This window comes from Klebsiella sp. GB_Kp056, from assembly GCF_040064755.1.
GTDB classification, from domain to species: Bacteria; Pseudomonadota; Gammaproteobacteria; order Enterobacterales; family Enterobacteriaceae; genus Klebsiella; species Klebsiella quasipneumoniae.
The window spans coordinates 57,672-115,342 of the sequence record NZ_JBEAJA010000060.1 but is presented as its reverse complement, the minus strand read 5'-3'; the positions used below and the strand labels follow the sequence as shown (position 1 = coordinate 115,342).

The window sequence follows — 57,671 nt, the reverse complement described above, 5'->3', positions numbered from 1 at the left end:
ATCTGGCGAAGAACCTCGGCTTCAACGGGAAATCACTGGTCAACCCGCGCCAGATCGAACTGCTGCACCAGGTCTATGCCCCGACGCGAAAAGAGGTCGACCATGCGCTGGAGGTGATTGCCGCGGCGGAAGAGGCAGAGTCGCGCGGTCTGGGCGTGGTGTCGCTGAACGGCAAGATGATCGATGGACCGATTATCGACCACGCGCGCAAAGTGGTGGCGCTTTCAGCTTCCGGTATTCGTGATTAAGGGGAATAAGATGAAAGAGACAGTAGCAATGCTTAATCAGCAGTATGTGATGCCGGAAGGATTGACCCCTTACAGCGGCGTGACGGCGAAAAGCCCATGGCTGGCCAGTGAGACGGAAAAGCGGCGGCGTAAAATCTGCGACTCGCTGGAAACGGCAATCCGTCGTTCCGGCCTGCGAAACGGCATGACCATCTCGTTCCACCACGCGTTTCGCGGCGGTGACAAAGTGGTCAATATGGTGGTGGCGAAGCTGGCGGAGATGGGCTTTCGCGATCTGACCCTGGCGTCCAGTTCGCTTATCGACGCTCACTGGCCGCTGATCGAGCATATTAAAAACGGCGTGATCCGCCAGATCTACACCTCCGGCCTGCGCGGGAAGCTCGGCGAGGAGATCTCCGCCGGGCTGATGGAAAATCCGGTACAGATCCACTCTCACGGTGGTCGCGTACAGCTGATCCAAAGCGGTGAGTTGTCCATTGACGTGGCGTTCCTCGGTGTTCCCTGCTGCGATGAGTTTGGCAATGCCAACGGCTTTAGCGGTAAGTCGCGCTGCGGCTCGCTGGGCTACGCGCGCGTTGATGCGGAACATGCCAAATGCGTCGTGCTGTTGACCGAAGAGTGGGTGGACTACCCTAACTACCCGGCCAGTATCGCCCAGGATCAGGTGGATCTGATCGTTCAGGTGGACGAAGTAGGCGATCCGGAAAAAATCACCGCTGGCGCCATTCGTCTGACCAGCAACCCGCGCGAGCTGCTGATCGCCCGCCAGGCGGCGAAGGTGGTTGAACACTCCGGTTACTTTAAAGAGGGATTCTCGCTGCAGACCGGCACCGGCGGCGCCTCGCTGGCGGTGAGCCGCTTCCTGGAAGACAAAATGCGCCGCAACGGTATCACCGCCAGCTTCGGCCTTGGCGGCATCACCGGGACGATGGTCGATCTGCATGAGAAAGGGCTGATTAAAACGCTGCTCGACACCCAGTCGTTCGATGGCGATGCGGCGCGCTCGCTGGCGCAGAACCCGAACCACGTCGAAATCTCTACCAATCAGTATGCCAGCCCGGGTTCCAAAGGGGCCTCCTGCGAGCGCTTAAACGTGGTAATGCTCAGCGCGCTGGAAATTGACACCGACTTTAACGTCAACGTGATGACCGGCTCCAATGGCGTGCTGCGCGGCGCGTCAGGCGGCCATAGCGATACCGCCGCCGGCGCGGATTTGACCATCATTACCGCGCCGTTAGTTCGCGGCCGCATTCCCTGCGTCGTGGAAAAGGTGCTGACCCGCGTGACGCCGGGAGCCAGCGTGGATGTGCTGGTCACCGACCATGGCATTGCGGTAAACCCGGCGCGCCAGGACCTGATCGACAATTTACGCAACGCCGGTATTGCGCTGATGACCATTGAGGAACTGCAGCAGCGCGCGGAGTTGCTGACGGGCAAACCGAAAGCGATCGAATTTACCGATCGGGTGGTGGCGGTAGTCCGCTATCGCGACGGTTCGGTCATCGATGTGATCCATCAGGTGAAAAACAGCGACTAAGCGCAGAGGGGAAAGGCTATGAGCGACGTGTTAATTCAACCTCCGCGTGTGCTACGCGGAAAACCACTGAGCGCCGAAGAGGTGGTCAGCGCGGTAGAGCGCGCGCTGTTGACCGAAGTTCGCCTGACCCCTAAGCCCGGGCTGGTGGATATTCGTAACGCTGGCGCGCACCGGGATATGGATCTGGCCTCGTTTGAGGCCAGTACCGCGGTGGTGGCGCCGTGGATGGAGAAGTTTTTTATCATGGGCCACGATACCGCGGCGGTCGCGCCGGAGCAGGTGTTGATGATGCTGCGTCCGGTGGGAATGGCCTGCGAGAACGATATGCTGGAGGTCACTGGCGGGGTGAATACCCATCGTGGGGCGATCTTCGCTTTTGGCCTGCTCAGCGCGGCAGCGGGCAGGCTGGTCTCGAAAGGCGAGCCGATAGAGCAGCACCGGCTTTGCGACCAGGTGGCGCGCTTCTGTCGCGGCATGGTTATGCAGGAATTGTCCTCCGCCAGTGGGGAACGGCTGAGCAAAGGCGAGATGCATTTTCTGCGTTACGGCTTCTCCGGCGCCCGCGGCGAGGCGGAGAGCGGATTCCTGACTGTGCGCACCCAGGCATTACCGGTCTTTAACCGCATGATGGAGGAGACCGGCGACAGCAATCTGGCGCTACTGCAAACCCTGCTGCATCTGATGGCATGGAATGATGACACCAATCTGGTGTCACGCGGCGGGCTGGCCGGATTGAACTATGTCCAGCAGGAGGCGCAGCGGCTGCTATGGCAGGGCGGCGTGCTGGCTGACGGTGGGCTGGAGGCGTTGCGCCAGTTTGATGACGATCTGATTGCCCGCCATCTTAGCCCCGGCGGTAGCGCCGATCTGCTGGCGGTGACCTGGTTTTTATCCGCGTTTCCCGCCGGCGCGCTTTTCCCGCTGTAACCCTCTGCAACATCGTCCTCGCCCGCACCGTGCGGGCGGGGCATCATCATTCGCATCCTGGTTCTCACTGCGTAAACGAGGAATTGCGGCACAATCATATAGTTTTTACTGATATCGTCCGCCGTTTGTCATAAATTTCTAATTATCGGCGTTTTTGAGTAGCGGCCCGCTGACGGGCTGGTTACTCTGAAAACAATTTACGTAATGTTAACAAAAGAGAATAGCTATGCATGATGCACAAATCCGCGTGGCCATCGCCGGCGCGGGCGGCCGGATGGGACGCCAGTTAATTCAGGCTGCGCTGCAGATGGATGGAGTGGCGCTGGGCGCGGCGCTGGAGCGTGAAGGATCCAGCCTGGTGGGCAGCGACGCCGGCGAGCTGGCGGGCGCCGGCAAAGCGGGCGTCACGGTGCAGAGTAGCCTGACGGCGGTAAAAGATGATTTCGACGTGTTGATCGATTTTACCCGCCCGGAAGGCACGCTGAACCATCTGGCGTTTTGCCGCGACCACGGCAAAGGGATGGTCATCGGCACCACCGGTTTTGACGACGCTGGCAAGCAGGCGATTAGCGATGCCGCGCAGGAGATTGCCATTGTCTTTGCCGCTAACTTTAGCGTCGGCGTCAATGTTCTGTTAAAGCTGCTGGAGAAGGCGGCGAAGGTGATGGGCGACTACACCGACATCGAAATTATCGAAGCGCACCATCGGCATAAAGTGGATGCGCCTTCAGGCACCGCGCTGGCGATGGGCGAAGCGATCGCCGGGGCATTGAACAAAGATCTCAAGGACTGCGCAGTCTACAGTCGTGAAGGCCACACTGGCGAACGCGTCCCGGGCACCATTGGCTTCGCGACCGTCCGCGCGGGGGATATCGTCGGTGAACATACAGCGATGTTTGCTGATATTGGCGAACGTATTGAGATCACCCATAAAGCCTCCAGTCGGATGACATTTGCTAATGGCGCGGTTCGCTCTGCATTGTGGCTGAAAGGCAAGAAAAATGGCCTTTTTGATATGCGCGACGTGCTGGAACTGAATAGTTTATAACGATTATTACCCATCGTGATGTGGTTATTGCTATCAATAAGTTATTGATGCAAGGGGCAATATTTTGTTGCCCTTTTTTATTTTTAGCTGTTTTTGTTTGTTGTTCATCTGAGAAGGCTATAAGTTTGGATGTTGTTCGGTTTTTTAGTGAACGAAATGTAAATTTTGACCATTTGGTCCACTTTTTTGCCGCTCAGCGCCAGGTTTTACACTCTTCGCCGTCCGCAAGCGTTTTCTCAGCCAGGTTTGTTGATCTTTTTGGCGTAAAAATCACGTGTTATGCGCCAGTGGCGTAAAATGACATTAAAAATCTCCGCTTTAAGTTGACTTTTATCCGACATCTCTCCAGAATGCCGCCGTTTGCCAAAAATCTGCGGGCAACAGATTTGCATTGATTCAGATCGTGTTTATGAATTAATATGCAAATAAAGTGAGTGGATATTCTCTGGAGGATGTTTTGATTAAGTCAGCGCTATTGGTTCTGGAAGACGGAACCCAGTTTCACGGTCGGGCCATCGGGGCAACCGGCACGGCGGTTGGGGAAGTCGTTTTCAATACTTCAATGACCGGTTATCAAGAAATCCTCACTGATCCTTCCTATTCCCGCCAAATCGTCACTCTTACTTATCCTCATATTGGTAATGTCGGCACCAACGCCGCCGATGAAGAATCTTCTCAGGTACATGCTCAGGGTCTGGTTATTCGCGACCTGCCGCTGATTGCCAGCAACTTCCGCAGTACCGAAGACCTCTCTTCCTATCTGAAGCGCCATAACATCGTGGCGATTGCCGATATCGATACCCGCAAGCTGACGCGTCTGCTGCGTGAGAAAGGGGCGCAGAACGGCTGCATCATCGCGGGCGACAGTCCCGATGCCCAGCTGGCGCTGGAAAAAGCGAAAGCGTTCCCTGGCCTGAACGGCATGGACCTGGCGAAAGAAGTGACCACCGCAGAAACCTACAGCTGGACGCAAGGCAGCTGGACCCTGGCGGGCGACCTGCCGGAAGCGAAAGCGGAAAGCGAGCTGCCGTTCCACGTCGTCGCGTATGACTTCGGCGCGAAACGCAACATCCTGCGCATGCTGGTTGACCGCGGCTGCCGCCTGACGGTGGTGCCGGCGAAGACTTCGGCGGCGGATGTGCTGGCGCTCAATCCGGACGGCATTTTCCTCTCCAACGGTCCTGGCGACCCGGCGCCGTGTGATTACGCTATCGACGCGATTGAAAAATTCCTGGAGACCGATATTCCGGTGTTCGGCATCTGCCTCGGCCATCAGCTGCTGGCGCTGGCGAGCGGCGCCAAGACCATTAAGATGAAGTTCGGCCACCACGGCGGCAACCACCCGGTGAAAGATATTGATAATAACGTGGTGATGATCACCGCCCAGAACCACGGTTTCGCCGTGGATGAGGCGACGCTGCCGGCCAACCTGCGCGTGACCCACAAGTCGCTGTTCGACGGCACCCTGCAGGGGATCCATCGCACCGACAAGCCGGCGTTCAGCTTCCAGGGCCACCCTGAAGCGAGCCCGGGGCCGCACGATGCCGCGCCGCTGTTCGACCACTTTATCGAGTTAATTGAGCAATACCGTCAGTCCGCGAAATAATCAGGAGTAAAAGAGCCATGCCAAAACGTACAGACATAAAAAGTATCCTGATTCTGGGCGCGGGCCCGATTGTTATCGGTCAGGCGTGCGAGTTTGACTACTCCGGCGCCCAGGCCTGTAAAGCCCTGCGCGAAGAGGGCTACCGCGTTATCCTGGTGAACTCTAACCCGGCGACCATCATGACCGACCCGGAAATGGCCGATGCCACCTACATCGAGCCGATTCACTGGGAAGTGGTGCGCAAAATCATCGAAAAAGAGCGCCCGGACGCGGTGCTGCCGACCATGGGCGGCCAGACGGCGCTGAACTGCGCGCTGGAGCTGGAGCGTCAGGGGGTGCTGGCTGAATTCGGCGTGACCATGATTGGCGCCACCGCCGATGCGATTGACAAGGCCGAAGACCGTCGCCGTTTCGATATCGCGATGAAAAAAATCGGTCTCGACACCGCGCGTTCCGGTATCGCCCACACGATGGAAGAGGCGCTGGCGGTAGCGGCTGACGTCGGCTATCCGTGCATCATCCGTCCGTCGTTCACCATGGGCGGCACCGGCGGCGGCATCGCCTATAACCGCGAAGAGTTCGAAGAGATTTGTACCCGCGGCCTGGATCTCTCTCCCACCAACGAGCTGCTGATTGATGAATCGCTGATCGGCTGGAAAGAGTATGAGATGGAAGTGGTGCGCGATAAGAACGACAACTGCATCATCGTCTGCTCTATCGAAAACTTCGACGCCATGGGGATCCACACCGGTGACTCCATCACCGTTGCGCCGGCGCAGACCCTGACCGACAAAGAGTACCAAATCATGCGTAACGCCTCGATGGCGGTGCTGCGTGAAATCGGCGTCGAAACCGGCGGCTCTAACGTTCAGTTCGCGGTCAACCCGAAAAACGGTCGCCTGATCGTTATCGAAATGAACCCGCGCGTTTCCCGCTCCTCGGCGCTGGCCTCCAAAGCCACCGGCTTCCCGATTGCTAAAGTGGCCGCCAAGCTGGCGGTAGGTTACACCCTCGACGAGCTGATGAACGATATCACCGGCGGCCGTACCCCGGCTTCCTTCGAGCCGTCCATCGACTACGTGGTCACGAAAATCCCACGCTTTAACTTCGAAAAATTCGCCGGCGCCAACGACCGTCTGACCACCCAGATGAAGTCCGTCGGCGAAGTGATGGCGATTGGCCGTACCCAGCAGGAGTCCTTGCAGAAAGCGCTGCGCGGTCTGGAAGTGGGCGCCACTGGCTTCGATCCGAAAGTGAGCCTCGACGATCCGGAAGCGCTGACTAAAATCCGCCGCGAACTGAAAGACGCCGGCGCTGAGCGTATCTGGTACATCGCCGACGCGTTCCGCGCGGGCCTCTCGGTTGACGGCGTCTTCAACCTGACCAACATCGACCGCTGGTTCCTGGTGCAGATTGAAGAGCTGGTCCGTCTGGAAGAGAAAGTGGCGGAAGTGGGCATCAACGGCCTCGACGCTGACTTCCTGCGCACCCTGAAGCGTAAAGGCTTTGCCGATGCGCGTCTGGCGAAGCTGGCGGGCGTGCGGGAAGCGGAAATCCGCAAACTGCGCGACCAGTATGATCTGCACCCGGTCTACAAGCGCGTGGACACCTGCGCCGCGGAATTCGCCACCGATACCGCCTATATGTACTCCACTTATGAAGAAGAGTGCGAGTCCAACCCGTCCGTTGACCGCGATAAAATCATGGTCCTCGGCGGCGGCCCGAACCGTATCGGTCAGGGTATCGAATTCGACTACTGCTGCGTACACGCCTCGCTGGCGCTGCGCGAAGACGGTTACGAGACCATCATGGTCAACTGTAACCCGGAAACCGTCTCTACTGACTACGACACTTCCGACCGTCTGTACTTCGAGCCGGTCACCCTGGAAGACGTGCTGGAAATCGTGCGTATCGAGAAGCCAAAAGGCGTTATCGTGCAGTACGGCGGCCAGACGCCGCTGAAACTGGCGCGCGCTCTGGAAGCCGCAGGCGTACCGGTTATCGGTACCAGCCCGGACGCTATCGACCGTGCGGAAGACCGTGAGCGCTTCCAGCACGCGGTTGATCGTCTGAAGCTGAAGCAGCCGGCGAACGCCACCGTCACCGCCATTGAACAGGCGGTAGAGAAAGCGAAAGAGATTGGCTACCCGCTGGTGGTGCGTCCGTCTTACGTGCTGGGCGGCCGGGCGATGGAGATCGTCTATGACGAGCAGGATCTGCGCCGCTACTTCCAGACTGCGGTCAGCGTCTCCAACGACGCGCCGGTGCTGCTGGACCGCTTCCTCGACGACGCGATTGAAGTGGATGTCGATGCTATCTGCGATGGCGAAATGGTGCTGATTGGCGGCATCATGGAGCATATCGAGCAGGCAGGCGTTCACTCCGGCGACTCCGCCTGTTCCCTGCCAGCCTACACCCTGAGCAAAGAGATTCAGGATGTGATGCGCGAGCAGGTGCAGAAGCTGGCCTTCGAGCTGCAGGTTCGCGGTCTGATGAACGTCCAGTTCGCGGTGAAAGATAACGAAGTCTATCTGATTGAAGTCAACCCGCGTGCGGCGCGTACCGTGCCGTTCGTCTCCAAAGCCACCGGCGTACCGCTGGCGAAAGTGGCGGCGCGCGTGATGGCCGGTAAGACGCTGGCGCAGCAGGGCGTGACCAAAGAGATCATCCCGCCGTACTACTCGGTGAAAGAGGTGGTTCTGCCGTTCAACAAATTCCCGGGCGTTGACCCGCTGTTAGGGCCAGAAATGCGCTCCACCGGGGAAGTGATGGGCGTCGGCCGCACCTTTGCCGAAGCGTTCGCCAAGGCGCAGCTGGGCAGCAATTCGACCATGAAGAAACAGGGGCGCGCGCTGCTCTCCGTCCGCGAAGGCGACAAAGAGCGCGTGGTCGACCTGGCGGCGAAGCTGCTGAAGTTTGGTTTCGAGCTGGATGCAACCCACGGCACGGCGATTGTGCTGGGCGAAGCCGGCATCAACCCGCGTCTGGTGAACAAGGTGCATGAAGGTCGTCCGCACATTCAGGACCGTATCAAGAATGGCGAATATACCTACATCATCAACACCACCGCAGGTCGTCAGGCGATTGAAGACTCCAAGCTGATTCGCCGCAGCGCCCTGCAGTACAAAGTGCACTATGACACCACCCTGAACGGCGGCTTTGCCACCGCGATGGCGCTGAACGCTGACGCCACCGACAAGGTGATTTCGGTTCAGGAAATGCACGCGCAAATCACCAAATAAGCGCTCCGGCCTGGCCGGATAGCAACAAACCTGGGCTGACGACATCGTCAGCCCATTTTTTTTGGCTGCGGCCATCTTCAGAGAGTTCTGCTTTTAACCCCCTGTCGGGTCAGGCTAACTATAGTTAGCACCATAACGTTACCTATTGATGAAAAGACAGGAGGATACAATGCGCAACAATATTCTGGTGGCATCCGCGCTGGCAGCGACGGCAATCATGTTCGTGGCCGGTTGCTCATCGAATCAGTCGATCAAAACCACCGACGGCAAGACCATTGTCACCAGCGGTAAACCGCAGGTGGATGATGATACCGGTCTGGTCTCCTACAAAAATGCCGAAACCGGACGCGTGGAGCAGATTAACCGCGATCAGGTGAAATCCATGGATGAGCTGGATAATTAAGGCCTGACGTTTTCCATTCAGGCGCGCGTTACGTACACCACCGCGACATAAATCACAGTTATCATTGTAAGCGGTTCGCTTAACTGTCTACACTCTTGCTGATTACGACAAGAGCTAACGCAGGCCAATCAATGATTCTGATAATTTATGCGCATCCTTATCCGCAGCATTCTCATGCGAATAAGCGAATGCTTGAACAAGCAGGGACGCTTGAAGGCGTAGAGATACGCTCCCTTTATCAACTCTATCCCGACTTTAATATCGATGTCGCCGCCGAGCAGGCGGCGCTCGCCCGTGCCGATCTGGTTATCTGGCAGCACCCGATGCAGTGGTATAGCGTGCCGCCGCTGCTGAAGCTGTGGATGGACAAAGTGCTGTCGCACGGCTGGGCCTATGGCCATAACGGTATTGCGCTGCGTGGTAAATCGCTGATGTGGGCGGTGACCACCGGCGGCGGTGAAAGCCACTTTGATATCGGTTCGTTTCCCGGTTTTCCGGTGCTGGCGCAGCCGCTGCAGGCCACCGCGCTTTACTGCGGGATGAAATGGCTGCCGCCGTTCGCCATGCACTGCACCTTTATCTGCGATGACGAAACGCTGCAGGCGCAGGCTCGCCACTATCGTCAACGCTTAATCGACTGGCAGGAGGCACATCAGAATGGATAGCCATACGCTGATACAGGCGCTGATTTACCTTGGCGCCGCGGCGCTGATTGTGCCCATCGCCGTCCGCCTTGGGCTTGGGTCGGTGCTGGGCTATCTCATCGCCGGCTGTATTATCGGGCCGTGGGGGCTGCGGCTGGTGACCGACGCCGAGGCGATTCTGCACTTTGCCGAGATTGGCGTGGTGCTGATGCTGTTCGTCATTGGTCTGGAGCTGGATCCGCAGCGTCTGTGGAAGCTGCGCGCTTCGGTGTTTGGCGGCGGCGCGCTGCAGATGGTGGCCTGTGGGGTATTGATCGGCCTCTTTTGCATGCTGCTGGGCCTGCGCTGGCAGGTGGCCGAGCTGATCGGTATGACCCTGGCGCTCTCCTCAACCGCTATCGCCATGCAGGCGATGAATGAGCGCAATTTGACGATGTCGCAGATGGGGCGCAGCGCCTTCGCGGTGCTGCTGTTCCAGGATATCGCGGCGATCCCGCTGGTGGCGATGATCCCGCTGCTGGCGGCCAGCGGCGGCGCCACTTCGCTGATGGCTTTTGCCCTCTCCGCGCTGAAGGTGGCCGCGGCGCTGGCGCTGGTGGTGGTTCTGGGGCGCTATCTGACCCGTCCGCTGCTGCGCTTTGTCGCCCGTTCCGGTCTGCGCGAAGTGTTCAGCGCCGTGGCCCTGTTCCTGGTCTTCGGCTTTGGACTGTTGCTGGAGGAGGTAGGGCTGTCGATGGCGATGGGGGCGTTTCTCGCCGGGGTGCTGCTGGCCAGCTCCGAGTATCGCCATGCGCTGGAGAGCGATATTGAGCCGTTTAAAGGCCTGCTGCTGGGGCTGTTCTTTATCGGCGTCGGGATGTCGATTGATTTCGGCACCCTGGTTACCCATCCGCTGCGTATTGTGATTTTGCTGGTGGGTTTCCTGGCGATAAAAATGCTGATGCTGTGGCTTATCGCCAGACCGCTTGGCGTGCCTCGCGCCCAGCGCCGCTGGTTTGCGGTGCTGCTGGGGCAGGGGAGTGAGTTCGCGTTTGTGGTCTTTGGCGCCGCGCGGATGGCGGAGGTGCTGGACGGCGAATGGGCAAAGGCGCTGACCCTGGCGGTGGCGCTGTCGATGGCGGCAACCCCCATCCTGCTGGTGCTGCTGACCCGTCTGGAGAAATCGTCCAGCGGCCAGGCGCGGGATGCGGACGAGATTGATGAAGAGCAGCCGCGGGTGATTGTCGCCGGCTTTGGCCGCTTCGGGCAGATCGCCGGGCGACTGCTGCTCTCCAGCGGGGTGAAGATGGTGATCCTCGATCACGACCCGGACCATGTCGATACCCTGCGCAAATTTGATATGAAGGTCTTCTACGGCGATGCCACCCGGGTCGATCTGCTGGAGTCGGCTGGCGCCGAAAAGGCGGAGGTGTTGATCAATGCCATTGACGATCCGCACGTCAGCCTGGAGCTGGTGGCGAGGGTAAAAGAGCATTTTCCGCATCTGCAGATTATCTCCCGCGCCCGCGATGTCGATCACTATATCCAACTGCGTCAGGCTGGCGTCGAAGCCCCGGAGCGTGAAACCTTCGAGGCGGCGCTGAAATCCGGCCGGATGACGCTGGAGGCGCTGGGGCTCGGCGCGTATGAAGCGCGCGAGCGGGCCGATCTGTTCCGTCGCTTCAACCTGCAGATGGTCGAAGAGATGGTAGCGATGGCGGAAAACGATGCGGCGTCGCGGGTGGCGGTCTTCAAGCGGACCAGCGATATGCTGACCGGCATCATCAACGAAGATCGTCATCATCTGTCGCTGGTGCAGCGTCACGGCTGGCAGGGGACGGAAGAGGGCAGGCACACCGGGGATATCGCCGATGAGCCGGAAAATAAGCCCTCCGCCTGACGTTAATCAGTAACATTTTGTTTTCGTTTGGATCCTGTTCTGGCGGCCCACGGCACGAACGTGGGCTTGCCAGCAAATCAGAAAATTTTCTTATTCTTTACCCTCCGGCCAGTCGACGAAGTTGTACGCTTTCCGTATAGTGGCGACAATTTTTTGTACTCAGGAATGAATGAATGATCAGTCTGATTGCGGCGTTAGCGGTAGATCGCGTCATTGGTATGGAAAACGCCATGCCATGGAACCTGCCTGCCGATCTCGCCTGGTTCAAACGCAACACATTAAATAAGCCAGTAGTGATGGGGCGTCTGACCTGGGAATCCATTGGGCGCCCGTTGCCGGGGCGTAAAAATATCGTGATCAGCAGCAATCCAGGCAGCGACGATCGCGTGCAGTGGGTCTCCTCCGTTGACGAAGCGATTGCCGCCTGCGGCGATGTGGAAGAGATCATGGTGATCGGCGGTGGTCGGGTTTATGAGCAGTTCCTGCCGAAGGCGCAGAAGCTCTATCTGACCCATATCGATGCGGAAGTGGAAGGCGATACCCATTTCCCGGATTACGATCCGGACCAGTGGGAATCGGTGTTCAGCGAGTTTCATGACGCCGACGCGCAGAACTCTCACAGCTACTGCTTTGAGATCCTCGAACGCCGTTAAGCGGGAAGGATAGCAATGAAAAAACCCCGGTCGCGTCTGGCGTGACCGGGGTTTTCTTTGGCGTGATTTCAGCGCGGATGCCGCTGCCACTATTTTTTCTACGCCAGGTTTCCCGTCGCGGGGGGCGTTTTTCCGGAGCGCTGCCCGGGGTGACAAATGGCACGTACGTAGGTCGGGTAAGGCGTTAGCCGCCACCCGACACAAACGTGGCTCCGCGCCCGCAGTTCTTGCCCGGCGGCGCTGCGCTTGCGCGGGCCTGGGGGGCCGGCGCCTGTTTCTTCAGGACGCGACGGCTTCGCCTTCGTCGAGGCTTTTCTGCCGGTTCGACGGCTGGGTAAAGTACTGCTTATCCTCCCAGCGCAGGCAGGTGAGTTCCCCCCCCCAGCAGCAGCCGGTATCCAGCGCGTAAATGCCCTCCGGCGTACCGCGTCCCTCCAGCGACGCCCAGTGGCCAAAGGCAATGCTGTAGGCACTGCTGACCGGTCCCGGAATGGCAAACCACGGCTTCAGCGGCGCCGGGGCGTCCTCGGGCGCTTCTTTCGAGTACATATCCAGCTGGCCGTTCGGGAAGCAGTAGCGCATGCGGGTGAAGGCGTTAGAGATAAAGCGCAGGCGCGCCAGGCCGCTCAGCTCGTTGCTCCAGTGATTCGGCATGTCGCCGTACATGGCATCGAGGAAGAAAGGGTAGGAGTCGCTGGAGAGCACCGCTTCTACATCGCGCGCGCACTGCTGGGCAGTCTCCAGATCCCACTGCGGGGTGATGCCGGCGTGGGCCATCACCAGCTTTTTCTCTTCGTCCACCTGGAGCAGCGGCTGACGACGCAGCCAGTTGAGGAGCTCATCGGCATCCGGCGCTTCCAGCAGTGATTTCAGACGATCCTTCGGCTTGTTGCGGCTGATGCCGGCGAAGACCGCCAGCAGGTGTAAATCATGATTGCCCAGCACCAGTCGCACGCTGTCGCCCAGAGATTTGACATAGCGCAGAACCTCCAGCGACCCCGGGCCACGGGCCACCAGATCGCCGGTCAGCCACAGCGTATCGATCGCCGGGTCGAATTCAACCTGCGCTAATAATGCGATCAGTTCATCGTAGCAACCGTGAACGTCGCCAATAAGGTATGTTGACATTGTTTTAATGAATGAGCGTTGGAACTGCGAGACGGAAAACAGGGATCTCGATACGGAACGGCGCGCCGTCGATATCGATCATCTCATAATGACCCTGCATGGTTCCCAGCGGCGTTTCAATGACCGCGCCGCTGGTATATTGATATTCACCGCCGGCGGGAATATGCGGTTGCTCGCCGACCACCCCTTCACCCTGAACTTCAGTCTCACGACCGTGGCCGTTAGTGATGAGCCAGTAGCGGCCAAGCAGCTGAACCTGACTCCGCCCCAGATTGCGAATGGTGACGGTATAAGCGAAGACGTAGCGCTCTTCTTCCGGAGAAGACTGCGATTCGATATAGACGCTTTGCACCTGAACGCAAACACGAGGCGAATTGATCATGGTTAGCTCTCCTTCGATGGCAGATTGTCAGACAGCCAGTTGGCCATCTGGCAGTACTGCGCCACGGAAATATTTTCTGCACGCATGGCCGGGTCGATGCCCAGCTCGGTCAGCACGTCCACGCTGAACAGATTGCCGAGACTGTTGCGGATGGTCTTGCGGCGCTGGTTGAACGCTTCGGTGGTGATACGGCTCAGCACCCGGATCTCTTTGACCGGATATGGCATCGTGCTGTGCGGCACCAGGCGGACCACCGCGGAATCGACCTTAGGCGGCGGGGTAAACGCGCTCGGCGGCACTTCGAGTACCGGGATCACCTGGCAATAATATTGCGCCATCACGCTTAACCGACCATACGCCTTACTGTTCGGTCCGGCAACCAGACGATTCACCACTTCCTTCTGCAGCATAAAGTGCATATCGGCAATGGCATCAGTATAGCTGAACAGATGGAACATCAGCGGGGTCGAAATATTGTACGGCAGGTTGCCGAAGACGCGCAGCGGCTGACCCATTTTCTCCGCCAGTTCGCCGAAGTTCATGGTCATCGCATCCTGCTGATAGATGGTCAGCTTCGGCCCGAGGAACGGATGCGTCTGCAGGCGGGCAGCCAGATCGCGGTCCAGCTCGATAACGGTCAGCTGGTCAAGGCGTTCACCGACCGGCTCGGTCAGCGCGGCGAGACCGGGGCCGATTTCAACCATCGCCTGGCCTTTCTGCGGATTAATCGCCGAGACGATGCTGTCGATCACAAACTGATCGTTGAGGAAGTTCTGCCCGAAGCGTTTACGGGCTAAATGGCCCTGATGGACTCGATTATTCATTGGGTATTAACAATCATTTTGATGGCGAGATTAAGCGCCGTGATAAAACTGCCGACGTCCGCTGTTCCCTGGCCCGCTAATTCCAGCGCGGTGCCGTGGTCGACGGAGGTACGAATAAAAGGTAAACCGAGCGTAATATTCACGCCGCGGCCAAAGCCCTGGTATTTTAGCACGGGCAGGCCCTGATCGTGGTACATCGCGAGTACCGCATCGGCATGGTCAAGGTATTTGGGCTGAAAAAGGGTGTCAGCCGGCAGCGGACCGCTGAGGTGCATCCCCTTCGCGCGCATCTCTTCCAGCACCGGAATGATGGTGTCTATCTCTTCCGTTCCCATATGACCGCCTTCGCCAGCGTGCGGGTTAAGCCCGCAAACCAGCACATGCGGCTGGGCAATGCCAAATTTCGTGCGCAGGTCGTGATCGAGAATCGTGATGATCTCGCGCAGCAGGTCGGGCGTTATCGCCTCGCTGATGGCTTTCAACGGCAGATGGGTCGTCACCAGCGCCACCCGCAGCTCCTCGGTCGCCAGCATCATCACCACTTTGCTGGCCTGCGCGCGCTCTTCGAAGAACTCGGTATGACCGGTGAAGGCGATGCCGGCGTCGTTGATGTTGCCTTTGTGCACCGGGCCGGTCACTAACGCCGCAAATTCGCCGCTCAGGCAGCCGTCGCAGGCGCGCGCCAGCGTCTCGACTACGTAGGCGCCGTTTTGTACGTTCAGCACGCCGGGCTCCGCCGGGACGCTCAGCGGTACGTTAAGCAGCGTCAGCGTACCGGCACGCTGCGGAACGGGCGGTTGCGCAGCATCGTATGGCAGGAGAGATAAAGGAAGACCGAGCCTCTGGGCTCGGTCAGTTAACAGGGCGCCATCGGCGCAGATCACCAGCTCAACTGGCCAGTCGCGCTGGGCAAGCTGCACGACCAGGTCAGGGCCAATCCCGGCGGGTTCGCCGGGAGTGATAACAACTTTACGGGTTTCAGGCATCGATATTAGTTGCTCAGAATTTTAACATACGCACTGGCGCGCTGTTCCTGCATCCAGGTTGCCGCTTCTTCAGAGAATTTGCGGTTCATCAGCATACGGTAAGCACGATCTTTCTGCGCGGCGTCGGTTCTGTCGACCTGACGGCTATCCAGCAGTTCGATCAGATGCCAGCCGAAGGAGGAGTGCACCGGTCCGCTGGTCTGCCCTTTGTTCAGACGCATCAGCGCATCGCGGAACGCCGGGTCGAAGATATCCGGCGTGGCCCAGCCTAAATCACCGCCCTGGTTCGCCGAGCCTGGATCTTCAGAATACGCTTTCGCCGCTTTAGCGAAGGTGGTTTTCCCGCTCTTAATGTCGGCGGCAATCTGCTCCAGCTTAGCCTGAGCCTGCGCATCGTTCATGATTGGCGATGGCTTCAGCAGAATATGACGGGCATGCACTTCGGTGACGGAGATGTTCTGGGTCCCGCCGCGCAGGTCATTCACTTTCAGAATATGGAAGCCGACGCCGGAACGGATCGGACCGACGATATCCCCTTTCTTCGCGGTGCTTAACGCCTGGGCGAAAATGCCCGGCAGCTCCTGGATACGACCCCAACCCATCTGGCCGCCCTTCAGCGCCTGTTGGTCGGCGGAATAGGTGATCGCCAGTTTACCGAAGTTGGCGCCGTTGCGCGCTTGCTCAACGATGGAATTCGCTTGCTCCTGAGCCGCGGCGACTTCATCAGAGGTCGGGTTCTCCGGCAGCGGGAGCAGGATGTGGCTCAGGTTAAGCTCGGTGCTGGCGTCGTTCTGGTCGCCGATCTGTTTGGCCAGCGCTTCCACTTCCTGCGGCAGCACGGTGATGCGACGACGCACTTCATTGTTACGCACTTCCGAAATCAGCATCTCTTTACGGATCTGGTTACGGTAGGTGTTGTAGTTGATGCCTTCATAGGCCAGACGGCTGCGCATCTGATCCATGGTCATATTGTTTTGTTTGGCAATGTTGGCGATGGCCTGATCGAGCTGGTCGTCAGAGACCTTCACGCCCATCTTCTGCCCCATCTGTAACACGATCTGGTCCATGATCAGTCTTTCGAGGATCTGATGGCGCAGGGTCGCGTCATCCGGTAGCTGTTGGCCAGCCTGACCAGCATTGAGCTTAACCGATTGCATCAAACCATCGACGTCGCTTTCCAGTACGACGCCATTATTGACGACGGCCGCTACTTTATCGACCACCTGGGGGGCAGCGAAACTGGTATTCGCGATCATGGCGATACCGAGAAGCAGCGTTTTCCAGTTCTTCATACTTTTTCCATTTCGATTAACCGCAAATGCGGATGATGTTGTAAACCAGCCGCATCACAGGGAGCTCTGGTACGGTAAAATGTTCGAACGCAGCATCTGCTGGGTGCCGAGGCCGTAATTAGAGCTCAGACCGCGCAATTCGATATTGATTCCGAAGGTGTTGTCGTATTTGCTCTCGCCGCCATTGTTGTTGCTATCCCAACCGTTGACTTTACGTTCGTAGCCAAGACGGATGGCGTAGCAGCAGGAGTTATACTGGACACCCAACATCTGGTTTGCTGCTTTCCGGGTATTGGTATCGTAGTAGTAGGCCCCGACCACGGACCAGCGATCGACGATCGGCCAGCTGGCGGTCATCCCCACCTGCGAGATACCCTCTTTATATTGCGCCGCAGTGGAATATGACGGCAGCGTGGCCTGAATATATTCCGGGCTGGCGTAACGATAGTTAAGCTGGACTAAGCGGTTTTCATCGCGACGGTATTCAATGGTGCCGTTGCCGGTTGCGACGTTATCCAGACGCGTATCGTACTGGATCCCGCCGCGCAGACCCCAGTTATCGGCAATGCGCCAGTAGGTGTCGCCGGCCCATACCAGTGAACCCGTGGTGTCGTTGTTCTCCCAGTTGATGTTGTCATCACCGGTGCGTGACTCGGTGAAATAGTAGATTTGACCAACGGAAATGTTAAAACGTTCCACCGCGGCGGCGTCATACACGCGCGAGGTGATACCGGTAGTGACCTGATTGGCCGACGCGATGCGGTCCAGACCGCTATAGGTACGGTCGCGGAACAGGCCGGTGTAGTCCGACTGCAACAGCGTAGAGTCGTAGCTGCCGATTTCACTCTGATCGCGGTACGGCACGTACAGATACTGCATGCGCGGTTCCAGCGTTTGGGTGAATCCCTCCTGCAGGTCGCGCTCAAAGACCATTTTGCCGTCGATTTTAAACTGCGGCATCACGCGGCTAACGGACTCTTTGTAGTCCGTACCGTTGGCGGCGTTGTACTTATCAAGATTGCTCTGCTGGTAGTGGGTCGCCAGCAGCTTGGCTTCGGTATTCAGACTCCCCCAGCCGTTGGACAGCGGCAGGTTGATCGTCGGTTCGAAGTGAACGCGGGTCGCTTCCGGCATGTTGTTGTTCGAGTTAACAAAATGGGCGACCTGGCCGTACAGATGGGTATCGAACGGACCGACATCGTTCTGGTAGTAGTTGATGTCGAGCTGCGGCTCAGCCGAGTAGGAGTTGCTCGACTCCCGATCGAAGACCTGGAACTGCTTGGTTGAGACCGTGGCGTCAAAGTTCTGATTGACATACCCGGCGCTGAATTTCTGCGTCGCATAGCCGTCGGTACTGGAACCATACTTCGAGCTGAAATCGTTGAAGTAGTCAGGATCGCTGACCTTGGTGTAGTCAGCGTTCAGACGCCACACCTGATCGATAACCCCGGAGTGGTTCCAGTAGAACAGCCAGCGGCGGCTGTTGCTGTCGCTGGAGTGGTCGTCTTCGTAGACTTTATCCGACGGCAGGTAGTCAAACTCCGTTAAGCCGCTGCCGAGCTGGGTCAGATAGCGGAATTCGTTTTCCCACATCACGCCGCCGCGCTTGTTCATATAGTGCGGGGTGATAGTGGCATCGAAGTTTGGCGCGATGTTCCAGTAATACGGCAGGGAGAATTCCACGCCGTTTTTGGTGCTGTATTTCGCGTTCGGGATCAGGAAGCCTGAACGACGCTTATCGCCCACCGGCAGTTGCAGGTAGGGGCTATAGAAAATCGGCACGGAGCCAAGCTTGAAGCGGGCGTTCCAGATCTCGGCAACTTGCTCTTCGCGATCGTGGATGACTTCGCTACCCACGACGCTCCAGGTGTCGGAGCCCGGGAGACAGGAGGTAAAGCTGCCGTTTTCCAGAATGGTATAGCGGTTTTCGCCGCGCTGTTTCATCAGGTCAGCGGTGCCGCGTCCCTGGCGTCCGACCATTTGATAATCGCCCTGCCAGACGTTGGTATCTTTGGTATTCAGATTCGACCAGGCTTTTGGCCCTTTGAGGATCACCTGGTTATCGTCGTAGTGCACGTTGCCCAGCGCGTCCACCGTGCGCACCGGCTGCGCCTGGCCCGCGGCCTGCTGCTGATGCAGCTGAACTTCGTCGGCGCGGAGGCGGCTATTCCCCTGGTTAATATCGACGTTACCGGTAAAGACGGCGTTGTCCGGGTAGTTGCCCTTCGCATGATCGGCGTTAATCGTCACCGGCAGATCGCCAGGCCGACCTTCCACGAGCGGACGATCATAGCTTGGCACGCCAAGCATACATTGCGTTGCGAGATCGGCAGCGAGGCCTTGTTGGCTATACAAGGCGCTGGCAATCATCGTAGCCAGGAGGCTGGGAATACGTTTTTTCATACGTTGTATTTATTGTTCCATCATCTTGTGGCAGCGGCTTGCAAACGGTCAGAGCCTAACTTACTCAACTTTATCACGCTAGTGTTAATCCTGCCCGTTTCGAGCCCGAGCGTTAGGCACCCTGTTGAATGACGAGTATGATAAAGCAAATTATAGGCTATGTCCCACAATTGACCGAGGCGCGAGTGCCGGGTAACGTGCGGTCATATTCGTGCTTAACGGCGACAAACAGTTGGGGAGTCTATGCAGTATTTGGGTAAAGTGATTGGCGTGGCAGTGGCTTTGCTGATGGGCGGTGGGTTCTGGGGCGTGGTGCTCGGCTTCCTGGTCGGCCATATGTTTGACCGGGCGCGCAGCCGCCGGTTGAATCTCTTCGCCAATCAGCAGGAGCGTCAGGCGCTCTTCTTTTCCACCACCTTTGAAGTGATGGGTCATCTGACCAAGTCCAAGGGCCGCGTTACCGAAGCGGATATTCACGTCGCCAATGTGCTGATGGATCGCATGAATCTGCACGGCGCTTCGCGCACCGCGGCGCAGCAGGCATTTCGCGACGGCAAGGCCGACAATTATCCGCTGCGCGAGAAGATGCGCCAGCTGCGCAGCGTCTGCTTTGGCCGCTTCGATCTGATTCGGATGTTTCTGGAAATTCAGCTGCAGGCGGCGTTCGCTGACGGCGAACTGCACCCTAACGAACGTGAAGTGCTGTTCGTCATCGCCGATGAGCTTGGCATCTCCCGCGCCCAGTTCGATCAATTCCTGCGAATGATGCAGGGCGGCGCCCAGTTCGGCGGCGGTTCGCAGCAGCAATCTTATGGTCAGCACGGCGGCAACGCCGGCTGGCAGCAGGCGCAGCGCGGTCCAACGCTGGAGGACGCCTGCAACGTGCTGGGGGTGAAACCGACTGACGACGCGGCGACGGTGAAGCGCGCCTATCGTAAGCTGATGAACGAGCACCATCCGGACAAGCTGGTGGCGAAAGGGCTGCCGCCGGAGATGATGGAGATGGCCAAACAGAAAGCCCAGGAGATCCAGAAGGCCTGGGAGCTGATTAAAGAGCAGCGCGGCTTCTGAGTTTTCCAGCCCCTCCCGCCCGGCGAGGGGGTTAGCGTTTGGCCTGTGCGCGGCGATACAGCCGCCGCGGATGGCCGATTTTTCCGTACAGCATCTCCACCTCCAGAAAACCGGTCTCAACGCCGTGTTCAAGATAGCGGCGGGCGGTGGTTTTGCTGAGCCCGGCGGCGCTGACCACCTCATCAACGGAAAAGCAGTGCGCTTCCCGGCCGCTAAACAGACCCTGCACCAGCGCCAGCGTTTTCTCTTCAATCCCTTTGCTGCCACTATCCATACGGTAGTTCTTCGCCTGCAGTTGATAGAGGGAATCGACGTTCTGCTGATCGACGATTTTCCACTCCCGCTGCTGATCGTAGAACTGGATAAAACGCTCCAGCGACTGGCTCAGCCGCTTCCATGATACCGGCTTAAGAATATAGTCGAAGGCGCCGTTGCGGATGGCCTGGCTGCAGGTTTCCATATCGCTGGCGGCGGTGATAAAGATCACCGAGCATTGGCTGGTCGCCAGCGCCGGGTCGGTCATCAGCGTCACCCCTTTGCCGTCCGGCAAATAGTTATCCAGCAGCACCAGCTGCGGCGGCGTGGCGTGGAGCAACTGACGGGCCTGAGCGAGGGAGGCCGCCATTCCCGCCAGCCGCAGGCGCGGGTGTTTCTGCACAAGCTCGGCGTGCAGGCGCGCCAGCTCGCTCTCATCTTCAATGATTAGCACATCGACCAGGTCATGATGCATCGTGGGCCTCCGGTTGCGGACAGGCGGGCGCGTCGGCCGGGATAAACAGGGTGAAGATCGTTCCCCGCGGCGCGTTATCGGCGACTTCGATGGTGCCGCCCGCCTGAGTGACATAATGTTCAATAAGATACAGACCAATGCCGTGATCGCCACGGGTTTTGGTGGTGATGCCGCGTTCAAAAATGCGCTCGCGGATATCGGGGCGGATGCCGACGCCGCGGTCGGCCACTTCGATAATCAGCTCCCGGGCGTTGAGCTGGATCAGGACTTCCACCGGCTCATGCGGAAGCTCGGCGCGCTGCGTGGCTTCGATGGCGTTATCCAGCAGGTTGCCGATGATGGAGATCAGTTCGGATTCCATCAGCGACGGCAGCGGACGGTCAATGCGGCAGGCCGGGTCGAAGCTCAGCGCCACGCCTTTTTCGCGGGCGCGGGTGGCTTTGCCGAGCAGCAGACCGCACAGCGTCGGCGAGTGGAAGTGCGAGGAGATAAAGTCCAGTAGCTCCTGAGCATGCTCCGACTGGGCCTGAATATAGCGGATCGCTTCGTCATAATGGCCCATATGCAGCAGGCCGGAGAGGGTGGTCATCCGGTTGAGCTGCTCGTGGCGCATGATGCGAAGATTGTCGACATAGCGCTTCACCTGGCTCAGCTGGGCGGTGAGGGCATTGATTTCATTGCGGTCACGGAAGGTAATCACCCAGCCCTGCAGGGTATTCTCCAGCATAATGCGTACCCGACTGGCGAGCACGGTCAACTGGTTGAAGCGGCACAGTTCATCATGGGTGTCGCGCTCAAGCATGTCGCCGCTGGCGAAAAAGGGCTGCGGGGAAATCACGCTGTCGATGGACTGGCCGCGCAGCTGACGGGCGGGCTGGCTGAGTCCCAGCAGGCTGCGGGCGGCATGGTTAATCACCTCAATGCGCCGCTGGCGATCGATGACGATCACCCCCTCAAAGATCGACTCCATCATCGCCTTTTGCTGGCGCACCAGCAGGCCTATCTCCCGCGGCTCGAGCGAAAAAATCTGTTTCTTGATGCTGCGGGTAAAGTACCAGGAGAAGATAAACAGGGCGGTGAGCAGCAGGACGGCGGCGATAAAAATATTGATCACTTTGCTCAGGGTAATGCTGTCGAGATAGCTGGTGAGGTAGCCGACGGAGACAATGCCGATCACCCGCCCCGCGTCATCGACGATGGGCGTTTTACTGCGCAGCGAGACGCCAAGGCCGCCTTTGCGAATGGTGGTAATGGACTTTCCCTCCAGTACCGCCTGGTTGTCGCCGCCGACCAGCCGCGTGCCGACCCACTCCGGATGGACGGAATGAAACAGATGCATCCCCTGGCGGTCGCCGATGACGATAAAGCTGGCGTCGCTATGGGCGGCGATTTGCTGCATAAACGCCTGAATCGCCTGTGGGTCATGCCGGCTGACCTGCTGACGTAAATTTGGCATCAGGGCTATCTCTTCGGCCTGAATTTTGGCCCTGGCGCTCATTTCCTGATAAAGCTGGCGGCTGGCGTCAAAGTAATAATAAATACCCAGCGCGATAAACAGGACTGAGAAAAAAGCGACCAGCGAAATAAATAGCTTATATTGAAAAGATAATTTCATAGGTCCCGGACGACGTATTCACCATACCGGCACTCTATCATTTTTCTGTCACGTGACGTAAATGTTAAGGGAAAGTTGTGATCAGCGGCGCAGGCGCGGGCTACCGCCAGTGGTCGCGGCGGAAATAACGCGTGGCGGGAAATAAAAACCATAAAAACCACGTTAATAAATCAGAGATATATCACCCCTGCGCGGATCAGCGAATAGAAACCATAAAAACCATAGTGACCATTAAAACTTCTTTTTTAATTCGGGGAGCTTCACATTAACGACGCCGTTGTCCCTTTACGCTGAAAATGAATAATAACGACAGGGCTGAATTTATGAGCACCACAGACAACGCATTCTCTGCAACCCTAGAACCGATCAATACGCCGAAAACCACGCTCAGGCAGCGCTGGTGGCACATCATGGATAACTGGAAGGTAGGGATCGTCCCGCTGCCGCTGTTTCTGCTGGCCGGGGGGCTGATCGCTCTCGACTGCCTTGGCGGTAAACTGCCGAGCGATATCGTGGTGATGGTGGCTACGCTGGCTTTCTTTGGCTTCGCCTGCGGCGAGTTTGGCAAACGCCTGCCGGTGCTGGGAAAACTCGGCGCGGCGGCGATCTGCGCCACTTTTATTCCTTCCGCGCTGGTCCATTACGGCCTGCTGCCGGACGTGGTCGTTGAATCCACCACCAAATTCTATAAATCCACCAACATCCTCTATCTCTATATCTGCTGCATTATCGTCGGCAGCATCATGAGTATGAACCGCACCACCCTGATTCAGGGCTTCCTGAAGATCTTCTTCCCAATGCTGTGCGGCGAGGTGGTCGGCATGCTGGTGGGCATCGGCGTCGGCACGCTCTTGGGCATGGAGCCGTTCCAGGTGTTCTTCTTTATCGTGCTGCCGATCATGGCCGGCGGCGTAGGAGAAGGGGCGATCCCGCTATCGATGGGTTACGCCGCGCTAATGCATATGGAGCAGGGAGTGGCCCTGGGCCGGGTGTTGCCGATGGTGATGCTCGGCAGCCTGACGGCGATCGTCATCTCCGGCTGCCTCAACCAGCTCGGCAAGCGCTTCCCGCATCTGACCGGCGAAGGGCAGCTGATGCCGAACCGCAGCCATGAAACCCGCAGCCTCGGCGAGAGCGAAGGCGTGAGCGGCAAAACCGACGTCGGGACGCTGGCCTCCGGCGCGCTGCTGGCGGTGCTGCTGTATATGATGGGGATGCTCGGCCACAAACTGATTGGTCTGCCGGCGCCGGTGGGCATGCTGTTTCTCGCGGTGCTGTTAAAGCTGGCTAATGTGGTTTCTCCGCGCCTGCAGGAGGGATCGCAGATGGTGTATAAATTCTTCCGCACCGCGGTCACCTACCCGATCCTCTTTGCCGTCGGCGTGGCGATCACCCCGTGGCAGGAGCTGGTGAACGCCTTCACCTTCACCAACCTGCTGGTGATCGTCAGCACCGTCTCCGCGCTGGTGGCGACCGGTTTCCTGGTCGGTAAAAAGATAGGGATGCACCCGATCGATGTGGCGATTGTCTCCTGTTGCCAGAGCGGGCAGGGCGGCACCGGCGATGTGGCGATCCTGACCGCCGGCAACCGCATGAGCCTGATGCCGTTCGCGCAGATCGCTACCCGGATTGGCGGGGCGATAAATGTCTCTCTGGGGTTGCTGTTCCTCAGCCACTATCTGGCGTGATATAACGCTACGCTCAGCGATAAACCTGCTATTTTCCGCTACAGAACGCCGAAAATATCTGCGTTCTGTATCCTAAATGCTCCGCATTTAGCGTTACAATCAGCGCGCGATCGGCTATCGCAACCATCATCATGACAGTCCAGGCGCTGTCGCATTTATCATATGTAGGAGAGGAATTAATGTCAGTGGATACTCCCGCCCAGGCGGGCGTCAGCATCGACGCATTGCTGGCGGCGAAAGAGCAGCGTGCAGCCCGCCAGGCCGACTGGTTGGCCCATTATCAGCAGCCTGTTATTTCCCTGACCCTGGTGACCCCCGGGGCGGTGAAGGACAGCATTCGCTATCGCAACATGATGGGCGTAGCCCTCCAGGCCTGCGATCAACTGCTGTGGAAACACCGCTGGCAAACGCTGGATCGTCAGGTGCTGTGGCTGCCGACCGGGCCTGAAGCGCTGTGGTGCGTGGCGCACCCGGCCAGCGAAATCAAAGCGATGTGCAGTACGCTGGAGCAGAGCCATCCGCTGGGACGCTTGTGGGATATCGATGTGATCTGTCCGCAGAGCGGTCAGGTGGGACGCCAGTCGCTGGGCGAGTCGCAGCGCCGCTGCCTGCTGTGCGATGAGCCGGCGCACGCCTGCGCGCGCAGTCGTCGTCACGACACCGATCTCGTCGTTGCCCGCGTTGAGCAGATGATTGACGCGTGGTTTGCCCGCGATTAACGGGTCAGTATTCCCCGGCGGCAAAGCGCCGCCGGGTAGGTCCTAAAAGTCGATCGGCGCGCGGAAGGTCATCGCGTTGCCGTAGGCGGGGTGGGTAATGGTGAGCGTCTCGGCGTGCAGCAGCAGGCGCGGGGCCATCGCCAGCGCCTCAGGCGTGGCGTAAAAGCGGTCGCCAAGGATCGGATGCCCCAGCGCCAGCATATGCACGCGCAGCTGGTGCGACCGTCCGGTAATCGGCTTCAGGCGCACGCGGGCGGTGTTATCTTCCGCGTACTCCAGCACCTCATACTCGGTCTGCGCCGCTTTGCCGGTTTCATAACACACCTTCTGCTTTGGCCGGTTCGGCCAGTCGCAAATCAGCGGTAAATCCACCAGGCCCTCCGCCGGCTGCGGATGGCCCCAGACGCGGGCGATGTACTGCTTCTTCGGCTCGCGCTCGCGGAACTGACGCTTCAGTTCGCGTTCCGCCGCCTTATTCAGCGCCACCACAATCACGCCGCTGGTGGCCATATCAAGGCGATGCACCGATTCGGCCTGCGGGAAGTCGCGCTGAATGCGCGTCATCACGCTGTCTTTATGTTCATCAAGACGACCCGGCACGGACAACAAGCCGCTCGGCTTGTTGACCACCATGATGTGCTCATCCTGATACAGGATCACCAGCCAGGGATCCTGCGGCGGATTGTAGTTTTCCATCGCCATTTTGCGTTCCGTTACTGGTGAGTGACGACGATCAGACGCAGCGCGTCCAGACGCCATCCGGCCTGTCCCAGCGCCTCCAGCACCTGCTGGCGGTTACTTTCAATCGCCGCCAGTTCGTCGTCACGGATGTTCGGGTTGACCGCCTTCAGCGCTTCCAGACGGGAGAGCTCCGCCGTCAGCTTATCGTCGGCTTCGCTACGCGCCGCGTCGATCAGCCCCTGCGCCGCCTTGGCGATCTGCGCTTCGCCCTGCTGCAGAATGGCGTGAACGTCCTGTTGAACCGCGTTGACCAGCTTGCTGCCGGTGTGGCGATTGACCGCGCTCAGCTGGCGGTTGAAGCTTTCAAACTCCACCTGGCCGGCGAGGTTGTTGCCGTTTTTATCCAGCAGCATGCGAACCGGGGTCGCCGGCAGGAAGCGGTTGAGCTGCAGCTGCTTCGGCGCCTGCGCTTCGACCACGTAGATCAGCTCCAGCAGCAGAGTGCCGACCGGCAGCGCCTTGTTCTTCAGCAGGGAAATGGTGCTGCTGCCGGTATCGCCGGAGAGGATCAGGTCGAGGCCGTTGCGGATCAGCGGGTGCTCCCAGGTGATGAACTGCGCGTCTTCACGGGACAGCGCCACGTCACGCTCGAAGGTGATGGTGCAGCCGTCCTCCGGCAGACCCGGGAAGTCCGGGACCAGCATATGGTCGGAAGGGGTGAGGACGATCAGGTTTTCGCCGCGGTCGTCCTGGTTGATGCCGACGATATCGAACAGGTTCATCGAGAAGGCGATCAGGCTGGTGTCGTCATCCTGCTCTTCGATGCTCTCCGCCAGGGCCTGAGCTTTCTCGCCGCCGTTGGAGTGGATCTCCAGCAGACGGTCGCGGCCCTGCTCCAGCTGCGCTTTCAGGGCGTCATGCTGCTGGCGGCAGGACTTGATCAGATCGTCAAAGCCGTCGGTGGATTCCGGCGCCGCAAGGTAGTTGATCAGCTCGTCATGGACGCTGTCGTAGACGGTCCGTCCGGTCGGGCAGGTATGCTCGAAGGCGTCGAGACCTTCGTGGTACCAGCGCACCAGCACCGACTGCGCGGTCTTTTCCAGGTACGGGACGTGGATCTGGATATCGTGCGCCTGGCCGATACGGTCGAGGCGGCCGATACGCTGCTCCAGCAGATCCGGGTTAAACGGCAGATCGAACATCACCAGATTGCTGGCGAACTGGAAGTTGCGTCCTTCGGAACCGATCTCAGAGCACAGCAGCACCTGGGCGCCGGTGTCTTCTTCGGCAAACCACGCCGCGGCGCGGTCGCGTTCGATAATCGACATTCCTTCATGGAACACGGCGGCGCGGATACCTTCGCGCTCGCGCAGCACCTGCTCCAGCTGCAGCGCGGTGGCGGCCTTGGCGCAGATCACCAGCACCTTCTGCGAACGGTGGCTGGTCAGGTAGCCCATCAGCCACTCGACGCGCGGGTCGAAGTTCCACCAGGTGCCGGTATCGCCTTCAAATTCCTGATAGATCTGCTCCGGATAGAGCATGTCGCGCGCGCGCTCCTCCGCGGTTTTGCGGGCGCCCATGATGCCGGACACTTTGATGGCCGTCTGGTACTGGGTCGGCAGCGGCAGGCGAATGGTGTGCAGCTCGCGTTTCGGGAAACCTTTGACGCCGTTACGGGTGTTACGGAACAGCACGCGGCTGGTGCCGTGGCGGTCCATCAGCATCGAGACCAGCTCCTGGCGCGCGGCCTGGGCGTCTTCGCGATCGCTGTTGGCGGCCTGCAGCAGCGGCTCGATATCCTGCTCGCCGATCAGATCGCCGAGGGTATTGAGTTCGCTATCGCTCAGCTTGTTGCCCGCCAGCAGCAGGGCGACGGCGTCGGCCACCGGACGGTAGTTCTGCTGTTCTTCGACAAACTGCGCGAAATCGTGGAAGCGGTTCGGATCCAGCAGGCGCAGGCGCGCAAAGTGGCTCTCCATCCCCAGCTGTTCCGGCGTCGCGGTCAGCAGCAGAATGCCCGGCACGCGCTCGGCCAGCTGTTCAATGGCTTGATATTCGCGGCTCGGCGCCTCTTCGCTCCACACCAGGTGGTGCGCTTCATCGACCACCATCAGGTCCCACTCGGCGTCGCACAGATGCTCCAGACGCTGCTTGCTGCGGCGCACGAAATCTAAAGAGCAGATCACCAGCTGTTCGGTTTCAAACGGGTTATAGGCATCATGCTGCGCTTCGGCGTAGCGCTCGTCGTCAAACAGCGAGAAGCGCAGGTTGAAGCGGCGCAGCATCTCCACCAGCCACTGGTGCTGAAGGGTTTCCGGGACCACAATCAGTACGCGCTCGGCGGCGCCGGAGAGCAGCTGCTGGTGCAGGATCATCCCGGCTTCGATGGTTTTACCTAAGCCCACTTCATCGGCCAGCAGGACGCGCGGAGCGTGACGACGACCCACGTCGTGGGCGATGTTCAGCTGATGCGGGATCAGGCTGGTGCGCTGGCCGCGCAGGCCGCTCCAGGGCATGCGGTACTGCTCGCTCTGGAACTTGCGCGCGCGGTAGCGCAGGGCAAAGCGGTCCATGCGGTCGATTTGGCCGGCGAACAGGCGGTCCTGCGGCTTGCTGAACACCAGTTTGCTGTCGAGCAGCACTTCACGCAGGGTGACGTTCGCTTCCTGGGTATCGAGGCGGGTGCCGGTGTAGGACAGCAGCCCGTTCTCTTCATGCACTTTGTCAACGTGGAGCTGCCAGCCTTCGTGGCTGGTAATGGTGTCGCCCGGGTTAAACATCACGCGAGTGATCGGGGAATCGTTGCGTGAGTACAGACGGTTTTCGCCGATGGCGGGGAAGAGGAGAGTGACCATGCGCGCATCCAGCGCTACCACCGTCCCTAATCCTAGTTCGCTCTCTGTGTCGCTAATCCAGCGTTGACCAAGTGTAAAAGGCATATATGTTCGGCTCTTTAGTTCTTTAATTGCAGGCAATAGTTGATCATCCCCATGTACAACCGGAGATGCGTCAAAATTGGGGCCAGGAATGGAAAGGGCGCTATATTACTGGATGGCAGAACGTTCGTCACGTCCTCCTCACGGTTCATTTTCAGGCTTCTGCGCCCGCGGAATGGGTGTGAAAAAATCAAAATAGCCCCAGCTGTCCTGTCACTATTGTAGCAAAGTCGTCGTTGACGAAGGGCAGGATCCCTTCCGCCACCGGCTGCAGCTGCTTTGACAAATAGTGGTCGTAATCGAGCGGCGATTGTTGATAATCCACCGGTTCCGGGCCGCCGGTGGTCCAGACGTATTTGATGGTGCCGCGCTGCTGATACTGCTGCGCCCGACCCCGCTTCAGGTTGTGCTCATCGGCAAGCCTCGCGGCGCGCACATGAGGCGGCACGTTGCGCTGATACTCCGCCAGCGGCCGGCGCAGGCGTTTGCGATAAACCAGCTGCTCATCGAGCTCGCCGTTCATCAGCCTGGCGATAGTCTCCCGCACATAATCCTGATACGGCTGGTTGCGGAAGATGCGCAGGTACAGCTCCTGCTGAAACTGCTGAGCCAGCGGCGTCCAGTCGGTGCGCACCGTTTCCAGCCCTTTGAAAACCATGCGCTGGCCGTCGCCCTCCTGAATCATGCCGGCGTAACGCTTCTTGCTGCCGGTATCGGCGCCGCGGATCGTCGGCATCAGAAAACGGCAGAAGTGGGTTTCGTATTCCAGCTCCAGGGCGCTGGTAAGCTGGCTTTTGCCAAGCTCTTGCGCCCACCAGGCGTTGACATCGTTCACCAGCGTCCGGCCAATCTCCGCCGCCTGCGCTTCGCTGTGCGGGCGCTTAAGCCAGACGAAAGTGGAGTCGGTATCGCCGTAGATAACGTCATAGCCTTTGGCTTCAATTAACGCTTTGGTCTGACGCATGATCGCGTGGCCGCGCATGGTGATCGACGAGGCGAGACGCGGGTCGAAGAAGCGGCAGGCGCTGGTGCCCAGTACGCCGTAAAAGGCGTTCATGATGATCTTCAGCGCCTGGGAGAGCGGCTTATTGTGCCGGCGCTTGGCTTCATCGCGGCCATGCCAGATCTGGCTGACAATCCCCGGCAGGCAGTGCTTGTCTCGCGAGAAGCGGGCGCCGAGGAAGCCCTCAATGCTGTGCTGGTCATCGGGCTGCGCCAGACCCTCCACCAGGCCGACCGGATCGATTAAAAAGGTGCGAATGATCGACGGATACAGGCTCTTGTAGTCCAGGACCAGCACCGAGTCATACAGGCCGGGGCGGGAGTCCATCACATATCCGCCGGGGCTCGCCTGCGGCGGCACGTCGCCGAGGTTCGGCGCCACGTAGCCCAGGCGGTGCATGCGCGGAAAATAGAGGTGGCTGAAGGCGGCGACCGAGCCGCCGTGGCGATCGGCGGGCAGGCCGTTGACCGTCGCTCGTTCGAGCAGAAACGGCATGATCTCCGTTTTGTGGAAGATCCGCGTCACCAGCTCGCAGTCCTGTAGGTTATAGATGGCCAGCGCCGGTTTATCGTCATGGAAGCGGCGATCGATCTCGTCCATCCGATCCCACGGGTTGTCGATGGCTTTGCCTTCGCCCAACAGCTCGCGCGCCACCGCCTCCAGCGAAAAGGAGGAGAAATTCCAGAACGCCGATTTCAGCGCCTCGATACCGTCGATAATCAGCCGGCCGTTGGCCTGGGCGAAGAAGACGCCGTTCTTAAAGCCGTGCTCGCGCCACTCCAGCTCGCTGTTGCCGCGGCCGAGCCGCAGCGGGATACGATAGCGTTCGGCATGCTTTTGCAGGACGCGCAGATCAAACTGCACCACGTTCCAGCCGATCAGCACGTCGGGATCGTGATCGGCAAACCAGGCGTTGAGCTTTTCCAGCAGCAGGGGGCGACTGGCGACGTAGACCAGATCGAAATCGACGTCTGGCGGCGTTTCCGGTTCGGGGCCCAGCATGTAGACCACCCGCTGACCGCAGCCTTCCAGGCCGATGCAGTACAGCTCGCCGTGACGGCTGGTTTCGATATCCAGCGACACCCATTTCAGCGGCGGGCGATAGTCAGGATGGGGTTTCATGCGCGCGTTGACCAGATGCGGGCCACGCGTTTCGCCTTCCACCCACACCGGGGCGGTAATAAAGCGCTCCATCAGGTAGCGCTCCGGCGGACGGATATCGCCCTCATAGAGGGTGACGCCGCTGTCGCGGAGCATCTTCTCCAGACGCATCAATTGACGATGGGCGCGGCAGTAGAGGCCGACCACCGGCTGGCGGTGGAAATCTTTCAGGGCCAGCGGGGCGAAGCGGAAGCCTTTCTCACCCTGCAGCAGTCGCTCAGCCTGCGCCCGCTGCGCGGCGGGGATAAAGGCGACGGACTCCTGCGGCGGCAGCGTGACCTGCAGCGGGCCGTCGTCGGTGGCCAGCCAGAAGGACAGCTCGGTGCCTTGCGGAGTGTCCCGCCAGTGACGGGTGAGTAAAAAACCTGCTCGTGGCTGGGTCACGGGTGCTCTCAACGATAAAAAACCAGGCCTGATTATAGCCTGGTTTCTCAGTGGGTGCTGGGGTTTTATACAGGTACTCGGCGCTAAGGTGGCGCCGGATTTCGGCTTGCGCGCTTATCCGGGCTACCCGACGCGGCGGAGCCGTAGCCCTGCCAGGCGCAGCGCGAGCAGGGTGATTATTGGCCGTAGTAGGCTTTAGCCCCGTGCTTACGCAGATAGTGCTTATCCAGCAGGGTCTGCTGCATATCCGGCAGCTGCGGCGCCAGCTGGCGGCAGAAGATGCCCATATACGCGATCTCTTCCAGCACGATGGCGTTATGCACCGCGTCTTCGGCATTTTTACCCCACGCGAACGGGCCGTGGGAATGAACCAGCACGCCAGGCATCTGCGCCGGGTCGATCTCGCGCTGGCGGAAGGTTTCAACAATCACCTTGCCGGTTTCCCATTCGTACTCGCCATTGATCTCCGCATCGGTCATCAGCCGGGTGCAGGGCACTGGACCATAGAAATAGTCGGCGTGGGTGGTGCCGGTCGCCGGAATAGCTTGCCCGGCCTGCGCCCAGATGGTGGCGTGGCGCGAATGGGTATGCACAATGCCGCCCAGCGTCGGGAAAGCCTGATACAGCAGGCGATGGGTCGGGGTATCCGACGAGGGCTTCTTCTTACCCTCCACCACTTCGCCGCTCTCCAGACTGACCACCACCATATCGTCGGCGGTCATTACGCGATAATCCACGCCGGAGGGTTTGATAACCAGAACGCCCTGGTCGCGGTCGACGGCGCTGACGTTGCCCCAGGTTAAGGTCACCAGATTATGCTGCGGCAGCGCTAAGTTGGCTTCCAGAACCTGGCGTTTAAGATCTTCTAACATAGTGTGCTCCGAATAGCAGGCGAGTCGGGTATCCCTCACCCCGGCCCTCTCCCGGCGGGAGAGGGAGGAAGGCGGCATCGCGCCCGGCCGGTACCCTCTCCCCGGCGGGGAAAGGGGTAGGGTGAGGGGACGACCTTTTAGCGTTTTGAACCGTAATAGACTTCATTCCAGCGCAGCGCGTCTTTGAAGGCCGGCAGACGGGTATCGTTGTCGATGACGGTCAGCTCGATATCATTCAGCTCGGCGAACTGGCGCATATCGTCGAGGTTCAGCGCATGGCTGAAGACGGTATGGTGCGCGCCGCCGGCGATGATCCAGGCTTCCGAAGCGGTACGCAGATCCGGCTGCGCTTTCCACAGGGCGTTGGCCACCGGCAGCTTCGGCAGATCGTGCGGCGTCGGGACGGTTTCAATGGTGTTGACCAGCAGACGGAAGCGGTCTCCCAGGTCGATCAGGCTGGCGACAATCGCCGGGCCGGTCTGGGTATTGAAGATCAGGCGCGCCGGATCCGCTTTGCCGCCGATGCCCAGCGGCTGGACGTCGAGGATCGGTTTCTCGGCGGTGGCGATCGTCGGGCACACTTCCAGCATGTGCGAGCCGAGCACCAGATCGTTGCCATTGTCGAAGTGGTAGGTGTAATCCTCCATAAAGGAGGTGCCGCCCTGCAGACCAGTTGACATCACCTTCATGATGCGAAGCAGAGCGGCGGTTTTCCAGTCGCCCTCGCCGGCAAAGCCGTAGCCCTGCTGCATCAGGCGCTGTACGGCGAGACCCGGGAGCTGTTTCAGGCCGTGGAGATCTTCAAAGGTGGTGGTAAAGGCGTGGAAACCGCCCTGTTCGAGGAAGCGTTTCATCCCCAGCTCAATGCGCGCGGCGTCCAGCACGTTCTGGCGCTTGTCGCCGTGAACCTGCGCCGCCGGGGTCAGACGGTAGCTGCTCTCGTATTCATCGACCAGCGCGCTGATATCGCCGTCGCTGACGCTGTTGACCACCTGCACCAGATCGCCGACCGCCCAGGTGTTCACTGAGAAGCCAAACTTGATCTGCGCCGCGACTTTATCGCCGTCGGTCACCGCCACTTCACGCATGTTATCGCCGAAACGGCACACTTTCAGATGACGGGTATCCTGTCTGGAGACCGCCTGGCGCATCCAGCCGCCGATGCGCTGGTGGGCCTCTTTATCCTGCCAGTGGCCGGTCACCACGCTGTGCTGCTGGCGCATACGGGCGCCGATGAAGCCGAACTCGCGGCCGCCGTGCGCGGTCTGGTTCAGGTTCATAAAGTCCATATCGATGCTGTCCCACGGCAGCGCGGCATTGTACTGCGTATGGAACTGCAGCAGCGGTTTGTTGAGGATGGTCAGGCCGTTGATCCACATTTTTGCCGGCGAGAAGGTATGCAGCCAGACCACTAACCCGGCGCATTTGTCATCGTAGTTGGCGTCGCGGCAGATATGGGTGATCTCGTCCGGGGTAGTGCCCAGCGGCTTGAGGACCAGTTTGCACGGCAGTTTGGCTTCCGCATTCAGGCTGTTCACCACATGTTCGGCATGCTTCGTCACCTGGCGCAGGGCTTCCGGGCCGTAGAGATGTTGGCTGCCAATAACGAACCATACTTCATAGTTATCAAAAATCGTCATTTTCGTATCCTTAATGGGTGAGCGCTGCCTGAGATTGCGGGGCTTTTTCCGCCTTTGCAGCCGAAGGGAGATAGTGTTGTTCGGCGCTGACCGACCACTGCTGGTAGCGCTGATAGAGTTGTTCGAAACGCTGTGCCTGCGCCGGGCGCGGCTGCAGGGTGGTTTCCACCTGGCTTGCCATCCGCTGCTGGGCGGCTGGAATATCCTCATAGACGCCGGCGGCGACGGCGGCGAAGATAGCCGCCCCCAGCGCGCAGCACTGATCGGAGGCGACAATCTGCAGCGGACGGTTCAGCACGTCGCAGCAGGCCTGCATGATGACCTGGTTTTTCCGCGCGATACCGCCGAGGGCCATGACGTTGTTAACCGGGATCCCCTGCTCGGTGAAGCACTCCATAATGGCGCGGGCGCCGAAGGCGGTGGCGGCGATCAGTCCGCCGAATAGCGCCGGCGCGTCGGTGGCCAGGTTAAGGTCGGTGATCACCCCTTTCAGGCGCTGGTTGGCATTCGGCGTGCGGCGGCCGTTGAACCAGTCCAGCACTACCGGCAGATGATCGAGCGATGGGTTACTGGCCCAGGCTTCGGTGAGCGCCGGCAGTAACTGTTTTTGGCTGGCTTTGATTTGTTCGCGCAATTCCGGATGCTGCTGGGCCAGCTGTTCCAGCGGCCAGCCGAGGATGCGCCCAAACCAGGCGTAAATATCGCCGAAGGCGGACTGGCCTGCCTCCATACCGATAAAGTGCGGGACCACGCTGCCGTCGACCTGGCCGCAGATGCCTTTGACCGTGCGGTCGCCGACGCTCTCTTTATCGGCAATCAGAATGTCGCAGGTGGAGGTGCCGATGACTTTCACCAGCGCGTTAGGCTGCGCGCCGGCGCCAACGGCGCCCATATGGCAGTCGAAGGCGCCGCCGGAGATGGCCACGGTCTGCGACAGGCCCAGGCGCTGGGCCCACTCTGCGCTTAGCGTGCCGACCGGCACATCGGCCGTCCAGGTATCGGTGAACAGCGGCCAGGCCAGATGCTGGTTAATGATGGGATCAAGCTCATCGAAGAAGCTGGCCGGCGGCAGCCCGCCCCAGCTCTCATGCCACAGCGATTTATGCCCGGCGCTGCAGCGGCCGCGGCGCAGATCCTGCGGACGCGTAGTGCCGGAGAGCAGGGCGGGCACCCAGTCGCAAAGCTCCACCCACGAGGCGGCTGCCTGGGCGACGGCGCTATCTTCCCGAGTGACGTGAAGGATTTTGGCCCAGAACCATTCGCTGGAGTAGATCCCGCCGATATAGCGCGAGTAATCCTCTTTGCCCGGCTGGTGGCACAGGCGGGTGATCGCCTCGGCTTCCTCGACCGCGGTGTGATCCTTCCACAGGACAAACATGGCGTTAGGGTTGTCAGCGAATTCTTCGCGCAGCGCCAGCACGTTGCCTTCGGCATCAATGGGAGCCGGGGTTGAGCCGGTGCTGTCGACGCCAATGCCCACGACGTCGGCGCGCTGTTCGGCGCTCAGGGAGGCAAGTACGCTTTTCAGCGCTGCTTCCATGGACTCGATGTAATCTCGCGGGTGGTGGCGGAAGCGGTTGTTCGCGCCATCGCAATACTGTCCTTCCCGCCAGCGCGGATACCACTCCACGCTTGCCGCCAGTTCTGCGCCGGACGCGCATTCCACCGCCAGGGCGCGGACTGAGTCACTACCAAAGTCGAGGCCAATCGCAATTGCCATCTTGTTACTCCATGCAGAAATCATTCATGCAGCAACAGTAGATATCCCCGGCAAAATCCGTCAGGCCGGATTCGCTAATCTTATGGATTATTTTGCTGTCACCTCGCAAAGTGTGACGCCGTGCAAATATTCGATGTGGACTTTCCTGCCGTATTTATAGACACTTTTGTTACCCGGCATATCCCGGTGGAATGCACGCCGCTGGCGCTTTTTTCGCTTGCTGTGCGGCTTTTTAGCGAAATTTCCACCGCCGTCGCAGTCGTGACAGGGCCGAGAGCGATAAAATGATGAATATGGACAATTGGTGTCACTAATACCTTCGGGAGAACCACGCGTATGGCCGAAACGCAAAACGATCCGCTGCTGCCGGGCTACTCTTTTAACGCTCATCTGGTCACCGGCCTGACGCCGATTGAGGCGCAGGGATACCTGGATTTCTTTATCGACCGCCCGCTGGGTATGAAAGGCTATATCCTCAACCTGACGATCCGCGGCGAGGGGGTGATCAACAACCACGGCGAGCAGTTTGTCTGCCGGCCGGGCGATATGCTGCTGTTCCCGCCGGGGGAGATCCATCACTACGGCCGCCATCCCGACGCCAGCGAGTGGTATCACCAGTGGGTCTACTTCCGCCCGCGCGCCTACTGGCACGAGTGGCTCAACTGGCCGACGATCTTCGCCCAGACCGGCTTTTTCCGTCCGGACGAGCAGTGGCAGGCGCGCTTTGGCGAGCTGTTCGGCCAGATCGTCGATGCCGGGCAAGGGGCGGGGCGCTATTCCGAACTGCTGGCGATTAATCTGCTGGAACAGCTCCTGCTGCGGCGGATGGAGGCGATCAACGAATCGCTGCATCCGCCGCTGGATAACCGGGTGCGCGACGCCTGCCAGTACATCAGCGACCATCTGGCGGACAGCCATTTTGATATCGCCAGCGTCGCCCAGCACGTCTGCCTGTCGCCCTCGCGCCTGTCGCACCTGTTTCGCCAGCAGCTGGGGATCAGCGTCCTCGGGTGGCGGGAGGACCAGCGTATCAGCCAGGCCAAACTGTTGCTGAGCACCACGCGGATGCCGATCGCCACCGTCGGGCGCAACGTCGGCTTTGAAGATCAGCTCTATTTTTCCCGCGTGTTCAAAAAATGCACCGGCGCCAGCCCGAGCGAATTCCGCGCGGGATGTGAATAAAAAGTAAAGAAAGTGAAATGATGACCCGCTTAAATGTCACAGCCAGTAAACTATTAAGACAATTGGTGGCTTGACGACGGCGCGATGGCTTCGGAGAATCCGGGCTTCGTTTTTTAACCGGGTACATTATGCAAGCATTGCTCGAACACTTTATTACCCAATCCACGGTCTACTCGCTGTTAGCCGTGATGCTGGTGGCCTTTCTCGAGTCGCTGGCGCTGGTGGGGCTTATCTTACCCGGAACGGTGATGATGGCCGGCCTTGGGGCGCTGATTGGCGGCGGTGAGGTTAACTTCTGGCAGGCGTGGCTGGCGGGGATCGTGGGCTGTCTGCTGGGCGACTGGATCTCATTCTGGCTCGGATGGCGCTTTAAAAAGCCGCTGCACCGCTGGTCGTTCATGAAGAAAAACCGCGCCCTGCTGGAGAAAACCGAGCATGCGCTGCACCAGCACAGCATGATCACCATCCTGATTGGCCGCTTTGTCGGGCCGACGCGTCCGCTGGTGCCGATGGTCGCCGGGATGCTCGACCTGCCGGTGGCCAAATTCGTGCTACCAAATATTATCGGCTGCCTGCTCTGGCCGCCGCTCTATTTCCTGCCTGGCATTCTCGCCGGGGCGGCGATTGATATTCCGGCCGATGAAAACAGCGCCAGCTTTAAATGGCTGTTGCTGGGGGCGGCGCTGCTCGCCTGGCTGGCGGGGTGGCTGTGCTGGCGGCTGTGGCGGAGCGCGAAAACGTCTGGCGATCGGCTGACCCGCTGGCTGCCGCGCGGGCGTCTGCTGTGGCTGACGCCGCTTATGGTCGCGCTGGCGGCAACGGCGTTAACGTTTGTCTTCCGCCATCCGCTGATGCCGGTCTATCTGGCGATCCTGCACAAGGTTATTGCGCGCTGATCCCCATCAGATGCGAGGCGCTGCTGTGGCCGCTTAACAGCTCGGCGGTAGCGCCATCCCAGACAATGCGCCCTTCGGCGACCACAATCGAGCGCGGCGCAATGCGCGCGGCATCTTCCACGCTGTGCGAGACCATCAGCAGGGTGAGCTGCTGCTGCTCGCAGACATCAGCCACCAGCGCCAGCATCTCCTGGCGCAGCGCCGGGTCGAGCGCTGAGAAGGGTTCATCCAGCAGCAGCACCGGCTGCTGGCGCACCAGACAGCGGGCCAGCGCCGCGCGCTGCCGTTGACCGCCGGAGAGCTCTCCCGGCAGGCGTTCAAGCAGGTCATCAATTCCCATCTGGGCGGCAATCGCCGTGACTTTCTGCTGCTGTTCGCGGCTCAGTTTCAGGCCAGGGTGGATCCCGAGACTGATATTCTGCCGAATGGTCAGATGGTTAAACAGGTTATTCTCCTGGAACAGCATCGAAACCGGACGCTGCGCCGGCGGCGTCGCGTGATGCGTCTCGCCGTTAATCTGCAGGCTGCCGCTGGCGGGCGGCAGAAAACCGGCGATCAGATTCAGCAGGGTGCTCTTTCCGGCGCCGCTGGGGCCGAGCACCGCGATGCGCTCGCCGCGCGCGACGTCGAGAGTAAAGCGCATCGGCAGATGCTGGTACAGCCAGGTCACATCATTGAGTTTTAGCATCACGCCCCGGAAGTTTTTCAATCAGCGTAAATAATAAGAAACAGAGCAGCAGCAGAAGCAGGGCGGTGACGGCGCCGTCCTGGCTGCGGTAGGCGCCTATCTGCTGGTACAGATAGAAAGGCAGAGTGCGGAACGCCTCGTTGCCGAACAGCGCCACCACGCCGAAGTCGCCAATCGACAGCACGCAGGCGAAGGCTAACGCCTGGGCCAGCGGGCGCCGGAGCGCGCGAAGTTCGATGACCCGCAGCCGCGCCAGGCCTTCGATCCCCAGCGACTGGCAGAGCATGCTGTAGCGGACGGCAATGTCGCGCATCGGGTTTTCCAGCACTTTAAGCGCGTAGGGGATCGCCATCAGGGCATTGGTAAAGATGACGATGCCGTCGGCGGACTCCGGAAGGCCGATGCTGTTATTGAGCAGCAGGAAGAAGCCGGTAGCCAGCACGATGCCCGGCATGGCAAGGATCAGCATGCCGCTCAGCTCCATCGCCTGCCCGGCCAGCGGCCGCTGACGGGCGCGCAGCTCGCGACTGCTCCATAGCAGCATCATCGTCAGGGTGACGCTCAACAGCCCGGCGGCAATGGCGATGCGCAGAGAAGTCGTCAATGCCTGCCAGAGGGCGGGCTGCGCCAGCACGTCCAGCATGTTGCGGTTGATCCCGTCGACGATGACTGCCAGCAACGGCGGCAGCAGAAGCAGCAGGGCGGCGCCGATCAGCAACCCATCGCTCAGCCGGCTATGCAGGCGATCGTCAGGGTCGCGCCAGCCGCGGACATGGCTGACGCCGATAGCCACCGCTTTACTGAGACGCTGGCTGAGCAGCACCAGCCCGAGGCAGCAGAGCATCTGGATCAACGCCAGCATCGCCGCTCGCGCCGGATCGTAGTCAAAGCTCAGCGCCTGGTAGATAGCCAGCTCAATGGTGGTGGCCTTCGGGCCGCCGCCCAGCGACAGCACGGTGGCGAAGCTGGCAAAGCAGAGCATAAAAATCAGCGCGGCGACGGCGGGAATATGCCGGCGCATCCATGGCCATTCGACGAGGCGGAAGAAGGCATAGCCGCGCATGCCAAGCTGGGCGGCAATTTGCCGCTGCTCGCCGGGAATGTTCTCCAGCGCCTGCAGCAGCAGGCGGGTGGCCATCGGCATATTGAAAAAGACGTGCGCCAGCAGGATGCCCTGCAGGCCGTAAGGCGAGAAATCCCACTGCCAGCCGAAAGCGTGAAACAGCGTGGCCAGCCAGCCCTGGCGGCCATAGACGCTGAGGATGCCGAACACCGCCACCAGCACCGGCAGGATCAGGGTCATCGCGCACAGGCGTAGCAGCAGGGTGCGGCCGGGGAAGCGACGCCGATAAAGCGCGCGGGCGAGAAAGACGGCCGGGCCCACCGAAAGCAGCGCTGAGAGCGACGCCTGCCAGAAGGAGAAGCGCACCACGTGCCAGAGGTAGCTATCGCTGAAGATCGTCTGCCAGCCCGTACCGGGCGCGCTGAACCACAGCGCCAGAAACGCCGCCAGCGCGACGGCGCAGAGCAGCGTGGCGGCGAACAGGCCCGGCAGCAGCCCGCTAAGGTTTAGCGGCTGACGGCGCGTTGCCATGCGCTAATCCAGGTCTGACGCTCGCTGGCGACCTGCTGCGGGGTAAACGTCAGCGTGGTCTGCGGCTTCACCAGGGTTGCAAAACCGGCCGGCAGCGCGACCTGGGTCACCGGATACATCCAGTTGCCGGTGGGGATGGCGTTCTGGAAGCCAGGAGATACCATAAATTTGAGGAATTTTTCCGCCAGTTCCGGCTGCTTGCTGGCGGCGGTGCGGGCGGCAACTTCGACCTGCAGATAGTGGCCTTCGGCGAAGTTCGCCGCCGCATAGTGGTCTTTTTTCTCTTCAATAATGTGGTAGGCCGGCGAGGTGGTGTAGCTCAACACCAGGTCGCTTTCGCCTTTCAGGAACAGACCGTAGGCTTCGCTCCAGCCCTTGGTGACGGTAACGGTCTTCGCCGCCAGCTTCTGCCAGGCCTCGGGCGCTTTATCGCCATAGACTTTTTGCATCCATAGCAGCAGCCCCAGCCCCGGGGTGCTGGTGCGCGGATCTTCATAGATGACGCGCCACTTCTGCGGGCTCTCGACCAACTCTTTCAGGCTTTTCGGCGGATTGGCCAGTTTGTTTTTATCATAGACAAAGGCGAAATAGCCGTAATCGTAGGGGACAAAGGTGTCGTTATCCCAGCCGCCCGGCACGCTGACCGCGCTGGCGGGAACGTGGCTTTTAGCGAACAGCTGACTCTGCGCCGCGGCTTCCAGCAGGTTGTTATCCAGGCCCAGCACGACGTCAGCCTTGCTGTTCTTGCCTTCCATGCGCAGACGATTCAGCAGCGAAACGCCATCTTCCAGCGCGACGAACTTCAGCTCGCAGCCGCAGTCCGCTTCAAACGCTTTTTTGACCGCCGGGCCGGGGCCCCAGTCGGCAGAGAAGGAGTCATAGGTATAGACGGTGAGGACAGGCTTAGCCAGAGCGGGCATGGCGACCAGCGCCAGCAGCGGGAGTAATTTTTTCAACACTTTGCACCTCAGAAAAAAGGGGTGGCAAAGGATTTTGAGTGAGCCTCAAATCCCTTCGCCGGCGTTATCCGGATCAGGTTCGACGGGTATTTTCTCAGCCCATACGCTTCATCCTTCAAGCCGCATCTGCGTTAGCTTCGCGCGTTCACCCCAGTCACATAGCTATCTATGCTCCAGGGGATTCACCCGCTTGCTGCCTTGATGCAACTTGAATGATATTGCGTATGTTTATTAGCACCCCGTTGAGAACGGCCTTAGTGTAATGATTTTGTCAGATGACGGAAAGCGCTTACGGCTCCGGCGGCGCAAACCATGCGGATTTAAAATCGAACCAGCCGAGGGTGTTCATCCGCACGCCGCGCATACTGCGCTGCCCCTGAATCATCAGCCAGTGATGGATCAGCGGCACGATATGCTGGCTGGCCAGCAGGCGCTGACTCCAGGTAGCAGGATTAAACTCTCCCGCGCGCCAGCGGCTGGCGTCTTCCTGCCAGTCGATGGGGATGCAGCGCTGAATCAGCGGGACTTCGTACAGATAGGCGAATAGCGAGAATTCGATTGGCAAGGTGAAGTTAACGCTGTTGAGCCAGATATCGCTGACCACCTCGCCGCGATGCCAGGCATCGTACTCCAGCTCCTGGATCTCCAGCTTCACCTGGTGCGCCGCCAGCAGGTCGCGCATGATCCCGCCGATCACCCGATGTTCGACGTGATCGCGGTAGTAGGTGAGGGTGACCGTCTCCAGGCCCGCCGGCTTGTCGCAGGCGTGGTTGCTGGCGTGATGCCAGCGCGGCAGCAGGCCGTAAGCGGGAAACCAGTTGCCCTGGTAAAGCTCGCCCGCGTGGTAGAGCAGGTTCGCGGGCTGGAACAGATAGCTTAACCAGCGGCGCACCGCCTCGTTGGCGCCCAGCGGGCTTCGCGAGTCGAACAGCAGGTAGTAGCACCCCTCTTCCAGACGACTCTCCACCGCCTTTTCGCTTTCGGTATTGCCCTGCAGCGTCAGGCCGCCGTTGGGCTCTTCGCTAATTTCCGGTAGCACCCAGACGTTCACCTCATCGATCAGCGCCCGGTAGCCAAAATAGTCCTCAAAGGCGTGGATCTTGAGCTGGTTCTGATTGTTGCGCACCACCGCATACGGGCCGGTGCCGACCGGCATCGAAGAAAAGTGGTTCATGGTCCGCCACTCCTGCGGCAGCACCATCGCCGGTACCTGGCCCAGCAGCCAGGGCAGCCAGCGGTCGGGCTGGCGCAGATGAATATCCAGGGTCCAGGCGGTGGGCGACGCAATGCGTTCGATATGCGAATAGAGCGGCAGGGCATTGCTGCGCTGCAGAGAAGCGATCACATCGGTCATCTCCAGCTCACGGCCATGGTGAAAATGGATGCCTGGCCGGAGGAAAAAGCGCCAGTGGGTGGGCGTCAACTGCTGCCAGTGGTGGGCAATATCGGCTTCCAGTTCCCCATTTTCCTCATTTACCCGCGTCAGAGCGCTGAATATTTGCCGGGCGATATGGGTTTCCGAACGCCGCAGCGCGCTGCCGGGCAGTAAATTCTTCATCGGCCGGTAGTAGAGCACGCGCAGGATGTGCCGCCCCTGGCGGAAGCTGCGCCCGAGATGCGAGACCAGCATCTGACGGACGGCGGCTTTATCGCCGACCAGCTGCACCAGCTGATCGATGCGATCCTGCTCAAGCAGATCTTCGGCACGCTGCTGCTGCAGGGCGAGGCCGGTATAGAGAAAGGTCAGCCGCGAGCGTTTTCCGCGGCCAGCCTCCGCCTCCCAGGTCAGCCAGCCGCGGGACTCCATCATATTGAGCAAGGTGCGCATGTGGCGGCGCGAGCAGCTCAGCATTTCCGCCAGCTCGTTGAGGGTGGTCTCCTGCGACTTGCCGTCGCAGCACTGCCATAGACGGATGAACTGTTGTTGCAGACGGCCGGAAGACATAAAAGGGGAACTCCTGCGCAAAACTCAGCAATTTATTACTCCCCATATTAAGCCAATAATGAATCCCGATGAAGCGAGGAGGTGAATATGATGAGGTCTACCGCAAAATCGTTCTACCAGCGCTACTTTTCTGCGACGCAGGAAGCGTCCTGGCTGGCCCGCCTGATGGCAGGACGACAGCAGGAAATTCTGGGAGAACTGATGCAGTGGGGAGTGACGTCAAAGACCTCTGATCATTGACTTGCAGACATCATGTGTGACTGAGTATTGGTGTTATACTCGTCGTTTTTCAAGCTGCAGGTGCGCGCGCTCGCCCGGGTTTATCGCTGTCGATGCTCCCAGAGCCCTATGTTCTGGCCGCGTGAATCGCCCCTACGGGACTCACCCTTTCGGAGCCAGCGCAAAAACGGTTAACCGTTTGTCCTGCAACGTGAATTCCACAGAGTATAGAATCACCCGCCAGCAGAAAGCCTCTGCTGGCTTTTTTCGTTTACTTCGCGTGTGTTAAGGACATTTCATGCTGTGGTTGATGACGATGGGACGACGGCTAAACGGCGTCTATGCCGCCTTTATGCTGGTTGCTTTTATGATGGGCGTGGCGGGCGCATTGCAGGCGCCGACATTGAGTTTGTTTCTCAGCCGCGAAGTGGGGGCGCAGCCGTTCTGGGTGGGCCTGTTCTACACCGTGAATGCGATAGCCGGGATCCTGGTGAGTCTGGCGCTGGCCAAGCGCTCCGATAGCCGCGGCGACCGGCGGCGGTTAATTATGTTCTGCTGCCTGATGGCGGTAGGCAATGCGCTGCTGTTTGCCTTCAACCGCCACTATCTGACGCTGATCACCTGCGGGGTGATGCTGGCATCCATCGCTAACGCCGCCATGCCGCAGCTCTTTGCCCTGGCGCGGGAGTATGCCGACAGCTCGGCGCGGGAAGTGGTGATGTTCAGCTCGGTCATGCGTGCCCAGCTGTCCCTGGCGTGGGTGATTGGCCCGCCGCTGGCCTTTATGCTGGCGCTCAACTATGGCTTTACCACCATGTTCTCCATTGCGGCGGGCATCTTTGTGATCAGCCTGGCGCTGATTGCCGTCAAACTGCCCTCGGTTCCGCGCGTGGAGCAGCCCTCGGAAGAGGCGGAGGCGCTGGCGCAGGCCGGCGGCTGGCAGGACAAGAACGTACGTATGCTGTTTATCGCCTCCACCCTGATGTGGACCTGCAACACCATGTATATCATTGATATGCCGCTGTGGATCAGCAGCGATCTCGGGCTTCCCGACAGCCTGGCCGGGATCCTGATGGGCACCGCCGCCGGGCTGGAGATTCCGGCGATGATCCTCGCCGGCTACTACGTGAAGCGCTTTGGTAAACGTAAAATGATGGTGGCGGCGGTGGCGGCCGGTGTGCTGTTTTATCTGGGGCTGATCCTGTTTCATGGCCGTACGGCGCTGCTGGCCCTGCAGCTGTTCAACGCCATCTTTATCGGCATTATCGCCGGGATCGGCATGCTGTGGTTCCAGGATTTAATGCCGGGGCGCGCGGGGGCGGCGACCACCCTGTTTACCAACAGTATTTCCACTGGCGTGATCCTGGCCGGCGTGATGCAGGGGGCGCTGTCGCAGAGCTATGGCCACGCCAGCGTCTACTGGACGATCGCCGCGATTTCGCTGGTGACGCTGTTTTTAACCAGCAAGGTAAAGGATATCTGACCGTTCTCTTCGCCCCGGCGTGCAATTCGCCGGGGCCGCCGGGTTTACTTCAGTTCGATTCGCTTGATGTCGCCGATGATAAAGATGTAGGCAATCACGCCGATCAGCGCCGTCAGGCCGACGTAGATCAGTGCGTAAAAGAAGTTACCCGTTGCGGAGATAATCACGCCAATTATCAGTGGGGCTATAATCGATGCCATATTAGCGCAGAAATTAAATATACCGCCGGTCAGGCCTGCCATATTTTCCGGGGCAATATCAGAAATTAACGTCCAGCCCAGGCCAACCATTCCCTGGCCAAAAAACGCCACCGACATGATAATAATAACGGTGCTGTTGGCGCTCACCCAGTTCGCCGCAATAATACAGCTGGAGAGTAATAATCCGGAAATTATTGGTAACTTCCGACTGATGTTGACGGAGCCGGTTCGCTTCAGCAGTCGGTCCGAGATCCAGCCGCCGAAGAGGATGCCGATGGCGGCGGCGAGGAACGGCCAGGTGGCGAAGAAGCCAACGTGCAGCCAGGGAAGATGGCGCTCGTTGGCCAGATAGCTGGGAAACCACGTCAGGAAAAACACCAGCGTGGTGTTACCGGCAAACTGACCCAGACTGGCGCCGAGGATCTGGCGACAGCCCAGCAGGCGCCTGGCGTCACGCCAGTTAAATGGAACGTTCTGGATTTTATTGTCAATGCCGTTTGCGCCGATATAATCCAGCTCCGCTTGATTAGCCGTGCGCGATTCATGGGGTTCGTGATAAAAACGCCACCACACCAAAGTAAATAAAATACCTAATCCGCCGGTGAGGAAAAAAAGCGTTCTCCAGCCATGATGTTCGAGGATTAAAAATAACAGCGGCGAGAAGGCCGCCAGCCCTATATATTCACCAACCGTATATGTTGCCGTCGCCCGCGCGCGCTCATGCTGCGGGAACCAGGTGCTGACGATGCGGCTGTTGGCCGGGAAGCAGGGCGCTTCGCTGACGCCGAGTCCCAGGCGCATAAGCAGCAGAGATTTAAGCCCGAGGGTGAAACTTTGCAGCAGGGTAAACAGCGACCAGAAGAAAATTGACAGGGCATAGGTCAGTTTGTTGCCGAAGCGGTCTAAAAACATGCCGCCGGGGATCTGCGCCAGGGCATAGGTCCAGGCAAAGGCGGAGAAAATGATGCCCATCATCGCCGGATCGATATGAATTTCCTGGGTTAACTGTGGGGCAACGATACCGAGGATGGTGCGGTCGAGATAATTGATCATCGTTCCGACGGACAACAGCAGTAAAATAACTATCCGAACGCGGCTTCTTTTTTTCGTCCCCGATGAGGAAGTGAGGACTTCCTGAGAGTTTGACATACTCATAGCGAGTTCCTTTAAAGTTTAAAATATTTTTGCATATATTTGTATATGCAAAAATATCTCCGGGAACTATAGGTAGTATCTATGAATGGCAACGCTTTGTGGCACATTCATCCGCTTCAGAAAATAATATTTGATGCACCGCCAATATTTTCCCGCACGTGCGCATTATTGGTGGCTTGCATGGTATATTAGCATCAGTGGATTTATTCTTATATTATACGGGCAAAAATAATGAACCTAAAGCAACTTTATTATTTTAAACGTCTGTCTGAAACTGAACATTATACCGAAGCGGCCTCCAGTCTGTGCATCACCCAGCCTTCGCTAAGCCATGCGATATCAGAGCTGGAGAAGGAGTTAGGGGTCGCGCTGTTCGCCAGACAGGGACGGAACGTTAAAATTACGCAAAACGGCAAGCGTTTTCTGCCGTATGTCGAAGATGCGCTGGCCTCACTGGAAAATGGCCGCACAGTTTTGCAAAAAAACGGCGCTGAAAATAAAGAAAACATTCGTATCGCCTTTATTTACACGATGGGCGAATATGTTGTTCCGCAGTTAATTAATAAATATTCTCTTTCACCTGAATTTCACAACGTGACTTTTTCTTTTACTCAAGGGACCTCGCTGACGCTGTTGCAGGAGCTGAAAGCGGGAAAAGTCGATCTGGCGATCTGCTCTTATATTGCCGATGAACCCGATATCGATTTTATTCCGGTTATTCAGCAGGAGCTGGTAGTGGTGACCGCCAGGGATCATCCGCTGGCCCGGCTGTATGAACATGAAGTCGACCTCGTGGAGACGATTCATTATCCCTATATCTATTTTTCAGAAAATAGCGGCTTACGTCCGTTTATCGATAATGTATTTATGCAGCAAAAGCTGGTGCCGGAGATTGCCTGCTACGTGGAAGAGGATACCGCGATGGCCGGGCTGGTCAGCATTGACTACGGGATCGCTATCATGCCGCGGATCTCGGCGCTCTCCCATTACAACGTCCATATCCTGAAGATTAAAAACACCCTCCCTCCGCGCTATATTTATCTGGCAACCATGAAAGACCGCGGACTTTCCCCGGCGCTGCAGTCGTTTAAAAATGTGGTCATCCACGACAGCCAGAAGATCTGTTAGCGAATAGCCCGGAGAGGTCCTCCGGGCTGAGGGGTTATCAGGAGAGAATATCCATCACTTCACGCAGCTTGTCGATGGCGATCTGTCCCGGCGCGGAAGCCTGACCCACGGTACCGAAGGTCATGGCTGAGCCAAAAAGACGCCCGGTCACCCGGCTGACGCCGCCCGATTTTCCCATCGACATGGTGATCAGCGGGCGGGTGGCATACTTCTCTTTCATGGTCAGCGTGGCGGCGAGCAGGGTTAGAACGTCCTGCGGCGATTGCGGCATCACCGCGATCTTCGGCAGATCGGCGCCCAGATCCTGCATGCGACGCAGGCGATAGATGATATCTTCCTGGGCGGGGGTCTTATGAAAATCATGGTTACTCATGATCACTTTGACGCCCGCAGCATGCGCATCGTCAACCAGCGCGCGGATCTGCTCTTCATCATTGAACAGCTCGATATCGATGACATCAACCAGGCCACTGCGCGCCGCTTCGCGGTTGAGCGCGAAGTAGGCCTCGTCGCTGAGCTCGGTCTCGCCGCCTTCTTTCTTGCTGCGGAAGGTGAACAGCAGCGGCAGCGCTTTCAGCGCGCCACGGATTTCCGCCAGCGCGGCCATCACCTGAGCCATCTCTCTCACCTGAGTAAAGTGGTCAACGCGCCATTCGATGATATCGGCGCCGGCGTCGACCAGGCCGTGGGCGTTACCCAGTATTTCATCCAGCGTTTTGCCGATCAGCGGTACACAAATTAAGGTTTCCCCTTCCTGGAAGGTGATGTTCTTTACGGTAACTGCATTTGTCATGTAGGCATCCATTATTATTCGCGTTGAACCTCAGGCGGTGACTGCGGTGGGTGATACTTTTTGCGCCGCCCGAGCCTGCAGTTGACGATAGCCGATGTACAGGGCGATCACAAAGCCGATCACGGCGATCGCAAAATCAAACCACATAATGCTGGCAATACTGATCTGCGAAAGTTTGGCGGTGATCAGCGGGATCGTGAAGCTGGCGATACTGCCGGCGGTGTAGAAGATGCCGGTTGCCTTGCCTTTCCCGTTCGGGAAGCTCATCGCCATGATCGTCGCTCCCAGCTGTAGCACTCCGCCCGCGGCGGCAAAGCCGATGACAAAGGCGAAGCCGGTAACCATCATCGGCGTCGGGAACAGGCATACCAGCAGCAGCGAGACCATCGACAGGCCAGTATAGATGATCATGGCGACGGCGGAGCTGAACACCTCTTTGACGAAGGCGGCGGTCACGAAGACGCAGACCAGCGACCCGACGGTATAGATGCTGAGCAGCTTAATCGCCGAGGCATAGGGCAGGCCGACCACGAACTGACCGTACTGCGCCAGCCACTGGCTGACCAGATAGAAGGTCGCCATGCCGATGTAGCCGTACAGGGTGAAGATCACCATATCCAGTTTGTTGGCCTGCGGACGGGCTGAGGTTTCCGCCTGTGGCCCTGGGGTGGTCTCTTTTTTCGCCGCCTGGCTATCCGGGAACGGCATTTTGAGCAAATAGAGGCCGCTCACAACAAACAGCGCCGCCGCAATCACGAACGACCAGCCGAACCACAGATTCGCCCAGATCAGGAAACTGATAATGAACGGCAGCAGGAACTGTCCGGCGGAGACGAAGGCTTTGATCAGCACGTTGGCCCGGCTGGCGGAGTGCGGGAAAGATTCCATCAGCGCGGGATAGGTGCCGGAGTCGAGGAAGCTGTTCGCCAGGCCCGCCATAATGCCGAAGACATAGGCCAGATAGATATTTTTGGTCAGCAGAATGCCGATAAAAAAGATCAGATAGCTGAGGATCCCCAGATAGATAAAGGGCTTACGACCAAAGCGATCCGACAGAAAGCCGGTCACGATGGTCGCCAGTTTGCCGATCCCTAACGAGGAGATCACCACTGATACGCCGGCAGCGTCTGTTCCCCACTGCTCCTGGAGATGGGCCATGTTGAGGGTGATCAGCAGGACCCCCATGCCATGAATCAGGTAGTTGAGGTACAGCCCTGCCGCGGTAGGGACGTATTTATTTTTCATCGCTTGCCCCTTAGAACAGGATGCTTTTGATGTAATCAACCGGCATCTGTTTACCCGTCCAGATTTCGAACGCGCGCGCGCCTTGCCACAGCATCATCCCGAGGCCGTTTAGCGTACGGCAGCCTTTTTTCTCAGCCACTTCCAGCAGGTGGGTTTTGCGCGGGTTGTACACGACGTCGGAGACGATCAGGTCCGGACGCAGGAAGCTGTCGTCCGGGAGCAGCATCTGGCCTTCGAACGGCTTCATGCCGACCCCGGTGGCATTGGTCAGGATCACGCTGCTGTCGATTTCGGCACGCAGTTTGTCATGATCGTCGAGATCGAACAGATGGATCTCGCAGCGCGTGTTGTTGCGGATCTTGGCTACCGTTTCTTCGGCGTTGGCGAAGAATTTATCGCGACGGTTGAAGATCGAGATCGCCTTCACGCCATCCAGTGCCGCCTGGACGCAGAGCGCGGTCGCCGCGCCGCCGGCGCCGAGCACGGTCATCTTCTTGCCAATAATATCGATACCCGCTTCGCTAAGGGCGCGCATATAGCCGGTGCCGTCGGTAATATGCCCGGTCAGTACGCCGTCGTCATTGACCACGGTATTCACCGCCCCGACCAGCTGCGCCGCCGGCGAGAGCTTATCAAGATACTGGCAAATCTCGGTTTTGTTCGGCATAGAGACGTTAAAGCCGCGCAGCTTCAAAGCCCGGAAGCCCTGCACAACGTCTTTCAGCTCCTGATTACCGACTTCAAAAGCCAGGTAGACGTAGTCCAGCCCGAGATGGGCGAAAGCCTCGTTGTGCATGGTGGGCGACATGCTGTGGCGAATCGGGGTGGCGATCAGACCAATCAGCTCAGTGTGTCCAGTAATACGTTCTGCCATGACAAAAATCCTCAATAAGTTAGAAAGGGAATTCGTTGTGCTTCGCGGCTGCCCAGCACACCCATGTCTTCGAGGGTGTCCAGCACGTTGCGGCCTTCGCGGATGCCGTCGATAATGCGTCGCGCCATCACGCTGTCGCCGATATTCATGATTTTGACGTTATTGGCATTGGCCCAGCGCTCGATCTCGTCGAGACCCGTCCGGTTGGCGCGCATCCCCAGGCAGACAAAGCCGTAGTCGAAGGGGATATCGAAGGTATGCTGTGTATTTTTCACCTGGAAATGGTCGGCAGCCACCGCCATCAGTTGCGTATTCATGTGCTGTTCGACCTGGTGCTCGTCGAGCATGGTCAACATGGCATTCCTGGTAATGATGTCGAGATCGCGACCGGCGGCGTCCTGCATTTCGATTAATACCGCTTGCGCGCCGCGAGCGGTAAAGTATTCGATGACGTCAAGGCCAACGGCGCCCGCGCCGACAACGGCGATGCGTTTGCCCTCGACATGGGTAAATTTCGCCAGATTGTCGATCATGCCGGTAATGGAAAAGACCTTGCCTTCCGCGGCGTCAATATTCTCCCGCAGTCCTGCAATAGGCGGCAGCAGGGGGGTTGAGCCGGTGGCATTGACGATCAGATGCGGACGCAGGGCGGAAACCGAGGCCACGTCTGCCCGTTTGCCGACCTGCAGCATCAGGTTGTCCAGCGCGGCGATGCGGTTTTTCATAAACTGCGGGAAATCCGCGATGCGTTTTTTCTCCGGCAGACGGGCGATATCGCTGGCGAGACCGCCGACGTGATTTTTCGCCTCCAGCAGCCAGGTGTGGCAGCCGACTTCCGCCGCGGTGCAGGCGGCCTCCATCCCGGCAGTGCCGGCGCCGATGACGACCACGTTCGTGTCGCGATTAACGCGCCGCGTTTTGTAGCTATCGCCGTGAATGATGTCCGGGTTAATTGAACAGCGCAGCGGGCGCGAGCGGGCGATGCGATGGTCGGCGCAGCCGATGTTGCAGGAGATGCATTTGCGCATCAGGCGTTCTCTACCGCTTTGCACCTTCTGCACCCACTCCGGCTCGGCAATCAGACCGCGACCAATGGCAATGAGATCGGCATCGCCGCTGGCGAGGATATCCTCAGCCACCTGCGGGGTACGGATATTGCCGGCGATGACCGTGGGCTTATGGAATTTATCGCGCACCGCGCGGGAGAGATAACGCTTCCAGCCATCCTCCAGCGACATCTGGTCGATTTGCAGATTCAGGTTGTCGTTCTGCGCCGCCGAGACGTTGATGATATCGACCTTCTCCTGGCAGAGCTCAAGGATGCGCAGAGAATCTTCGAGGGTATTGCCGCCCTTGAGGAAGTCGTCGGCGCTAATGCGCAGGCTGACCGGAAAACGCGGCCCGACGCAGGCGCGAACTTTATCGACAATCAGACTTAATATCCGGGTGCGGTTTTCGACGCTGCCGCCAAATTCATCGGTGCGCTTGTTAAATAACGGCGATAAAAACTGGCTAATTAAATAGGAGTGGCCGGCATGAATTTCGACGCAGTCAAAACCCGCGCGACGAACGCGCTCTGCGGCGTCACCAAATTTTTCCACCGCGTGATAAATTTCCTCATGGGTCATTGGCCGCGGAATATTACCGTGCTTTTTCGAGGGTGTCGTCGAGGAGGAGAGCGGTGTCTGACCTTCGAGGCGGTAGGCATAAGCCGAAGCGCCTGCGTGATTTAACTGAATGGATACGCAGGCGCCATGTTTATGCAGGGTCTCGGTTAATTTAAACAGCCGTGGGATATATTGATCGTTATCGATCCGCAGCTGGGTGGTGCCGTTGGAGGCGAAAGGGAAATCAATACAGATGTTTTCGATGGTGATAAGCCCGGTGCCGCCTTTGGCCCGCAGTTCGTAGTATTCCAGCTGTTCCTGCGAGACCTCGCCATTGAGCGTGGCCATATTGGTGCCCATCGGGGGCATAATAATGCGGTTTTTTAGCGTCATGCCGTTGATGGTCAACGGACTGAAAAGGTGCGGATAGTGGCTCATCTCTTCTCTCCACAGGAGGCCGGGAAGCCGCTATGCGGGGGCCCGGGCGTGTCCTTAGTTAATATTTCTCTGTGGGAAAAGATAGCGAGGCGAAAAATCGAAAAATAATGCTTTTTTTTGCTGTGAGCTATAGGGGTTCTCTATGAGATTAACGCTTTTTTCACATTGTTATATTTTTATATTAAACACTCGTACCTTATTTTTACTTGCAGTGAAGGGATAATACATAAACCGCGCAGGTCAGGGGGAGGAAAGCGGAATCATTCGTCTTTATCGCGTGGGGCAGGCCAACGTCATGGGCTGACGATCGGCGAAGCAATATTGTTTTTTGTGCGTGAGATCGCAATTTTCTGCCGCAATAAACTAAAAAGCCCGGTCAAATGACCGGGCGCGAAGATTAATTCATAAACGCCGGCAGCTTGTGCTCATAGTCGGAAATAGCCGCTTCATGTTGCAGCGTCAGGCCGATGCTATCCAGGCCATTGAGCATGCAGTGGCGACGGAAATCGTCGATCTTAAAGCTGTAGGTTTTATCCCCCGCTTTAACCACCTGCGCTTCCAGGTCCACTTCAAACGTAATGCCCGGGTTGGCCTGCACCAGTTTGAACAGCTCGTCGACCTGCTCATCGCTCAACGTCACCGGCAGCAGCTGATTGTTGAAGCTGTTGCCATAGAAAATATCGGCAAAGCTTGGGGCGATAACGACTTTAAAACCGTAATCGGTCAGCGCCCACGGCGCATGCTCGCGCGAGGAGCCACAGCCGAAGTTTTCCCGCGCCAGCAGGATAGATGCGCCTTTGTACTCAGGAAAGTTCAGCACGAACTCCGGGTTCGGCTGTTGACCTTTATCGTCGAGGAAGCGCCAGTCGTTGAACAGGTGCGCGCCAAAGCCGGTGCGGGTCACTTTCTGCAGAAACTGCTTGGGAATGATCGCGTCGGTATCGACGTTTGCAGCATCCAGCGGAACCACCAGGCCGGTATGTTGGATAAATTTCTCTGCCATGATGGTCTCCTTACTTCAGATTACGGATATCGGCGAAATGGCCGGTCACAGCTGCCGCCGCGGCCATTGCCGGGCTCACCAGGTGCGTGCGTCCGCCGCGGCCCTGGCGGCCTTCAAAATTACGGTTGCTGGTGGAGGCGCAGCGCTCGCCCGGGTTCAGGCGGTCGTTGTTCATCGCCAGACACATAGAGCAGCCCGGTAAGCGCCACTCAAAGCCGGCTTCGATAAAGATCTTATCCAGGCCTTCCGCTTCCGCTTGCGCTTTCACCGGACCGGAACCCGGCACCACCAGCGCCTGGACGCCCGGCGCCACTTTACGCCCTTTGGCGATTTCCGCCGCCGCGCGCAAATCTTCGATACGCGAGTTGGTACAGGAGCCGATGAATACTTTATCGATAGCCACTTCCGTCAGCGGAATGCCGGATTTCAGCCCCATATAGGCCAGCGCTTTCTCGGCGCTGGCGCGTTCCACCGGGTCGCTGAACGACGCAGGATCGGGGATATTATCGCTGACCGAAATCACCTGGCCCGGGTTGGTGCCCCAGGTCACCTGCGGGGCAATCTCAGCCGCCTGCAGCGTCACTACGGTGTCAAATGTGGCGCCGTCGTCGGTTTTCAGGGTTTTCCAGTACGCCACCGCATCGTCAAAATCTTTGCCTTTCGGCGCGTGCAGACGGCCGCGTACGTAATTGAAGGTGGTTTCATCCGGCGCGACCAGGCCCGCTTTCGCGCCCATCTCGATCGCCATGTTGCACAGGGTCATGCGGCCTTCCATGCTCAGATCGCGGATCGCTTCGCCGCAGAACTCCACCACGTGGCCGGTGCCGCCGGCGCTGCCGGTTTTACCAATGATCGCCAACACGATATCTTTGGCGGTGATGCCCGGCGCCGCTTTGCCTTGCACTTCGATTTTCATGGTTTTCGCACGACCCTGTTTCAGGGTCTGGGTCGCCAGCACATGCTCTACTTCGGAGGTGCCGATGCCGAAGGCCAGCGCGCCGAAGGCGCCGTGGGTGGCGGTATGGGAGTCGCCGCACACAATGGTCATCCCCGGCAGGGTAACCCCTTGTTCCGGGCCCATCACGTGAACGATGCCCTGGTACGGGTGGTTCAGATCGTACAGCTCAACGCCGAACTCTTTACAGTTCTTAATCAGCTCCTGCATCTGAATGCGGGCCATCTCGCCGGACGCGTTAATATCTTTGGTCTGCGTCGAGACGTTATGATCCATGGTGGCGAAGGTTTTACCCGGCTGGCGCACCTGGCGGCCGTGGGCGCGCAGGCCGTCAAAGGCCTGCGGGGAGGTGACTTCATGCACCAGATGGCGGTCGATATACAACAGCGGAGTTTCGTTTTGCGCCTCATACACCACGTGCGCATCAAACAATTTTTCGTATAACGTCTTCGCCATGATTACACCCCTTCTGCGACATAGCGGGCAATGATATCGCCCATTTCATCAGTGCTGACCGCTGACGTGCCGCGCGCTAAATCGCCGGTACGAACGCCTTCCTCCAGAGCGCGGTTAATCGCGCTTTCAATCGCGCTCGCCGCCTCGTCAGCGTCGAGGCTATAGCGCAGCAGCAGCGCCAGGGAGAGGATCTGCGCGATCGGGTTAGCGATATTTTTGCCGGCGATATCCGGCGCCGAGCCGCCTGCTGGCTCGTACAGGCCGAAACCTTGTTCGTTGAGGCTGGCGGACGGCAGCATACCCATCGAGCCGGTGATCATTGCGCACTCGTCGGAGAGGATGTCGCCGAACAGGTTGGAGCACAGCAGCACGTCGAACTGGGACGGATCTTTAATCAGCTGCATGGTGGCGTTATCGATATACATATGCGCCAGCTCAACGTCCGGATACTCCTTGCCGATCTCGGTGACGATTTCGCGCCACAGAATGGACGACTGCAGGACGTTGGCTTTATCGATGGAGGTCACTTTGTGACGACGTTTACGGGCGGATTCAAACGCGATGCGCGCGATACGTTCGATTTCAAAGCGGTGATACACCTCGGTATCAAAAGCTTTCTCATGCTGACCGCTGCCTTCGCGACCTTTCGGCTGACCGAAGTAGATGCCGCCGGTCAGTTCGCGAACGCAGAGAATGTCGAAGCCGTTGGCGGCGATGTCGGCGCGCAGCGGGCAGAACTCTTCCAGACCCTGATACAGTTTGGCCGGGCGCAGGTTGCTGAACAGTTTAAAGTGTTTACGCAGCGGCAGCAGGGCGCCGCGCTCTGGCTGTTCTGCGGGCGGCAGGTGTTCCCACTTCGGGCCGCCGACGGAGCCGAACAGGATCGCGTCCGCCTGCTCGCATCCGGCGACGGTCGCCTGCGGCAGGGGAGTTCCCTGACGGTCGATGGCCGCGCCGCCGACGTCGTACTGGCTGGTGGTAATGTGCATGGCAAAACGTTGGCGCACGGCTTCCAGTACTTTCATCGCCTGGTTCATCACTTCCGGGCCAATGCCATCACCCGGCAAAACGGCAATATGGTAATTCTTCGACATTACACGGTTTCCTTATTGTTCTCTTTATTCTGAGCTTTGCGTTGCAATTCTTTTTCGACTTCGGCGGCGCGCCAGATGTTGTTCAGCACGTGAACCATCGCTTTGGCTGACGACTCTACGATATCTGTTGCCAGACCAACGCCGTGGAAACGGCGACCGTTGTAGTCAACGACGATATCCACCTGGCCCAGGGCGTCTTTGCCGTGGCCTTTCGCGCTTAAGCCATATTTCACTAATTCAATGTTGTAATCGGTGACGCGGTTAATCGCCTGGTAGATAGCATCAACCGGACCGTTGCCGTTGGCGGCTTCCGTTTTGATCTCATCCCCGCAGACCAGTTTGATCGAGGCGGTCGCGATATCGCTGGAGCCGGACTGAACGTTGAAGTAATCCAGGCGGAAATGCTCCGGCTCTTCCTGCTGCTTGTTGATAAAGGCCAGCGCTTCCAGATCGTAATCGAAGACCTGGCCTTTTTTGTCCGCCAGCTTCAGGAACGCGTCGTACAGGTGATCCAGGTTGTAATCGCTCTCCTGGTAGCCCATCTCTTCCATCCGGTGTTTCACCGCCGCGCGGCCGGAGCGGGAAGTCAGGTTCAGCTGTACCTGGTTCAGGCCGATGGATTCCGGGGTCATGATTTCGTAGTTTTCGCGGTTCTTCAGCACGCCGTCCTGGTGGATACCGGAGGAGTGGGCGAAGGCGCCGGTACCGACGATGGCTTTGTTCGCCGGGATCGGCATGTTGCAGATCTGGCTGACGGTCTGGCTGGTGCGCCAGATTTCATGGTGGTTGATATTGGTGTGCACGTTCATGATGTCTTTGCGCACTTTAATCGCCATGATGACCTCTTCCAGCGCGCAGTTGCCGGCGCGCTCGCCGATACCGTTCATCGCGCCTTCTACCTGGCGGGCTCCGGCGTGGACCGCGGCGAGGGCGTTACCGACGGCAATACCCAGGTCATCATGGGTATGGACGGAGATAATGGCTTTGTCGATATTCGGTACGCGCTCATACAGGCCGCTGATAATGTTGGCGTACTCGAACGGCATGGTGTAGCCGACGGTATCCGGAATATTAATGGTGGTGGCGCCTGCGTTAATCGCGGCTTCCACGACGCGAGCCAGGTCAGCAATCGGCGTACGGCCGGCGTCTTCACAGGAGAACTCGACATCGTTAGTGTAGTTGCGCGCCCGCTTCACCATATAAACCGCACGCTCAATGACCTCATCCAGGGTGCTGCGCAGTTTGGTGGCGATATGCATCGGCGAGGTGGCGATGAAGGTGTGGATACGGAACGCTTCGGCCACCTTTAAGGATTCCGCAGCTACGTCGATATCTTTCTCGACGCAGCGCGCCAGGGCGCATACGCGGCTGTTTTTGATGGTGCGCGCGATGGTCTGCACGGATTCAAAATCGCCCGGAGAAGAAACCGGGAAACCGACTTCCATCACGTCAACACCCATGCGCTCGAGGGCCAGAGCAATCTGCAGCTTCTCTTTGACACTCAGGCTTGCCTGTAACGCTTGTTCGCCATCACGTAAGGTCGTATCGAAAATAATGACTTGCTGGCTCATGGTTTGGATCCTTAGTCTGTGTCCTGGCGCCTTGTTGACGAGCATAAAAAAACCCGCGCCAAGGCGCGGGTTTTATAGTCTTGCTGGAAGATGACTTAACGCTGAACGTCGCCCAACAGCCTACCGCGCAAATGGCATGCGTTTAGTAGTAGTAGGCTGGTGATGCGAGTGGTGCGAATCATTGCGTCAAACTCCAGATGAAATCGTTATGCTTTTAGAGTTACTGGATAGCCGTTTCAAAGTCAACCCCTGGCATGGAAAAAGCGTTTTTGGTCCGCAGCGTGAATTAGCTAATTGTGCTGATGTTAGCCCTTTTTTGCCGAAGATCCTATTTTGGACCTGCGGGGGCGCACAGGGATATGTTTCATTTGAAAATGCACTTTGCATTAAAGGCCTCGCTCACGATGCGCCGCGAGCGAAGCGGTCAAAAATCGCTATCTGAATGAAATAATTATATTTATTTTTCGTGTGAATATGTCTACCCCTTAGCGGATCTTTTTTCAATGATAAATAGTTGTTAATTTTATGGGGTGGAAAATAAAATACTTTATTATTGCTTAAGTTACAGTTAACCATTGGTGTTGTTTTTATTTTCCTGGATTATGGTTAGACTCATCTTCATTAAGTAACTCATATTGTTTGAGCAGTTTATTTATTCCGGTGGTACCGGTTTGACACTGCCACTCATATCCTTGATATATTCCTAAAATACACCTTTGCTATTTTGCAAATGTCATTGGCATGATAAATGATATTTTCGGCGC

The 57,671-nt window shown here is 58.6% G+C and carries 47 protein-coding genes and 1 riboswitch (1 of these 48 only partly in view); of the genes, 19 read left to right on the top strand and 28 right to left on the bottom strand.

The window, feature by feature from the left end:
- The 10 genes from citE to folA all read left to right on the top strand — a co-directional run.
- Positions 1 to 248: the end of a citrate (pro-3S)-lyase subunit beta gene (citE, locus tag ABLV52_RS21170; RefSeq protein ID WP_023291941.1), read on the top strand. It extends 622 nt beyond the left edge of the window; only the last 248 of its 870 coding nucleotides appear in the window; the start codon falls outside the window, past its left edge; it ends in the stop codon at positions 246 to 248.
- A 10-nt stretch (positions 249 to 258) separates the two neighbouring features.
- Positions 259 to 1,785 carry a citrate lyase subunit alpha gene (gene citF, locus ABLV52_RS21165; RefSeq protein ID WP_032429096.1) on the top strand — a complete coding sequence of 509 codons (1,527 nt, stop codon included), beginning with the start codon at positions 259 to 261 and terminating at the stop codon, positions 1,783 to 1,785.
- An 18-nt stretch (positions 1,786 to 1,803) separates the two neighbouring features.
- Entirely contained in the window at positions 1,804 to 2,712 is a 909-nt protein-coding gene (gene citG, locus ABLV52_RS21160; protein ID WP_032453157.1) for a triphosphoribosyl-dephospho-CoA synthase CitG, read from the top strand.
- A gap of 226 nt (positions 2,713 to 2,938) precedes the next feature.
- Positions 2,939 to 3,760, top strand: coding sequence for a 4-hydroxy-tetrahydrodipicolinate reductase (dapB, locus tag ABLV52_RS21155; RefSeq protein WP_023291944.1), 822 nt, complete (start codon positions 2,939 to 2,941; stop codon positions 3,758 to 3,760).
- Between the two features lie 457 nt (positions 3,761 to 4,217).
- Complete coding sequence (carA, locus tag ABLV52_RS21150; RefSeq protein ID WP_023291945.1) at positions 4,218 to 5,366, top strand: glutamine-hydrolyzing carbamoyl-phosphate synthase small subunit; 1,149 nt, start codon at positions 4,218 to 4,220, stop codon at positions 5,364 to 5,366.
- A 17-nt stretch (positions 5,367 to 5,383) separates the two neighbouring features.
- Positions 5,384 to 8,608 (top strand): carbamoyl-phosphate synthase large subunit, encoded by a 3,225-nt coding sequence (gene carB / locus ABLV52_RS21145; protein WP_004204267.1) that lies wholly within the window; start codon positions 5,384 to 5,386, stop codon positions 8,606 to 8,608.
- Between the two features lie 169 nt (positions 8,609 to 8,777).
- A complete protein-coding gene (locus ABLV52_RS21140) occupies positions 8,778 to 9,011 on the top strand; it encodes a YgdI/YgdR family lipoprotein (RefSeq protein WP_002888059.1) in 234 nt (77 codons plus the stop codon).
- 131 nt (positions 9,012 to 9,142) lie between these two features.
- Positions 9,143 to 9,676, top strand: coding sequence for a glutathione-regulated potassium-efflux system oxidoreductase KefF (gene kefF, locus ABLV52_RS21135; RefSeq protein ID WP_004204269.1), 534 nt, complete (start codon positions 9,143 to 9,145; stop codon positions 9,674 to 9,676).
- Positions 9,669 to 11,534, top strand: coding sequence for a glutathione-regulated potassium-efflux system protein KefC (gene kefC, locus ABLV52_RS21130; protein ID WP_023291948.1), 1,866 nt, complete (start codon positions 9,669 to 9,671; stop codon positions 11,532 to 11,534). Before kefF ends, kefC begins: the two co-directional genes overlap by 8 nt.
- A 173-nt stretch (positions 11,535 to 11,707) precedes the next feature.
- Positions 11,708 to 12,187 (top strand): type 3 dihydrofolate reductase, encoded by a 480-nt coding sequence (gene folA / locus ABLV52_RS21125; RefSeq protein ID WP_348890901.1) that lies wholly within the window; start codon positions 11,708 to 11,710, stop codon positions 12,185 to 12,187.
- Between the two features lie 279 nt (positions 12,188 to 12,466).
- On the opposite strand, the gene apaH is transcribed toward folA, so the two are convergent.
- The 6 genes from apaH to lptD are packed head-to-tail and all read right to left on the bottom strand — an operon-like array spanning position 12,467 to position 19,202.
- Positions 12,467 to 13,315, bottom strand: a complete 849-nt coding sequence (apaH, locus tag ABLV52_RS21120) for a bis(5'-nucleosyl)-tetraphosphatase (symmetrical) ApaH (protein WP_023291949.1) — start codon at positions 13,313 to 13,315, stop codon at positions 12,467 to 12,469.
- A gap of 4 nt (positions 13,316 to 13,319) precedes the next feature.
- The gene (gene apaG, locus ABLV52_RS21115; protein ID WP_004204274.1) at positions 13,320 to 13,697 is read right to left on the bottom strand and encodes a Co2+/Mg2+ efflux protein ApaG; all 378 of its coding nucleotides are present in this window, start codon (positions 13,695 to 13,697) and stop codon (positions 13,320 to 13,322) included.
- Between the two features lie 2 nt (positions 13,698 to 13,699).
- Positions 13,700 to 14,521, bottom strand: a complete 822-nt coding sequence (rsmA, locus tag ABLV52_RS21110; protein WP_023291950.1) for a 16S rRNA (adenine(1518)-N(6)/adenine(1519)-N(6))-dimethyltransferase RsmA — start codon at positions 14,519 to 14,521, stop codon at positions 13,700 to 13,702.
- Entirely contained in the window at positions 14,518 to 15,507 is a 990-nt protein-coding gene (gene pdxA, locus ABLV52_RS21105; RefSeq protein ID WP_023291951.1) for a 4-hydroxythreonine-4-phosphate dehydrogenase PdxA, read from the bottom strand. Before pdxA ends, rsmA begins: the two co-directional genes overlap by 4 nt.
- 5 nt (positions 15,508 to 15,512) lie before the next feature.
- On the bottom strand, positions 15,513 to 16,799 hold the full coding sequence (gene surA / locus ABLV52_RS21100) for a peptidylprolyl isomerase SurA (RefSeq protein WP_049015411.1): 1,287 nt from the start codon (positions 16,797 to 16,799) through the stop codon (positions 15,513 to 15,515).
- A 54-nt stretch (positions 16,800 to 16,853) separates the two neighbouring features.
- Positions 16,854 to 19,202: an LPS assembly protein LptD gene (lptD, locus tag ABLV52_RS21095; protein WP_032429098.1), complete on the bottom strand. Its 2,349-nt coding sequence runs from the start codon at positions 19,200 to 19,202 to the stop codon at positions 16,854 to 16,856.
- Between the two features lie 243 nt (positions 19,203 to 19,445).
- On the opposite strand from lptD, the gene djlA reads away from it, so the two are divergent.
- The gene (gene djlA / locus ABLV52_RS21090; protein WP_049004276.1) at positions 19,446 to 20,273 is read left to right on the top strand and encodes a co-chaperone DjlA; all 828 of its coding nucleotides are present in this window, start codon (positions 19,446 to 19,448) and stop codon (positions 20,271 to 20,273) included.
- A gap of 31 nt (positions 20,274 to 20,304) precedes the next feature.
- On the opposite strand, the gene ABLV52_RS21085 is transcribed toward djlA, so the two are convergent.
- Positions 20,305 to 21,003 (bottom strand): response regulator, encoded by a 699-nt coding sequence (locus ABLV52_RS21085; protein WP_023291954.1) that lies wholly within the window; start codon positions 21,001 to 21,003, stop codon positions 20,305 to 20,307.
- Positions 20,993 to 22,618 carry a sensor histidine kinase gene (locus tag ABLV52_RS21080; protein WP_049015408.1) on the bottom strand — a complete coding sequence of 542 codons (1,626 nt, stop codon included), beginning with the start codon at positions 22,616 to 22,618 and terminating at the stop codon, positions 20,993 to 20,995. The genes ABLV52_RS21085 and ABLV52_RS21080 overlap by 11 nt, the downstream gene beginning before the upstream one ends.
- Positions 22,619 to 22,941: 323 nt before the next feature.
- On the opposite strand from ABLV52_RS21080, the gene ABLV52_RS21075 reads away from it, so the two are divergent.
- Positions 22,942 to 24,306, top strand: a complete 1,365-nt coding sequence (locus ABLV52_RS21075; RefSeq protein ID WP_023291956.1) for a 2-hydroxycarboxylate transporter family protein — start codon at positions 22,942 to 22,944, stop codon at positions 24,304 to 24,306.
- A gap of 179 nt (positions 24,307 to 24,485) precedes the next feature.
- Positions 24,486 to 25,025: a citrate lyase holo-[acyl-carrier protein] synthase gene (gene citX / locus ABLV52_RS21070; protein ID WP_004204286.1), complete on the top strand. Its 540-nt coding sequence runs from the start codon at positions 24,486 to 24,488 to the stop codon at positions 25,023 to 25,025.
- Positions 25,026 to 25,067: 42 nt separating this feature from the next.
- Here the strand turns inward: citX and rluA are convergent, their stop codons facing one another.
- From rluA to araB, 6 genes are all read right to left on the bottom strand, one after another.
- Positions 25,068 to 25,727 (bottom strand): bifunctional tRNA pseudouridine(32) synthase/23S rRNA pseudouridine(746) synthase RluA, encoded by a 660-nt coding sequence (gene rluA / locus ABLV52_RS21065; RefSeq protein WP_023291957.1) that lies wholly within the window; start codon positions 25,725 to 25,727, stop codon positions 25,068 to 25,070.
- Positions 25,728 to 25,738: 11 nt separating this feature from the next.
- On the bottom strand, positions 25,739 to 28,645 hold the full coding sequence (gene rapA, locus ABLV52_RS21060; RefSeq protein WP_017901204.1) for an RNA polymerase-associated protein RapA: 2,907 nt from the start codon (positions 28,643 to 28,645) through the stop codon (positions 25,739 to 25,741).
- Between the two features lie 187 nt (positions 28,646 to 28,832).
- Positions 28,833 to 31,190 (bottom strand): DNA polymerase II, encoded by a 2,358-nt coding sequence (gene polB / locus ABLV52_RS21055; RefSeq protein WP_023291958.1) that lies wholly within the window; start codon positions 31,188 to 31,190, stop codon positions 28,833 to 28,835.
- A 176-nt stretch (positions 31,191 to 31,366) separates the two neighbouring features.
- Positions 31,367 to 32,062, bottom strand: coding sequence for an L-ribulose-5-phosphate 4-epimerase (gene araD / locus ABLV52_RS21050; protein WP_017901201.1), 696 nt, complete (start codon positions 32,060 to 32,062; stop codon positions 31,367 to 31,369).
- A gap of 137 nt (positions 32,063 to 32,199) precedes the next feature.
- The gene (araA, locus tag ABLV52_RS21045; protein WP_023291959.1) at positions 32,200 to 33,702 is read right to left on the bottom strand and encodes an L-arabinose isomerase; all 1,503 of its coding nucleotides are present in this window, start codon (positions 33,700 to 33,702) and stop codon (positions 32,200 to 32,202) included.
- A gap of 10 nt (positions 33,703 to 33,712) precedes the next feature.
- Positions 33,713 to 35,422 (bottom strand): ribulokinase, encoded by a 1,710-nt coding sequence (gene araB / locus ABLV52_RS21040; protein WP_348890900.1) that lies wholly within the window; start codon positions 35,420 to 35,422, stop codon positions 33,713 to 33,715.
- Between the two features lie 336 nt (positions 35,423 to 35,758).
- Between araB and araC the strand changes: the two genes are divergently transcribed.
- The gene (gene araC / locus ABLV52_RS21035; protein WP_004204301.1) at positions 35,759 to 36,604 is read left to right on the top strand and encodes an arabinose operon transcriptional regulator AraC; all 846 of its coding nucleotides are present in this window, start codon (positions 35,759 to 35,761) and stop codon (positions 36,602 to 36,604) included.
- A 128-nt stretch (positions 36,605 to 36,732) separates the two neighbouring features.
- On the top strand, positions 36,733 to 37,500 hold the full coding sequence (locus ABLV52_RS21030) for a DedA family protein (RefSeq protein WP_101978461.1): 768 nt from the start codon (positions 36,733 to 36,735) through the stop codon (positions 37,498 to 37,500).
- Here the strand turns inward: ABLV52_RS21030 and thiQ are convergent.
- The 4 genes from thiQ to sgrR form a co-directional block, all read right to left on the bottom strand.
- Positions 37,487 to 38,188 carry a thiamine ABC transporter ATP-binding protein ThiQ gene (thiQ, locus tag ABLV52_RS21025; protein ID WP_023291962.1) on the bottom strand — a complete coding sequence of 234 codons (702 nt, stop codon included), beginning with the start codon at positions 38,186 to 38,188 and terminating at the stop codon, positions 37,487 to 37,489. The two genes, ABLV52_RS21030 and thiQ, sit on opposite strands and share 14 nt — an antisense overlap.
- On the bottom strand, positions 38,172 to 39,782 hold the full coding sequence (thiP, locus tag ABLV52_RS21020) for a thiamine/thiamine pyrophosphate ABC transporter permease ThiP (protein ID WP_348890899.1): 1,611 nt from the start codon (positions 39,780 to 39,782) through the stop codon (positions 38,172 to 38,174). The genes thiQ and thiP overlap by 17 nt, the downstream gene beginning before the upstream one ends.
- Positions 39,758 to 40,741 (bottom strand): thiamine ABC transporter substrate binding subunit, encoded by a 984-nt coding sequence (thiB, locus tag ABLV52_RS21015; RefSeq protein ID WP_023291964.1) that lies wholly within the window; start codon positions 40,739 to 40,741, stop codon positions 39,758 to 39,760. The genes thiP and thiB overlap by 25 nt, the downstream gene beginning before the upstream one ends.
- Before the next feature lie 32 nt (positions 40,742 to 40,773).
- Positions 40,774 to 40,993, bottom strand: a riboswitch (TPP riboswitch).
- Between the two features lie 37 nt (positions 40,994 to 41,030).
- Positions 41,031 to 42,686, bottom strand: coding sequence for an HTH-type transcriptional regulator SgrR (sgrR, locus tag ABLV52_RS21010; RefSeq protein WP_023291965.1), 1,656 nt, complete (start codon positions 42,684 to 42,686; stop codon positions 41,031 to 41,033).
- Between the two features lie 87 nt (positions 42,687 to 42,773).
- On the opposite strand from sgrR, the gene sgrT reads away from it, so the two are divergent.
- Complete coding sequence (gene sgrT / locus ABLV52_RS21005; protein WP_004204309.1) at positions 42,774 to 42,926, top strand: glucose uptake inhibitor SgrT; 153 nt, start codon at positions 42,774 to 42,776, stop codon at positions 42,924 to 42,926.
- Between the two features lie 277 nt (positions 42,927 to 43,203).
- Entirely contained in the window at positions 43,204 to 44,388 is a 1,185-nt protein-coding gene (locus ABLV52_RS21000; RefSeq protein WP_023291966.1) for a sugar efflux transporter, read from the top strand.
- A gap of 44 nt (positions 44,389 to 44,432) precedes the next feature.
- Here the strand turns inward: ABLV52_RS21000 and ABLV52_RS20995 are convergent, their stop codons facing one another.
- Positions 44,433 to 45,743, bottom strand: a complete 1,311-nt coding sequence (locus ABLV52_RS20995) for an MFS transporter (RefSeq protein WP_064155375.1) — start codon at positions 45,741 to 45,743, stop codon at positions 44,433 to 44,435.
- A gap of 231 nt (positions 45,744 to 45,974) precedes the next feature.
- Between ABLV52_RS20995 and ABLV52_RS20990 the strand changes: the two genes are divergently transcribed.
- On the top strand, positions 45,975 to 46,871 hold the full coding sequence (locus tag ABLV52_RS20990) for a LysR family transcriptional regulator (protein ID WP_004204315.1): 897 nt from the start codon (positions 45,975 to 45,977) through the stop codon (positions 46,869 to 46,871).
- A gap of 37 nt (positions 46,872 to 46,908) precedes the next feature.
- Here ABLV52_RS20990 and aroD read toward each other — a convergent pair whose 3' ends face one another.
- The 9 genes from aroD to leuL form a co-directional block, all read right to left on the bottom strand.
- Complete coding sequence (gene aroD / locus ABLV52_RS20985; RefSeq protein ID WP_348890898.1) at positions 46,909 to 47,664, bottom strand: type I 3-dehydroquinate dehydratase; 756 nt, start codon at positions 47,662 to 47,664, stop codon at positions 46,909 to 46,911.
- 30 nt (positions 47,665 to 47,694) lie between these two features.
- Positions 47,695 to 48,909, bottom strand: a complete 1,215-nt coding sequence (locus ABLV52_RS20980; RefSeq protein WP_044521015.1) for an MFS transporter — start codon at positions 48,907 to 48,909, stop codon at positions 47,695 to 47,697.
- A gap of 10 nt (positions 48,910 to 48,919) precedes the next feature.
- Positions 48,920 to 49,783, bottom strand: a complete 864-nt coding sequence (locus ABLV52_RS20975) for a shikimate dehydrogenase (RefSeq protein WP_017901194.1) — start codon at positions 49,781 to 49,783, stop codon at positions 48,920 to 48,922.
- 11 nt (positions 49,784 to 49,794) lie between these two features.
- Positions 49,795 to 51,828, bottom strand: a complete 2,034-nt coding sequence (locus ABLV52_RS20970; protein WP_348890897.1) for an FAD-dependent oxidoreductase — start codon at positions 51,826 to 51,828, stop codon at positions 49,795 to 49,797.
- 397 nt (positions 51,829 to 52,225) lie between these two features.
- Positions 52,226 to 52,831, bottom strand: a complete 606-nt coding sequence (gene leuD, locus ABLV52_RS20965) for a 3-isopropylmalate dehydratase small subunit (RefSeq protein ID WP_348890896.1) — start codon at positions 52,829 to 52,831, stop codon at positions 52,226 to 52,228.
- Between the two features lie 10 nt (positions 52,832 to 52,841).
- A complete protein-coding gene (leuC, locus tag ABLV52_RS20960; RefSeq protein ID WP_023291973.1) occupies positions 52,842 to 54,242 on the bottom strand; it encodes a 3-isopropylmalate dehydratase large subunit in 1,401 nt (466 codons plus the stop codon).
- A 2-nt stretch (positions 54,243 to 54,244) separates the two neighbouring features.
- Positions 54,245 to 55,336, bottom strand: a complete 1,092-nt coding sequence (leuB, locus tag ABLV52_RS20955; RefSeq protein ID WP_348890895.1) for a 3-isopropylmalate dehydrogenase — start codon at positions 55,334 to 55,336, stop codon at positions 54,245 to 54,247.
- The gene (gene leuA / locus ABLV52_RS20950) at positions 55,336 to 56,907 is read right to left on the bottom strand and encodes a 2-isopropylmalate synthase (RefSeq protein WP_023291975.1); all 1,572 of its coding nucleotides are present in this window, start codon (positions 56,905 to 56,907) and stop codon (positions 55,336 to 55,338) included. The genes leuB and leuA overlap by 1 nt, the downstream gene beginning before the upstream one ends.
- Before the next feature lie 95 nt (positions 56,908 to 57,002).
- A complete protein-coding gene (gene leuL, locus ABLV52_RS20945) occupies positions 57,003 to 57,089 on the bottom strand; it encodes a leu operon leader peptide (protein WP_017901192.1) in 87 nt (28 codons plus the stop codon).
- 26 nt (positions 57,090 to 57,115) lie between these two features.
- On the opposite strand from leuL, the gene ABLV52_RS20940 reads away from it, so the two are divergent.
- A complete protein-coding gene (locus ABLV52_RS20940; protein WP_101866290.1) occupies positions 57,116 to 57,349 on the top strand; it encodes a hypothetical protein in 234 nt (77 codons plus the stop codon).
- The last annotated feature ends 322 nt before the right edge of the window (positions 57,350 to 57,671 follow it).

What these genes read in the sequence shown, in the direction of transcription:
- rapA (WP_017901204.1), bottom strand. Translation starts at nt 28,645, where the DNA reads ATGCCTTTTACACTTGGTCAACGCTGGATTAGCGACACAGAGAGCGAA.
- lptD (WP_032429098.1), bottom strand. Translation starts at nt 19,202, where the DNA reads ATGAAAAAACGTATTCCCAGCCTCCTGGCTACGATGATTGCCAGCGCC.
- ABLV52_RS20995 (WP_064155375.1), bottom strand. Translation starts at nt 45,743, where the DNA reads ATGAGTATGTCAAACTCTCAGGAAGTCCTCACTTCCTCATCGGGGACG.
- ABLV52_RS21140 (WP_002888059.1), top strand. Translation starts at nt 8,778, where the DNA reads ATGCGCAACAATATTCTGGTGGCATCCGCGCTGGCAGCGACGGCAATC.
- ABLV52_RS21080 (WP_049015408.1), bottom strand. Translation starts at nt 22,618, where the DNA reads ATGAAATTATCTTTTCAATATAAGCTATTTATTTCGCTGGTCGCTTTT.
- surA (WP_049015411.1), bottom strand. Translation starts at nt 16,799, where the DNA reads ATGAAGAACTGGAAAACGCTGCTTCTCGGTATCGCCATGATCGCGAAT.
- leuB (WP_348890895.1), bottom strand. Translation starts at nt 55,336, where the DNA reads ATGTCGAAGAATTACCATATTGCCGTTTTGCCGGGTGATGGCATTGGC.
- araD (WP_017901201.1), bottom strand. Translation starts at nt 32,062, where the DNA reads ATGTTAGAAGATCTTAAACGCCAGGTTCTGGAAGCCAACTTAGCGCTG.
- pdxA (WP_023291951.1), bottom strand. Translation starts at nt 15,507, where the DNA reads ATGCCTGAAACCCGTAAAGTTGTTATCACTCCCGGCGAACCCGCCGGG.
- ABLV52_RS20980 (WP_044521015.1), bottom strand. Translation starts at nt 48,909, where the DNA reads ATGAAAAATAAATACGTCCCTACCGCGGCAGGGCTGTACCTCAACTAC.
- leuA (WP_023291975.1), bottom strand. Translation starts at nt 56,907, where the DNA reads ATGAGCCAGCAAGTCATTATTTTCGATACGACCTTACGTGATGGCGAA.
- leuC (WP_023291973.1), bottom strand. Translation starts at nt 54,242, where the DNA reads ATGGCGAAGACGTTATACGAAAAATTGTTTGATGCGCACGTGGTGTAT.
- ABLV52_RS20990 (WP_004204315.1), top strand. Translation starts at nt 45,975, where the DNA reads ATGAACCTAAAGCAACTTTATTATTTTAAACGTCTGTCTGAAACTGAA.
- dapB (WP_023291944.1), top strand. Translation starts at nt 2,939, where the DNA reads ATGCATGATGCACAAATCCGCGTGGCCATCGCCGGCGCGGGCGGCCGG.
- thiQ (WP_023291962.1), bottom strand. Translation starts at nt 38,188, where the DNA reads ATGCTAAAACTCAATGATGTGACCTGGCTGTACCAGCATCTGCCGATG.
- ABLV52_RS20940 (WP_101866290.1), top strand. Translation starts at nt 57,116, where the DNA reads ATGCTTTTAGAGTTACTGGATAGCCGTTTCAAAGTCAACCCCTGGCAT.
- aroD (WP_348890898.1), bottom strand. Translation starts at nt 47,664, where the DNA reads ATGACAAATGCAGTTACCGTAAAGAACATCACCTTCCAGGAAGGGGAA.
- thiP (WP_348890899.1), bottom strand. Translation starts at nt 39,782, where the DNA reads ATGGCAACGCGCCGTCAGCCGCTAAACCTTAGCGGGCTGCTGCCGGGC.
- rluA (WP_023291957.1), bottom strand. Translation starts at nt 25,727, where the DNA reads ATGGCGATGGAAAACTACAATCCGCCGCAGGATCCCTGGCTGGTGATC.
- ABLV52_RS20970 (WP_348890897.1), bottom strand. Translation starts at nt 51,828, where the DNA reads ATGAGCCACTATCCGCACCTTTTCAGTCCGTTGACCATCAACGGCATG.
- apaH (WP_023291949.1), bottom strand. Translation starts at nt 13,315, where the DNA reads ATGTCAACATACCTTATTGGCGACGTTCACGGTTGCTACGATGAACTG.
- kefC (WP_023291948.1), top strand. Translation starts at nt 9,669, where the DNA reads ATGGATAGCCATACGCTGATACAGGCGCTGATTTACCTTGGCGCCGCG.
- sgrT (WP_004204309.1), top strand. Translation starts at nt 42,774, where the DNA reads ATGATGAGGTCTACCGCAAAATCGTTCTACCAGCGCTACTTTTCTGCG.
- leuL (WP_017901192.1), bottom strand. Translation starts at nt 57,089, where the DNA reads ATGATTCGCACCACTCGCATCACCAGCCTACTACTACTAAACGCATGC.
- sgrR (WP_023291965.1), bottom strand. Translation starts at nt 42,686, where the DNA reads ATGTCTTCCGGCCGTCTGCAACAACAGTTCATCCGTCTATGGCAGTGC.
- citF (WP_032429096.1), top strand. Translation starts at nt 259, where the DNA reads ATGAAAGAGACAGTAGCAATGCTTAATCAGCAGTATGTGATGCCGGAA.
- ABLV52_RS21085 (WP_023291954.1), bottom strand. Translation starts at nt 21,003, where the DNA reads ATGCATCATGACCTGGTCGATGTGCTAATCATTGAAGATGAGAGCGAG.
- ABLV52_RS20975 (WP_017901194.1), bottom strand. Translation starts at nt 49,783, where the DNA reads ATGGCAGAACGTATTACTGGACACACTGAGCTGATTGGTCTGATCGCC.
- araA (WP_023291959.1), bottom strand. Translation starts at nt 33,702, where the DNA reads ATGACGATTTTTGATAACTATGAAGTATGGTTCGTTATTGGCAGCCAA.
- araB (WP_348890900.1), bottom strand. Translation starts at nt 35,422, where the DNA reads ATGGCAATTGCGATTGGCCTCGACTTTGGTAGTGACTCAGTCCGCGCC.
- citX (WP_004204286.1), top strand. Translation starts at nt 24,486, where the DNA reads ATGTCAGTGGATACTCCCGCCCAGGCGGGCGTCAGCATCGACGCATTG.
- djlA (WP_049004276.1), top strand. Translation starts at nt 19,446, where the DNA reads ATGCAGTATTTGGGTAAAGTGATTGGCGTGGCAGTGGCTTTGCTGATG.
- rsmA (WP_023291950.1), bottom strand. Translation starts at nt 14,521, where the DNA reads ATGAATAATCGAGTCCATCAGGGCCATTTAGCCCGTAAACGCTTCGGG.
- kefF (WP_004204269.1), top strand. Translation starts at nt 9,143, where the DNA reads ATGATTCTGATAATTTATGCGCATCCTTATCCGCAGCATTCTCATGCG.
- citG (WP_032453157.1), top strand. Translation starts at nt 1,804, where the DNA reads ATGAGCGACGTGTTAATTCAACCTCCGCGTGTGCTACGCGGAAAACCA.
- ABLV52_RS21000 (WP_023291966.1), top strand. Translation starts at nt 43,204, where the DNA reads ATGCTGTGGTTGATGACGATGGGACGACGGCTAAACGGCGTCTATGCC.
- apaG (WP_004204274.1), bottom strand. Translation starts at nt 13,697, where the DNA reads ATGATCAATTCGCCTCGTGTTTGCGTTCAGGTGCAAAGCGTCTATATC.
- leuD (WP_348890896.1), bottom strand. Translation starts at nt 52,831, where the DNA reads ATGGCAGAGAAATTTATCCAACATACCGGCCTGGTGGTTCCGCTGGAT.
- carB (WP_004204267.1), top strand. Translation starts at nt 5,384, where the DNA reads ATGCCAAAACGTACAGACATAAAAAGTATCCTGATTCTGGGCGCGGGC.
- folA (WP_348890901.1), top strand. Translation starts at nt 11,708, where the DNA reads ATGATCAGTCTGATTGCGGCGTTAGCGGTAGATCGCGTCATTGGTATG.
- ABLV52_RS21030 (WP_101978461.1), top strand. Translation starts at nt 36,733, where the DNA reads ATGCAAGCATTGCTCGAACACTTTATTACCCAATCCACGGTCTACTCG.
- ABLV52_RS21075 (WP_023291956.1), top strand. Translation starts at nt 22,942, where the DNA reads ATGAGCACCACAGACAACGCATTCTCTGCAACCCTAGAACCGATCAAT.
- araC (WP_004204301.1), top strand. Translation starts at nt 35,759, where the DNA reads ATGGCCGAAACGCAAAACGATCCGCTGCTGCCGGGCTACTCTTTTAAC.